The organism is Mammaliicoccus sp. C-M13, from assembly GCF_022386845.1.
Classification (GTDB): domain Bacteria; phylum Bacillota; class Bacilli; order Staphylococcales; family Staphylococcaceae; genus Mammaliicoccus; species Mammaliicoccus lentus.
In genome coordinates this window covers 288,356-328,751 of record NZ_JAJNHQ010000001.1, presented here as the reverse complement: position 1 = coordinate 328,751, position 40,396 = coordinate 288,356, and the positions used below count along the sequence as shown (strand labels likewise).

The 40,396-nt window shown below is 32.0% G+C and carries 44 protein-coding genes and 1 pseudogene (1 of these 45 only partly in view); 14 read left to right on the top strand and 31 right to left on the bottom strand.

Annotation, left to right across the window (positions count from 1 at the left end):
- The first annotated feature begins 5 nt into the window (after positions 1–5).
- Positions 6–146 (top strand): IS3 family transposase, encoded by a 141-nt coding sequence (locus tag LQ615_RS13560; protein ID WP_142382259.1) that lies wholly within the window; start codon positions 6–8, stop codon positions 144–146.
- 98 nt (positions 147–244) lie between these two features.
- On the opposite strand, the gene LQ615_RS01700 is transcribed toward LQ615_RS13560, so the two are convergent.
- Positions 245–1,582 carry a glucose-6-phosphate isomerase gene (locus tag LQ615_RS01700; RefSeq protein WP_017000061.1) on the bottom strand — a complete coding sequence of 446 codons (1,338 nt, stop codon included), beginning with the start codon at positions 1,580–1,582 and terminating at the stop codon, positions 245–247.
- A gap of 204 nt (positions 1,583–1,786) precedes the next feature.
- On the opposite strand from LQ615_RS01700, the gene LQ615_RS01695 reads away from it, so the two are divergent.
- Both LQ615_RS01695 and argH read left to right on the top strand, forming a co-directional pair.
- Positions 1,787–2,989 carry an argininosuccinate synthase gene (locus LQ615_RS01695; protein WP_017000060.1) on the top strand — a complete coding sequence of 401 codons (1,203 nt, stop codon included), beginning with the start codon at positions 1,787–1,789 and terminating at the stop codon, positions 2,987–2,989.
- Positions 2,986–4,359 carry an argininosuccinate lyase gene (gene argH, locus LQ615_RS01690; protein WP_064205100.1) on the top strand — a complete coding sequence of 458 codons (1,374 nt, stop codon included), beginning with the start codon at positions 2,986–2,988 and terminating at the stop codon, positions 4,357–4,359. The genes LQ615_RS01695 and argH overlap by 4 nt, the downstream gene beginning before the upstream one ends.
- A gap of 562 nt (positions 4,360–4,921) precedes the next feature.
- Here argH and LQ615_RS01685 read toward each other — a convergent pair.
- The 6 genes from LQ615_RS01685 to LQ615_RS01660 all read right to left on the bottom strand — a co-directional run bounded on the left by LQ615_RS01685 (position 4,922) and on the right by LQ615_RS01660 (position 10,987).
- Complete coding sequence (locus tag LQ615_RS01685; RefSeq protein WP_017000058.1) at positions 4,922–6,166, bottom strand: Glu/Leu/Phe/Val family dehydrogenase; 1,245 nt, start codon at positions 6,164–6,166, stop codon at positions 4,922–4,924.
- 108 nt (positions 6,167–6,274) lie between these two features.
- Entirely contained in the window at positions 6,275–7,465 is a 1,191-nt protein-coding gene (locus LQ615_RS01680; protein ID WP_017000057.1) for an ornithine--oxo-acid transaminase, read from the bottom strand.
- A 70-nt stretch (positions 7,466–7,535) separates the two neighbouring features.
- Positions 7,536–9,080, bottom strand: a complete 1,545-nt coding sequence (pruA, locus tag LQ615_RS01675; protein ID WP_017000056.1) for an L-glutamate gamma-semialdehyde dehydrogenase — start codon at positions 9,078–9,080, stop codon at positions 7,536–7,538.
- 160 nt (positions 9,081–9,240) lie between these two features.
- Positions 9,241–9,621 (bottom strand): S1 domain-containing post-transcriptional regulator Ygs, encoded by a 381-nt coding sequence (gene ygs, locus LQ615_RS01670; protein ID WP_017000055.1) that lies wholly within the window; start codon positions 9,619–9,621, stop codon positions 9,241–9,243.
- Positions 9,622–10,109: 488 nt separating this feature from the next.
- Positions 10,110–10,310, bottom strand: a complete 201-nt coding sequence (locus LQ615_RS01665) for a hypothetical protein (RefSeq protein WP_239703760.1) — start codon at positions 10,308–10,310, stop codon at positions 10,110–10,112.
- Between the two features lie 83 nt (positions 10,311–10,393).
- Positions 10,394–10,987: a peptidylprolyl isomerase gene (locus LQ615_RS01660; protein ID WP_017000053.1), complete on the bottom strand. Its 594-nt coding sequence runs from the start codon at positions 10,985–10,987 to the stop codon at positions 10,394–10,396.
- 76 nt (positions 10,988–11,063) lie between these two features.
- Here LQ615_RS01660 and kapB point away from each other — a divergent pair, with 76 nt between their 5' ends.
- From kapB to mnhG, 8 genes are all read left to right on the top strand, one after another.
- A complete protein-coding gene (gene kapB, locus LQ615_RS01655) occupies positions 11,064–11,441 on the top strand; it encodes a sporulation phosphorelay system protein KapB (protein ID WP_017000052.1) in 378 nt (125 codons plus the stop codon).
- Positions 11,442–11,594: 153 nt separating this feature from the next.
- A complete protein-coding gene (locus tag LQ615_RS01650; protein ID WP_064205104.1) occupies positions 11,595–14,006 on the top strand; it encodes a Na+/H+ antiporter subunit A in 2,412 nt (803 codons plus the stop codon).
- Positions 13,987–14,415, top strand: a complete 429-nt coding sequence (locus LQ615_RS01645; RefSeq protein ID WP_017000050.1) for a Na(+)/H(+) antiporter subunit B — start codon at positions 13,987–13,989, stop codon at positions 14,413–14,415. The genes LQ615_RS01650 and LQ615_RS01645 overlap by 20 nt, the downstream gene beginning before the upstream one ends.
- Complete coding sequence (locus tag LQ615_RS01640; protein ID WP_017000049.1) at positions 14,415–14,759, top strand: Na(+)/H(+) antiporter subunit C; 345 nt, start codon at positions 14,415–14,417, stop codon at positions 14,757–14,759. The genes LQ615_RS01645 and LQ615_RS01640 overlap by 1 nt, the downstream gene beginning before the upstream one ends.
- A complete protein-coding gene (locus LQ615_RS01635; RefSeq protein ID WP_064205105.1) occupies positions 14,749–16,242 on the top strand; it encodes a Na+/H+ antiporter subunit D in 1,494 nt (497 codons plus the stop codon). Before LQ615_RS01640 ends, LQ615_RS01635 begins: the two co-directional genes overlap by 11 nt.
- Positions 16,242–16,724, top strand: coding sequence for a Na+/H+ antiporter subunit E (locus tag LQ615_RS01630; protein ID WP_017000047.1), 483 nt, complete (start codon positions 16,242–16,244; stop codon positions 16,722–16,724). Before LQ615_RS01635 ends, LQ615_RS01630 begins: the two co-directional genes overlap by 1 nt.
- Positions 16,721–17,011 (top strand): Na(+)/H(+) antiporter subunit F1, encoded by a 291-nt coding sequence (locus LQ615_RS01625; RefSeq protein ID WP_017000046.1) that lies wholly within the window; start codon positions 16,721–16,723, stop codon positions 17,009–17,011. The genes LQ615_RS01630 and LQ615_RS01625 overlap by 4 nt, the downstream gene beginning before the upstream one ends.
- Complete coding sequence (mnhG, locus tag LQ615_RS01620; RefSeq protein ID WP_017000045.1) at positions 16,989–17,330, top strand: monovalent cation/H(+) antiporter subunit G; 342 nt, start codon at positions 16,989–16,991, stop codon at positions 17,328–17,330. The genes LQ615_RS01625 and mnhG overlap by 23 nt, the downstream gene beginning before the upstream one ends.
- Positions 17,331–17,805: 475 nt before the next feature.
- Here mnhG and LQ615_RS01615 read toward each other — a convergent pair whose 3' ends face one another.
- The 8 genes from LQ615_RS01615 to LQ615_RS01580 form a co-directional block, all read right to left on the bottom strand.
- Positions 17,806–18,624, bottom strand: a complete 819-nt coding sequence (locus LQ615_RS01615) for an SDR family oxidoreductase (RefSeq protein ID WP_064211446.1) — start codon at positions 18,622–18,624, stop codon at positions 17,806–17,808.
- 260 nt (positions 18,625–18,884) lie between these two features.
- The gene (locus LQ615_RS01610) at positions 18,885–19,256 is read right to left on the bottom strand and encodes a PaaI family thioesterase (RefSeq protein ID WP_239703761.1); all 372 of its coding nucleotides are present in this window, start codon (positions 19,254–19,256) and stop codon (positions 18,885–18,887) included.
- A 21-nt stretch (positions 19,257–19,277) separates the two neighbouring features.
- Entirely contained in the window at positions 19,278–20,597 is a 1,320-nt protein-coding gene (locus tag LQ615_RS01605; RefSeq protein WP_084819047.1) for a Na+/H+ antiporter family protein, read from the bottom strand.
- 175 nt (positions 20,598–20,772) lie between these two features.
- Positions 20,773–22,254 (bottom strand): leucyl aminopeptidase family protein, encoded by a 1,482-nt coding sequence (locus LQ615_RS01600; protein WP_239703762.1) that lies wholly within the window; start codon positions 22,252–22,254, stop codon positions 20,773–20,775.
- A gap of 16 nt (positions 22,255–22,270) precedes the next feature.
- Complete coding sequence (locus tag LQ615_RS01595) at positions 22,271–22,591, bottom strand: YuiB family protein (protein WP_017001037.1); 321 nt, start codon at positions 22,589–22,591, stop codon at positions 22,271–22,273.
- 63 nt (positions 22,592–22,654) lie between these two features.
- The gene (locus LQ615_RS01590) at positions 22,655–23,869 is read right to left on the bottom strand and encodes an NAD(P)/FAD-dependent oxidoreductase (RefSeq protein ID WP_017001038.1); all 1,215 of its coding nucleotides are present in this window, start codon (positions 23,867–23,869) and stop codon (positions 22,655–22,657) included.
- A 162-nt stretch (positions 23,870–24,031) separates the two neighbouring features.
- On the bottom strand, positions 24,032–24,391 hold the full coding sequence (locus LQ615_RS01585) for a HesB/IscA family protein (RefSeq protein WP_017001039.1): 360 nt from the start codon (positions 24,389–24,391) through the stop codon (positions 24,032–24,034).
- A 13-nt stretch (positions 24,392–24,404) separates the two neighbouring features.
- On the bottom strand, positions 24,405–24,641 hold the full coding sequence (locus tag LQ615_RS01580; RefSeq protein WP_017001040.1) for a YuzB family protein: 237 nt from the start codon (positions 24,639–24,641) through the stop codon (positions 24,405–24,407).
- 152 nt (positions 24,642–24,793) lie between these two features.
- On the opposite strand from LQ615_RS01580, the gene LQ615_RS01575 reads away from it, so the two are divergent.
- The gene (locus LQ615_RS01575) at positions 24,794–25,858 is read left to right on the top strand and encodes an NAD(P)/FAD-dependent oxidoreductase (RefSeq protein WP_070044945.1); all 1,065 of its coding nucleotides are present in this window, start codon (positions 24,794–24,796) and stop codon (positions 25,856–25,858) included.
- A 27-nt stretch (positions 25,859–25,885) separates the two neighbouring features.
- On the opposite strand, the gene LQ615_RS01570 is transcribed toward LQ615_RS01575, so the two are convergent.
- A complete protein-coding gene (locus LQ615_RS01570) occupies positions 25,886–26,209 on the bottom strand; it encodes a YuzD family protein (RefSeq protein WP_064205346.1) in 324 nt (107 codons plus the stop codon).
- A 108-nt stretch (positions 26,210–26,317) separates the two neighbouring features.
- Here LQ615_RS01570 and LQ615_RS01565 point away from each other — a divergent pair, with 108 nt between their 5' ends.
- Positions 26,318–26,560, top strand: a complete 243-nt coding sequence (locus tag LQ615_RS01565; protein WP_017001072.1) for a NifU family protein — start codon at positions 26,318–26,320, stop codon at positions 26,558–26,560.
- Between the two features lie 199 nt (positions 26,561–26,759).
- Here the strand turns inward: LQ615_RS01565 and dltD are convergent, their stop codons facing one another.
- The 8 genes from dltD to LQ615_RS01525 all read right to left on the bottom strand — a co-directional run bounded on the left by dltD (position 26,760) and on the right by LQ615_RS01525 (position 33,465).
- A complete protein-coding gene (gene dltD, locus LQ615_RS01560; RefSeq protein ID WP_064211449.1) occupies positions 26,760–27,941 on the bottom strand; it encodes a D-alanyl-lipoteichoic acid biosynthesis protein DltD in 1,182 nt (393 codons plus the stop codon).
- A complete protein-coding gene (gene dltC / locus LQ615_RS01555) occupies positions 27,938–28,174 on the bottom strand; it encodes a D-alanine--poly(phosphoribitol) ligase subunit 2 (protein ID WP_064205348.1) in 237 nt (78 codons plus the stop codon). The genes dltD and dltC overlap by 4 nt, the downstream gene beginning before the upstream one ends.
- An 18-nt stretch (positions 28,175–28,192) precedes the next feature.
- Positions 28,193–29,413 carry a D-alanyl-lipoteichoic acid biosynthesis protein DltB gene (gene dltB / locus LQ615_RS01550; protein ID WP_064211450.1) on the bottom strand — a complete coding sequence of 407 codons (1,221 nt, stop codon included), beginning with the start codon at positions 29,411–29,413 and terminating at the stop codon, positions 28,193–28,195.
- Entirely contained in the window at positions 29,410–30,870 is a 1,461-nt protein-coding gene (gene dltA, locus LQ615_RS01545) for a D-alanine--poly(phosphoribitol) ligase subunit DltA (protein ID WP_070044944.1), read from the bottom strand. Before dltA ends, dltB begins: the two co-directional genes overlap by 4 nt.
- Positions 30,871–30,885: 15 nt before the next feature.
- Entirely contained in the window at positions 30,886–31,029 is a 144-nt protein-coding gene (locus LQ615_RS01540; protein WP_084819046.1) for a teichoic acid D-Ala incorporation-associated protein DltX, read from the bottom strand.
- Positions 31,030–31,280: 251 nt separating this feature from the next.
- Positions 31,281–32,246 (bottom strand): 2-hydroxyacid dehydrogenase, encoded by a 966-nt coding sequence (locus LQ615_RS01535; RefSeq protein WP_016999770.1) that lies wholly within the window; start codon positions 32,244–32,246, stop codon positions 31,281–31,283.
- Between the two features lie 21 nt (positions 32,247–32,267).
- On the bottom strand, positions 32,268–33,035 hold the full coding sequence (locus LQ615_RS01530) for a TIGR01457 family HAD-type hydrolase (RefSeq protein WP_064211452.1): 768 nt from the start codon (positions 33,033–33,035) through the stop codon (positions 32,268–32,270).
- Positions 33,022–33,465, bottom strand: coding sequence for a DUF86 domain-containing protein (locus tag LQ615_RS01525; protein WP_070044943.1), 444 nt, complete (start codon positions 33,463–33,465; stop codon positions 33,022–33,024). Before LQ615_RS01525 ends, LQ615_RS01530 begins: the two co-directional genes overlap by 14 nt.
- Before the next feature lie 107 nt (positions 33,466–33,572).
- Between LQ615_RS01525 and LQ615_RS01520 the strand changes: the two genes are divergently transcribed.
- Positions 33,573–33,842 carry a DUF3055 domain-containing protein gene (locus LQ615_RS01520; RefSeq protein WP_016999766.1) on the top strand — a complete coding sequence of 90 codons (270 nt, stop codon included), beginning with the start codon at positions 33,573–33,575 and terminating at the stop codon, positions 33,840–33,842.
- 490 nt (positions 33,843–34,332) lie between these two features.
- Here the strand turns inward: LQ615_RS01520 and LQ615_RS01515 are convergent.
- The 7 genes and pseudogenes from LQ615_RS01515 to LQ615_RS01485 all read right to left on the bottom strand — a co-directional run.
- Positions 34,333–34,698: pseudogene (locus tag LQ615_RS01515) on the bottom strand (YutD family protein); the annotation flags it as partial.
- A 12-nt stretch (positions 34,699–34,710) separates the two neighbouring features.
- Positions 34,711–35,628 carry a lipoyl synthase gene (lipA, locus tag LQ615_RS01510; RefSeq protein ID WP_016999764.1) on the bottom strand — a complete coding sequence of 306 codons (918 nt, stop codon included), beginning with the start codon at positions 35,626–35,628 and terminating at the stop codon, positions 34,711–34,713.
- An 81-nt stretch (positions 35,629–35,709) separates the two neighbouring features.
- Positions 35,710–37,035 (bottom strand): bifunctional metallophosphatase/5'-nucleotidase, encoded by a 1,326-nt coding sequence (locus tag LQ615_RS01505; protein ID WP_064211453.1) that lies wholly within the window; start codon positions 37,033–37,035, stop codon positions 35,710–35,712.
- 12 nt (positions 37,036–37,047) lie between these two features.
- Positions 37,048–37,869 carry a sulfite exporter TauE/SafE family protein gene (locus tag LQ615_RS01500; protein ID WP_016999762.1) on the bottom strand — a complete coding sequence of 274 codons (822 nt, stop codon included), beginning with the start codon at positions 37,867–37,869 and terminating at the stop codon, positions 37,048–37,050.
- A gap of 10 nt (positions 37,870–37,879) precedes the next feature.
- Positions 37,880–38,728 carry a DUF72 domain-containing protein gene (locus tag LQ615_RS01495; protein ID WP_239703763.1) on the bottom strand — a complete coding sequence of 283 codons (849 nt, stop codon included), beginning with the start codon at positions 38,726–38,728 and terminating at the stop codon, positions 37,880–37,882.
- A 162-nt stretch (positions 38,729–38,890) separates the two neighbouring features.
- Entirely contained in the window at positions 38,891–39,259 is a 369-nt protein-coding gene (locus LQ615_RS01490) for a YxeA family protein (RefSeq protein WP_016999760.1), read from the bottom strand.
- Between the two features lie 275 nt (positions 39,260–39,534).
- Positions 39,535–40,396, bottom strand: partial view of an N-acetylmuramoyl-L-alanine amidase gene (locus LQ615_RS01485; RefSeq protein WP_016999759.1) — the 3' portion only. It continues 392 nt past the right edge of the window; the window shows 862 of its 1,254 coding nt (coding positions 393–1,254); its start codon lies beyond the right edge, outside the window — the gene reads right to left on this strand; it ends in the stop codon at positions 39,535–39,537.

Sequence of the window (40,396 nt, the reverse complement as noted above, 5' to 3'; positions counted from 1 at the left end):
GGGGAATGATGAAAAGTGAAATTTATAAAGGAAATAAGAACTTTTCTTTTATAAATTATGAACAGGCAGTAATAGAATTAGCTAAATATATTCATTTTTATAATACTAATCGAATTACATTAAAAATGGCCAAATCCATAGCTTAGCTATGAATTCGACCAAAAAGACATTTTTATTATTTAGTTGTCTACTTGACAGGGTTCACTTCAAAATTCGGGGGCTTTTTTCACGATTCTTCATCATATTATAATCTGTCTTCTAAATCTTTTTTAAGATCTTCATATCCAGGTTTTCCTAATAGAGCGAACATATTTTGTTTATATGCTTCAACACCTGGTTGGTTGAATGGATTAACACCTAATAAGTATCCGCTCATCGCACATGCTAATTCGAAGAAGTATACAACATAACCGAATGTATATGCATCTAATTGCGGAACATTTACGACTAAGTTAGGTACCCCACCGTCAGTATGTGCTAATAGTGTACCTTGGAAAGCTTTAGTATTAACATAATCGACTGTTTCACCAGCTAAGAAGTTAAGGCCATCTAAGTCGTCTTTATCTTCTTCAATTGTAATATCATGTTTAGGTTTATCTACTTTTACTACAGTTTCAAATAGGAAGCGACGCCCTTCTTGAACATATTGTCCTAAAGAGTGTAAATCAGAAGTGAAGTTTGCACTTGAAGGATAAATACCTTTGAAATCTTTACCTTCAGATTCGCCGAATAATTGTTTCCACCATTCGCTGAAGTATTGTAATGCAGGTTCATAGTTGATTAACATTTCTGTTGTATAACCTTTTGCATATAAAATATTTCGTATAGCAGCGTATTGATATGCAATGTTTTCATTTAAATCAGAAGATGATAAGTCTTCTCTAGCTGCACTCGCGCCATTCATCATTTCTTGAATGTCTATACCACTCGCAGCAATCGGTAATAAACCAACAGCTGTTAATACAGAATATCTACCGCCAACATCGTCAGGAACAACAAATGTTTCGTAACCTTCACCAGTAGCTAAATCTTTCAATGCACCTTTAGATTTATCAGTTGTTGCAAAGATGCGTTCTTTAGCTTCATCTTTACCGTATTTCTCTTCAAGAAGCTTCTTGAAAATTCTAAATGCTACAGCTGGTTCAGTCGTTGTACCTGATTTAGAAATAACATTTACTGAGAAATCTTTTCCATCTAAGTATTGAATTAAATCATGTACATAAGAAGATGATAAATGATGACCAACGAAAATTATTTGTGGGTTTTCACCTTTTTCATAATTAGCAAATGTAGAATTCAACATTTCTACAGCAGCTCTTGCACCTAAATACGAACCGCCAATACCAATGACTAACAATACATCTGATTGCTCTTTAATACGTTTAGAAGCTTTAAGAATTCTATCAAATTCTTCTTTGTCATAATCGACTGGTAAGTCAACCCAACCTAAAAAGTCACTACCTGCACCAGTTTTATCATGTATAACATGATGTATATTTTTTACTGCTTCGTGCGTTTGCTCAAGTTCATGTTCACCGAAAAATGCTAACGCTTTTTTATAATCAAATTGAATATGTGTCATAATATCCTCCTATTTGTCTTATGAATAACAACAATTCTATTTTACTCTAGTTTTCATACGCTTTCAATGGAAATGCAACACTACACTTATTTATGCATAATTATTTAATATTACTATTGAAAATACATTTTTTATGTGGTAGTGTATACACAACGATTAAATATACAAGATATTAAATATTAATACAAAGAGAGGTTTTCAATTATGTCGAAAAAAGTTGTTTTAGCTTATTCAGGTGGTTTAGATACAAGTGTTGCAGTTAAGTGGTTAATCGAGAAAGGTTATACAATCGTTGCATGTTGCTTAGATGTTGGTGAAGGTAAAGATCTAGCACTTGTTCAACAAAAAGCTTTAGATATGGGTGCTGAACAATCTTATGTGATTGATGCTACTAAAGAATTCAGTGAAGATTTCGTTGGTTATGCAATTAAAGGTAATACTATGTATGAAGGCAGTTATCCGCTCGTATCTGCTTTAAGTAGACCGTTAATCTCAAAAAAACTTGTTGAAATTGCGTTAAAAGAAGATGCAATGGCAATCGCACATGGTTGTACTGGTAAAGGTAACGACCAAGTACGTTTTGAAGTAGCTATTAAAGCTTTAGCGCCACACATTAAAGTTTTAGCGCCTGTTCGTGAATGGTCATGGAGTCGTGAAGAAGAAATTGATTATGCAAAAAAACATAACATACCTATTCCAATTAATTTAGATTCACCATACTCTATAGACCAAAACTTATGGGGACGTAGTAATGAATGTGGTATTTTAGAAGATCCTTTCGCTACACCACCAGAAGATGCATACGATTTAACGAACCCAATTGAAAATACGCCAGATACAGCTGAAGAAATGGAAATTGTATTTGAAAATGGTCTTCCAATTTCTATTAATAATCAAGTATATCCATTAGATGAATTAATATTAAAATTAAATCACATAGCTGGTTTACATGGTATTGGTCGTATAGATCATGTTGAAAATCGTCTTGTAGGTATTAAATCTCGTGAAGTATATGAAACACCTGGTGCAAAAGTAATCATGGAAGCTCATAAAGCTTTAGAAACAATTACTTTAACTAAAGATGTTGCACACTTTAAACCAGTTATTGAAAAGCAATTAGCTGAACAAATATATAACGGTTTATGGTTCTCACCTTTAACAGAAAGTTTGAAACAATTTATTGATTCAACTCAAACTCAAGTTACAGGTACTGTTCGTGTTAAATTATTTAAAGGAAATGTTATCGTCAATGGACGTAAATCACCTTATAGTTTATATAATGAAGAACTTGCTACTTATACTAAAGAAGATGCATTTAACCAAGAAGCTGCAGTTGGCTTCATAGAAATCTTTGGTTTACCAACTAAAGTAAATGCATTATTAGAAACAGAGGGTGTTTTAAAATGATAAAAAAAGCTTGGGGAGGAAGATTCGAATCTAATCCCGAATCATGGGTAGATGCATTCAATGCATCTATCCATTTTGATAAAAATTTAATTGATCAAGATATTCAAGGAAGCATTGCACATGCTACGATGCTTGCTGAACAAAATATTATTAACCAACACGAGGCTGAGCAAATTATTCAAGGATTAAAAGAAATTCAACAAGATTATTACAACGATAACCTTGAACTATCAGAATCTCTAGAAGATATTCACCTCAATATTGAACATGCGCTTATTCAGAAAATCGGTCAAGTTGGTGGTAAATTGCATACAGGCAGAAGCAGAAATGATCAAGTCGCTACAGATATGCACCTTTATGCAAAACAGCATGTTCATGAAATTATTGAATTAGTCGAATCTTTACAACAAGCTATTATAAAAATCGCTGACGAACATGTAGATACTATAATGCCTGGGTATACGCATTTACAAAGAGCGCAACCTATTTCATTTGCACATCATGTTATGACGTATTTTTGGATGTTAGAAAGAGATAAATCTCGTTTTAACGATAGTATCAAACGTATAGATATGAGTCCACTAGGTGCAGCAGCTTTAAGTGGCACCACACATCCTATTGATAGACATCGTACTCAAGAGTTATTAGGCTTCGATAATCTATACGAAAACAGCTTAGATGCTGTAAGCGATAGAGATTACATCGTAGAAACACTACATAATATTTCTTTAACGATGGTACATTTATCAAGATTCTCAGAAGAAATTATATTTTGGTCTAGCAGTGAAGCAAATTTCGTTACACTATCAGATAGTTTCTCTACAGGATCATCTATTATGCCACAGAAGAAAAATCCAGATATGGCAGAACTAATTAGAGGTAAAGTTGGGCGAACAACTGGTCATTTAATGAGTATGTTAATGACTTTAAAAGGTTTACCACTTGCTTATAATAAAGATATGCAAGAAGATAAAGAAGGCTTATTTGATGCCGTTCACACTATAAAAGGTTCTCTTAGAATTTTCGAAGGTATGATTTCAACAATGACTGTTAACGAAGAAAGATTACATGAAACAGTACATCAAGATTTTTCTAATGCAACTGAGTTAGCAGATTATCTAGTAGAACAAAACATACCATTTAGAGAAGCACATGAAATAGTAGGTAAAATTGTATTATGGTGTATCCAAAATAATAAATATTTATTAGATGTACCATTGGAACACTACAAATCTTACAATGACAAAATAGATAATAACGTCTACGATTACTTAAAACCTGAAAACTGTTTGAATCGTAGAAAAAGTTATGGTTCTACAGGCCAAGAAGCAGTCTATCACCAAATTAAAGTAGCTAAACAGCTTTTATAGATTTAAAGTAAGACTAAGACATAAGCTTAAATTAAATAAGCATATCACTCTACTGAATCTCTCAGTAATCACAGTGATATGCTTATTTTTTATAAAATCATTTATTATTAATACAGCATGGTAAAATAAATAAGCAATCCTTTAATATAGATTATATGAACTTTGCGCTAACTGGCTTGTTTTTATACTCTTGCACGTTAGAATTTGTAACGTGCTTGTCTATTTCGTCTTGCACGTTAGAACACTTTATCCACCACATTCAGTGCGAATTCATATTGAAATTGCTGAAATTAGTGCTCTAACGGGCTTGTTTCCATACTCTTGCACGTTAGAATTTGTAACGTGCTTCTCTATTTTGTCTTGCACGTTAGAGCAGTTGATCGTCTATATTCAGTCTTAATTCATATTAAAATTGCTGAAATTAGCGCTCTAACGGGCTTGTTTCTGGACTCTTGCACACTAGACTCTTTCAAGCCTCCCTAATCCACTACATATAAAAAAGGCTGAGACACCAATAAATGTCTCAGCCTTTTTATTTACTAATAAATTGTGGGATAAAATATTATGCCCAACCTCTATATCTAGCAGCTTCTGCCGTACGTTTAATTCCTACAATATATGCAGCTAAACGCATATCAATTTTTCTATTTTCAGAGAGATTATAAATTGTATCAAATGCTTTAATTAGTTTTTCACGTAATTTTTCGTTTACTTCTTCTTCTGTCCAATAATAACCTTGGTTATTTTGTACCCATTCGAAGTAAGAAACTGTTACGCCACCAGCACTTGCTAAAACATCAGGAACAAGTAAGATTCCACGTTCACTTAAAATTTTAGTAGCTCCCATTGTAGTTGGACCGTTAGCCGCTTCTACAATAATGTCAGCTTTGATATCATGTGCATTTTCTTCAGTGATTTGATTAGCAATCGCTGCTGGTACTAAAATATCACAATCTATTTCAAACAATTCTTTATTTGTAATTGTATCTTCAAATAAGTTTGTTACTGTACCGAAACTGTCACGACGGTCTAATAAGTAATCAATATCTAACCCTTCAGGATCATGTAATGCACCGTATGCGTCAGAAATACCGACAATTTTAGCACCTTTATCGTATAAGAATTTAGCTAAGAAACTTCCAGCATTACCGAAACCTTGGATAACAAATCTTGAGTCTTCAATAGTCTTACCACGTTTTTTAGCAGCTTGTTCAATTGCGATAACCACTCCAAGAGCAGTAGAGCGATCGCGACCTTGTGAGCCTCCTAATACGATTGGTTTACCTGTAATGAAACCTGGTGAGTTGAATTCGTCCATTTGACTATATTCATCCATCATCCAAGCCATAATTTGTGAGTTTGTAAATACGTCTGGTGCTGGGATATCTTTTGTTGGTCCAACTATTTGTGAGATGGCACGAACATATCCACGTGATAATCTTTCAACTTCGTGAATACTCATTTGTCTTGGGTCACAAACAATTCCACCTTTACCCCCGCCGTAAGGTAAATCTACAATTCCACATTTCAAAGTCATCCACATAGATAAGGCAGTCACTTCTTCAACATCAACATCTGGGTGGAAACGAACCCCACCTTTTGTTGGTCCAACTGCATCATTATGTTGTGCACGATAACCAGTAAATGTCTTAACAGACCCGTCATCCATTTTAACTGGTATACGAACTGTTAATAATCTTAGTGGTTCCTTAATTAAATCATACATGCCTTCGTCAAAACCTAATTTGTTAAGGGCATCACTAACAATTTCTTGTGTCGATGTAACTAAATTTAAATTTTCGCTCATGATCCTCTTCGCCTCTTTTTTAAATACTTTTAATCTCTAAATAATTGTAACATAATTGGTTATTTTTAAAAGGTCTTAAACCGTTTTTTGTAAACGTTATCAGTTTTTTTATTTAAAAACAGATTTCACTTGATCAATAGCCCAATCTAAATCTTCTTTATCAATGATTAAAGGTGGTGCAAAACGAATAACAGTGTCATGTGTTTCTTTACATAGTATACCTAAATCTTTTAATTTTTCACAATATGGTCTTGCATCTTCAGTTAATTCAATACCGATAAATAGACCTTTACCTCTCACTTCTTTAATGGCAGGATGATTTATACTTTCTAACTCTGACTTAAAGTAATTTCCTAATTCTAGTGAGCGTTCAGATAAATTTTCATCCACGATAACATCTAAGGCTGCATTTGAAACAGCACATGCTAATGGATTTCCTCCGAATGTAGAACCGTGAGAACCAGGGTTAAATACTTCTAATACTTCTTTATCACCAAGGATACATGAAATTGGGAATACACCGCCACCAAGGGCTTTTCCTAATATATATACATCAGGTTTAACGTTATCCCAATCTGTAGCGAATAATTTACCTGTTCTACCTAATCCTGCTTGGATTTCATCAGCTATGAATAATACATTATTTTCATCACAAACTTCTCTAATTTGTTTTAAGTATCCATCTTCTGGTACGTTAATACCCGCTTCGCCTTGTATAGGCTCAACTAAGATGGCAGCAGTATTAGGTGTAATTGCTGATTTGATTTGTTCGATATCACCAAAGTCAACAAGTTTAAATCCACCTAGTAATGGACCGTAACCTCTTTGATATTCTTTTTCTGAAGATAATGATACTGCAGCCATAGTACGACCATGGAAGTTTCCATTCATCGCAATTATTTCTGCTTTATTATCTTCTACCCCTTTCACATCATAAGCCCAACGTCTTGCTGCTTTTATGGCTGTTTCAACAGCCTCAGCACCTGTGTTCATTGGTAACACCATTTCTTTACCTGCTAGTTCACAAATCTTTTCATACCATGGACCTAATTGATCACTATGGAATGCGCGTGATGTAAGTGTTACTCTATCTGCTTGGTCTTTTAATGCTTGTATGATTTTAGGATGACGATGACCTTGGTTTACAGCAGAATATGCTGATAACATATCTAAATAACGATTTCCTTCTGGATCTTTCACCCATATACCTTCTGCTTCTGATATAACAATTGGTAACGGTAAATAGTTTGGAGCACCAAATGTATTCGTTTGTTCAATAATTTCTTGTGATTTTGTCATATTAAAACGCCTCCTATTAAAACAGTAGAGCAAAATCGCTCTACTGCCTTTATATTTTTTTCCATCATTATTATAACATTTCTGAAGTAGTACGTCCTTGTAAGTGAAGTACTAAGTAATCAGGACCACCTGCTTTAGAGTCTGTTCCAGACATTTTAAATCCTCCAAATGGCTGGTAGCCTACAATTGCGCCTGTACAACCTCTGTTAAAGTATAAGTTACCTACTAAAAATTGACGACGTGCTTGTTCTAATTTATCTCTGTTATTTGTAATAACGCCACCTGTTAATCCGTATTCAGTATCATTAGCAAACTCAATTGCTTCATCGTAATCTTTTGCTTTACTAAATCCGACAACCGGCCCAAAAATTTCTTCTTGCATCACTCTGTCATCATGTTTCAAGTCAGCTATTACGGTAGGATGTACAAAATGACCTTTTTCTTCATCAGTAGTTCCGCCAGCAACAATGCGACCTTCTTTTTTACCGATTTCTATGTACTTTTTAATTTTATTTAATGAATTCTCATCAATAACTGGTCCCATATAATTTTCATGATCTGTCGAATCTCCAACAGTTAATTTATTTGTACGTTCCACTACTTTATCTAATAACTCATCATAAATATCTTCTACTGCTATTACACGAGAACAAGCTGAACATTTTTGTCCTGAGAATCCAAATGCAGATTGAACGATAGAATCTGCTGCTAAATCTAAATCTCCTTCAGAATCAACGATAATAGTGTCTTTTCCACCCATTTCAGCTATAACACGTTTTAAGTGTGTTTGTCCTTTTTGAACTTTTGCAGCTCTTTCATATATAGAAACACCTACATCTCTTGAGCCTGTAAATGAAATTAAACTTGTATCTTTATGGTCGATCAAATAATCACCAATTTCACTTGATGAACCAGGGATGTAGTTCACTACACCTTTTGGTAAACCAGCTTCTTCAAGAACTTCCATAAATTTATATGCAATAACAGGTGTTTTTGAAGATGGCTTTAATAATACTGTGTTACCAGTAACTACTGGCGCTACTGTTGTACCAGCCATGATAGCAAATGCGAAGTTCCATGGTGAAATAACAACACTAACACCAATTGGTAAATAATTATATTTGTTATATTCGCCGGGACGGCTTTCGACTTTTTTACCATCTTTTAGTTCTAGCATTTGACGAGCATAGTATTCCATAAAATCGATTGCTTCAGCTGTATCAGCATCGGCTTCTTTCCAAGGTTTACCACCTTCTTTAGAAAGTAATGCAGAGAATTCATGTTTACGACGTCTTGTAATCGCAGCTGCTCTAAAAAGTACATCTGCACGAACGCTTGGATCAGTTTCTCTCCATGTTTTGAAAGCTTCTTTAGCAGCTTCCATTGCTTTTTCAGCGTGCTCTTTACTCGCTTTAGAAACTAAACCTACAGTTTCTTCAATATTTGAAGGATTATAAGAACGTGTTTTATCATCAGTAAAAATTCTTTCTCCTCCAACAATAATTGGATATTCTTTACCTAAGTAAGTTTCAACAGTTTTAAGACCTTCTAAATAAGCAGCCTTATTCTCCTCTTTCGTAAAATCAGTAAATGGTTCATGTTTGTACGGAATCATTAAAGTAAACCTCCCTATATTTATACGGGGCAGAAAAAGAAACCCCTTACATTCCTATAATGACACATTTTAATAGATTACTTCAAGTTATTTTTTTACAAATATTAGGACAGGTTTTTAGATTAAACATAAATATACAAAAAGACGATTAAAAGTTCATTTAATCGTCTTCTAAATGCTTATTTGATTGGTTGATCCACTTAGGTAACCTTTCTTTTAAAGGTAGAAACCCATATTTTTCTGTCTCTCGTATTTCATCTAATACTGAACGCTTTTCTTTCTTACGTTCTTGTCGCTTGAAATACTCATTTTCTTTAAGAGATAAACTTAATTTACCATCATTTTCAACCTTGATTACTTTAGCTTTTACAATCTGTCCGACCGATAAAAACTGGTTAAGGTTGTGAACATAATCATTCATCACTTCAGAAATATGAATGAGACCTTCCACATGATCAGGGGTTTCAACAAAGGCACCGTAAGGTTGAATGCCAGTCACTTTAACTTTCACAAATTGACCGACTTTATAATGTTTTCTCACTTTTAGAAAACCCCTTGTACTTATTATTATTAACTCTTATATCATAGCATAGTTAAATTTAATAAACCATTAATTTGATATATAATTCTGAAAATAATAGATAAGTAAATTGACGCTTGTAATCTAATCAAATTTTATTATTATACATAAAATATTCATTAATTTTTTCACACAAAAAGACCTATGAACTATTTCAATTAAAATAATTCACAGATCTTCTTATTAATACTTAATCATATTACATTTCACAGCTACTTTGTAATGCAGTTGTTTTGATGGCTATTTGTTTGCACGAATCTTTATCTAATGTTGTGTTGAAAGAAAATGCATATATGTCTTGGTTTTTGGAGCGAGTTCATTAACATTTTCTATTTCGTATATTGATTGCATGCATACAATCATAAACTTCACTATCTTCAAGTGATTGGTTTTCAAATTCCATTGGATTCCAATCTGAGAGAAGTTGATACAATGCAATATTCACTTTGTTATTTTTTACTTTTTTTCTCCTCTTGCTCTAAATGATTCATTACTTCTTTTTCAAATGCCTTCATTTTTTCTTCGTCTTTTTTTGATTTTTTGCGAAACATCATAAAAACGATGAAAGCTAAAATCATAAACAATAATAACGTAGCAACAGCAGGAATATATTCTAATTTGTTATCTGGAAAATAAAGAAATTCCATCATAATCCGACCACTCCCCTAGCAATTAGATTATAACAAAGTTTAAGTCGAATAAAACGTATGTTTTATGACAATTGAATGTCGATTTATTGAATAATATCTATTGATTCAATTACAACGTCTTCAACTGGCTTATCATTAGCGCCTACTTTAACATTTGCAATATCTTCTAATACATCTTCACCTTTAACAATTTGCCCAAATACAGTATGTTTTTGGTCTAACCATGGTGTGCCACCTTTTTCTGCATATCTATCAATGATTTCTTCTGGCCAACCACCATCTTTAAGTTGTGACAACATATTTGCTGGGACTTCATTCATTTGTACTATGAAGAATTGTGATCCATTAGTATTCGGTCCTGCATTTGCCATTGATAAAGCACCATATAGATTGAATGCTTGTAAAGAAAACTCATCTTCAAAAGCACTTCCAAAGATGCTTTCTCCGCCCATTCCTGTACCTGTTGGGTCTCCACCTTGTACCATGAAGTCATTAATTACTCTATGGAAAGTAATGCCATCATAATATTTTTTCTCAGCTAAACCAATAAAGTTCTCAACAGTTTTAGGTGCAAGTTCTGGGAATAATTTAAAAGTCATATTCCCTTTAGTTGTTTTCATTTCGACTACGCGTTCACCTTCAAGTATTTCATTTGTTAATTGAGGATAGTTTGTCATTTATAATTCTCCATTCATGTTAAAATAATTACAATAGTGATATCATAACATAATTTAATAGAAAGGGGACACATACATGTTATATCAATTCCCACACAAAACCGGAAAATATATTGTAGAAATTATTGAAGAAAAAGGAGATCAACTGCTCGTAAAAGTCGTTGCTGTTCTCAAACATCCTAGACAAGGAGATTTACACAATCCAAATGAAGTAGATAATGTATTTTTCCATGAAAGAAAAGCGCTTAGTCAATACGAAAAAAGATACACGACAGCTCAATTTTTAAAAGAATATCAAGCAGATGTTCCTTCTTACATTGAATCTCTTAAAAATTCTTTGTATGAATTAGAAGAAAAAATGAAAGAACGTAATAATGCTTATAGTGAACAAGCTTTAAAATGTATCGAACAATTAAAAAAAGATTATTCTCGACAATATAAAAGTGATTTTTAAACTTTTTATAAAAGAAATTTTTAAATATTTTTACGTGTTTCTTCATATTTAAAAATAACACAAAAATTCTGAAATATTGAAACGGTAGTGTTTTCAAGCTTTAAGATTATTGTGTATAATGATAACTAGGTATTTTCGAAGGGAGGTTATTTAATGAGTTTGATGCATATTATGATTTTATTACCTTTAATCTTTGCAATCGTTATACCCATAATATATCGATTTTACAAAGGCGTTCATCTAGGTTGGTTTGTTTTACCGATTCCCGTCATTATATTTATTTATTTCATGTCATACATAAATGTACCCGATTCGGACAAACCGTTTATTGTAATTTGGGATTTCATGCCCAGGATTGGAATGAACTTTGCCGTTCATCTAGATGGACTTAGTTTATTATTTGCATCACTTATTACTGGTATTGGAGCCCTTGTCGTACTCTACTCTATTACATATTTAAGTAAAAGTGAGTCTTTAGGGAATTTCTATTGTTACTTATTAATGTTTATGGGTGCAATGTTAGGCGTTGTTTTATCTGACAATTTACTCATGCTTTATTTATTCTGGGAACTTACTTCAATTTCAAGTTTCTTATTAATTGGTTATTGGAGAGATAAACAATCATCCATTTATGGCGCGCAAAAATCATTATTAATAACAGTATTTGGAGGATTAATGCTTTTAGGTGGGTTTATCTCACTTTATTTAGCAGGAAATTCGTGGAGTATTACTTCACTTATACAGAATGCTGACACGATACAATCGTCACCTTACTTCATTTTAGCTATGGTGCTTATTTTAATTGGAGCGATGACAAAATCAGCCCAATTTCCTTTCCACATCTGGTTACCAGATGCAATGGAAGCACCTACTCCTGTAAGTGCATACTTACACTCAGCTACAATGGTTAAGGCCGGCATTTATTTAGTTGCAAGAACAACACCAATATTTGCCATTAGTGGCGGATTTGTTTGGACTGTTACAGCAATAGGTTTAATCACACTATTTTGGGCATCATTTAATGCTGTAAAGCAGCAAGACTTAAAAGGCATACTTGCATTCTCCACTGTTTCACAGTTAGGTATGATTATGTCTATGCTAGGTATTGGTGCAGTTAGTTATCACTATTCTGGTGAATCAAGCCAATTATTTTTAGCGAGTATAATTGCTGCAGTCTTTCATCTTATTAATCATGCGACATTTAAAGGCGCATTATTTATGGTTACAGGTACGATTGATCATGAAGTTGGAACACGTGATATTAAAAAATTAGGTGGTTTAATGACCATTATGCCAATTTCATGCACATTTACGATTATTACAGCTTTAAGCATGGCTGGCGTGCCACCATTTAATGGCTTTTTATCTAAAGAACTATTTTTAACAGCAATGTTCGATGCACATAGCGCAGACGTATTTTCACTTTCAACTCTTGGTTATTTATTACCGATTGTTGCTATAGTAGGAAGTATTTTCACATTCGTTTACTCGTTCAAATATGTTCATGAAATTTTCTTTGGTGAATATAAACCCGAAGCTTTACCTAAAAAAGCTCATGAGGCACCAATTTTAATGCTTTTACCAACAGGTATATTGACATTACTAGTTGTTGTATTTGGTTTATTCCCAAACATTTTAAGCAATTCTATTATTGCACCAGCAGTAAGAGCAATTGCTCCATTTGCAAGTGAACCTGAAGTACATATTTCATATTGGCATGGTATTACACCAGCGCTAATCGGAACGATTATTGTGTTTGTTGTAGGATTTTTACTATTTAAAAATGTTCAAAAATGGGTTGGTGTTTATGATATACAACCTGAATACTTAACGTTTAATTATTATTACGACAGAGGTATTCAGCTTAGTTCGTATATCTCAAACAAAATCACACAAAGTTATATGACAGGTTTTGTTAGATCTTATCTTATGTACATTTTTGCATTCTTTATTATTATCACGGCTCTAACACTATTTACACATCCTGTTAGTTTTGTATTTGATAATATAAGCAGTATTAGACCTTATGAACTTATTTTAATTGCTTTAATACTTATTAGTACTTTTTGTATCGTACTAGCAAAATCAAGATTATTCAGCATTATTATGCTTGCATCAGTAGGTTATTCTGTTGCATTATTCTTTGTATTTTTCGGAGCGCCAGATTTAGCGTTAACTCAATTATCGATTGAGACGATATCAACTGCTTTATTCTTATTATGTTTCTACCACTTACCTAAGATGAGTAGGCATGATGAGGATCGTAAATTTAAATTAGGTAATTTCATTATTTCAATTTGTGTAGGTATTGGAGTAATTATTCTTGGCTTAATTGCTTACGGTAATAGACACTTTGATTCTATTTCACAATATTATAAAGATAATGTATACGACCTTGCTGCAGGTAAAAATATGGTAAACGTTATTCTAGTTGACTTCCGTGGCTTTGATACATTATTTGAATCTGCAGTATTAGGTATTGCCGGTTTAGGTATATACACATTAATTAAATTAAGAGATAAAGGTAAAGATGGAGGTGAAGAACATGAAGAAACAATCGAATGATGTATTCTTTCAGTTTAACGCCATTATCATCTTTCTAATTCTTATGATGTATGCTGTTTCTATCTTCTTTGGTGGTCATTACACACCAGGTGGTGGATTCGTTGGTGGTTTATTACTATCTTCAGCAGTCATCATCATTGGTATCGCATTTGATACTAAAACATTAAAAAAGATGTTTCCGTTTGATTTTAAAATTATAACAGCTACTGGATTGTTTTTATGTGTTCTAACACCTATCCTAAGTTGGACATATGGTAAGACATTCTTCACACATGCGTTCGGTGAATTACATTTACCAATCTTTGGTGAAGTACATTGGCATACTGCTATGATTTTTGATTTAGGTGTCTTATTAGCTGTTGTCGGTACGGCGATAACAATCATATTATCGATTGGAGAGAATGAATAATGGAAATATTAATGATTTTCGTTGCAGGTATTATCATTTCTGTATCAGTATACCTAGTTCTCTCTAAGAGTTTAATTAGGATTATTATTGGTACTACCCTACTTTCCCATGGTGTGCATTTAATGCTATTAACTATGGGTGGATTAAAAAAAGGCGCATTACCTATTGAAGAATCAGGTATAAAAAGCTATGTAGACCCGCTTCCTCAAGCGCTAATTTTAACAGCAATTGTTATTTCATTTGCTGTTACTGCATTCTTCTTAGTTCTTGCCTTCAGAAGTTATAAAGAACTAGGAACTGATAATCTTGAAGAAATGAAGGAGGTACCGAAAGATGATAAGTAACATGATTATTGTACCTCTTGTCATTACTTTTTTAACTGCTGTAACATTGATTTTTGCTGGTCACAGACCATATTTAAAACGAAAAATCGTTTTAGTTGGATTTGTATTAGCATTTCTAGTTAGTTTATATAATATCAACATGATTTATTTGTACGGGACACAAACATTAAACTTAGGTAGTTGGCCTGTCCCTTACAGCATTGTCATTTACGTTGATATGCTCAGCGCATTATTAGTAAGTGTCAGCTTATTAATAACACTAATTGTAATATTATATTCTCATCAGTCTATCGGATTGCATCGTGAAAAATATTTCTATTATTTCGGTATATCAATGATGGTAACAGGTGTTAATGGTGCCTTTATGACAGGCGACTTATTTAACCTGTTCGTATTCTTTGAAGTATTCTTAATGTCTTCCTACCTACTCTTAGTTATTGGAGGAACAAAGATTCAGTTACAAGAAAGTATTAAATACATACTTGTTAATGTGTTAACTTCTGCATTCTTTGTAACTGGAGTCGGTATGTTGTATTCCATAACTGGAACTTTAAATATGGGAGACTTGCATGTTAAATTAGCAGAACTATCGAACACAGATTTAAACATCGTTGTTATCACTTTTATAATGTTTTTATTTGTATTTGCTACAAAAGCAGGTATGTTCCCATTATACTTCTGGTTACCTGGAGCTTATTATGCTCCACCGATACCTATCATTGCTTTATTCGGAGCTTTATTAACAAAAGTAGGTGTATACGCAATTATGCGTACATTTAGCCTATTCTATTCAGCAAATAGTGAATTTATTACTAACACTTTAATTGTATTGTCCATACTTACAATTATTATGGGTTGTATTGGTGCGATTGCTTATTATGATGTTAAGAAAATTATTATTTATAATATTATGATTGCAATAGGTGTAATTTTAATTGGCGCAGCTATGATGGACAAAACAGGTATGATAGGAAGTATTTATTACTTACTTCACGATATGATCATTAAAGCTGCTTTATTCTTATTAATTGGTATTATTATAAAAATTACTGGAACACCTGATTTAAGAAAATTCGGCGGACTTATACAGAATTATCCGGTATTAGGTTGGTTCTATTTCGTTGCTGCACTTTCATTAGCAGGTATTCCACCATTAAGCGGATTTTATGGTAAATACATGATTGTCATGTCGACCTTTGATAATGGTTATTATATAAGTGGTATCGTCGTACTACTTTCTAGTTTATTTGTTTTATATTCAGTAGTTCGTATTTTCTTAATGGCATTTTGGGGAGAAGAAAAAGGTTATACGTATAATCCAAAATTACCAATGAAGAAATTAATGATATCAAGTATTGCTATCACAATAATCGCGATATTATTTGGTCTTGGTGCCGACATGTTATATCCTTTAATTGAAAAAGCTGCTTTACCATTCTACAATCCTGAAACATATGTAAATGCGTTAGGAGGCGATTATTAATGGCTATACAAGTACTCATTAATGTTCTATTAGCTGCACTTTGGATGATGCTTTCAGAAACATACACATTTGGCGCATTTATATTTGGATATTTGTTTGGTATTTTATTCGTTTTAGCTGCTTTACCATTACTACCGGGTAAACATTTATATTTAAGACCAGTTTGGAAAACGATAGTTTTAGCCGGTATATTCATGAAAGAATTAGTATTAGCAAATATAGATGTCATTAAAATTGTCATCCAAAAAGAAATAAAAAATGAACCCGCATTCTTTGCGTATCCGACAGAATTAAAAAAAGATTGGGAAATCACATTACTTTCTCAACTAATAACATTAACGCCGGGTACAATCGTAGTTGCAATTTCAGATGATCAAAAAACACTATATATTCATTCAATAGATTTTTCTGATATTGATTCAGAAATTAGTACTATTAAAGATTCATTTGAAAAAGCAATCAAGGAGGTGAGCGTACGATGATAAATATATTCGTAATTATTGCAATCATCATCGTCGCACTTTCTATGATAGGCATACTTACCAGAGTCATAATCGGTCCTACTTTAGCTGACAGAGTTATTGCTCTTGATGCATTAGGTATTACTTTAATGGCTATGATTGCTTTATTTTCCGTAGTGATGAATACAAGATATTTATTCGTTATTCTGTTATTAATAGGTATTTTAGCATTCTTAGGTACTGCAGCATTTGCGAAATTTATGGACAAAGGAGAGATCATTGAAAATGATAGAGACGATAATTATTAGTATTTCAATTATTATGATGGTCGTAGGCGCTTGTTTCAGTTTCTTTGCTGCGTTAGGTATTCTAAGATTGCCAGATGTATTCTCTCGAGCACATGCATCAGGAAAAGCTTCTACTTTAGGTGTCATGTTAATATTAACCGGTGTACTTATTTACTTTATCGGTAAAGAAGGCCACTTTAATGTTCAACTGTTGTTAGGAATTATATTCATCTTTATTACTGGACCATTAGCTGGTCACTTAGTAACAAGAAGCGCATATTATATGGGCGTCAAACCAACAGAACGAACAGTTAGAGACGATTTAAAAGACGCAAAATAAATACTTTTCTTAAAATAAAACCTCACAACCTTTGAGTTAAATCTCAGGTTGTGAGGTTATTTATTTCTGATTTTGTCAAAGTGTATGATAATTAAATAGATTTGAGTTTGGTAGGATCTTATTGGATTTTCGACTTAATTAATCCAACTAAATAGGCTCTTATTGGATTTTTGACTTAATTAATCCAACTAAACACGTTCTTATTGGATTTTTGACTTAATTAATCCAACTAAATGCGCTTTATTGGATTTTCGGCGTAATTAATCCAACTAAATAGGCTCTTATTGGATTTTTGACTTAATTAATCCAACTAAATGCGCTTTATTGGATTTTCAGCGTAATTAATCCAACAAAATAGCTTCTACTTGGATTTTCAGCTTAATTAATCCAACAACATTCAATAACGTTTTAATCCAATATAAGAAGAGAGTCCGATACAACTGTTAATGTGCCGGACTCTCTTTATTAATAATTTTTATTTCGTTGTTTCTTTCCAACTTTTATCGCTAAGCATATCGCCTGGCCAAGTATATGACATTACGCCACCATCAATTGTTATATTTTCACCTGTGATAAATGAACTGTCATCAGAGGCTAGGAATTGTACGAGTTTAGCTACTTCTTCTGGTTTACCTAATCTACCTAAAGGTGTAACCCATTTTTGATTTTCTCTAAATTCTTCGCCTGCTTGATCTTCTTTGCTACCTGCTAATTGGTCGATTAATGGTGTTTCTATCGTTCCAGGTGCTATAGAGTTTGCTCTAATATTTTCTCTACCATATTCAATCGCAATTGATTTTGTGAAGTTTACAATGCCACCTTTAGCAGCGTTGTAACCAGATCTATTTAAATCTGCAGCTAGTCCAGAGAACGAAGCTGTATTAATAATAGAACCGCCTTCTTCAAACATTAATGGCAACATGAACTTCGTAACAAGGAAAGTACCTCTTAAGTCCACATTCATTAAATCATCAAATACTTCAACAGGATATTCATGAATTCTTCCTGCTTTATGGTCAATCCCTGCATTATTAAATAAAATATGAACTTTACCATATTGTTCTTTGATTTCATCTATTGCTTTTCTTACTTCATCTTCTTTAGAAATATCAACTTTCATTGAAGTGGCTTTATATCCTTCATCATTAATTTGTTTCACTGATTTTTCTAATTCATCGGATATATCCATACAAATAACGTCAGCGCCTTCAGAAGCTAGTTGTTTAGCTGTAGCAAATCCTATACCAGTACTAGCTCCTGTAATAACTGCAATTTTATTTTCTAATCTTTTCATAATTTTAATAACACTCCTTTAAAAGATGAATGAAATACAATTACTTTGAATTCTACATATCATCCACAATATTCATATACCCGTTTTTTAAAATAATAAAAAGCCTGAGACATAATTAATGTCTCAGACTCGTTTTTGTTATATTGGCAGTAGTTAACTGAATTATAATTGAGCTTATACTAGACTTTTTCAATTATAGTCAACCTTGCCGAGGCAGAACTACGAAATCTTTTTTAAATAAGATTTCTGTCTTGCTCTCTTTATTTTCTAATTTTTTTAATAGCGATAGTCGCTCTAATGACTGAAATTAACTGATTATCTTCATCTGTAACTTTAACATCCCACACTTGTGTTGTCTTACCAATGTGTAATGCTGTTCCTATTGCAATTACAGTACCGCTTTGTACTGATTTAATATGATTTGCATTAATCTCTAAACCAAGTGGTATTTCATCTTCTTTAGAAGAAGCATTTGCTCCCATAGAGGCTGCAGTTTCTGCTAAAGCGATTGTAGCTCCTCCATGTAAATATCCAAATGGTTGTTTAACGTTATCGGTAACTGGCATTGAAATAGCAATATATCCATGTTTAACATCTAATGTCTTCATTTGAAGATGATCTAATAAATTCATATTTTTATCCCCCATTCACCACTATAATACCATAGCAGCAATGAAACCAAATATGATTAAAGGAATATTATAAATTAAGAAGTTAGGTATACACGTATCTCTAATGTGGTCATGTTCCCCGTCTACATTTAATCCTGCAGTTGGTCCTAATGTTGAGTCACTCGCTGGACTACCTGAGTCACCTAATGCCCCTGCTGTACCTATGACAGCTATAAGCGCCATTGCACTTAATCCTATTTCTTGTCCAAATGGTATAAATAAACTTGCAATGATAGGAATTGTCGCAAATGATGATCCTATTCCTAACGTTACAACTAAACCTATTAAGTACATCATAATGATACTAAACGCTTTGTTGTCTCCTGTAATAGTCGCTAAACTCTTAACAAGCGCACCAACTTCATGTGTCTCATTCATAACACCTGCAAATCCATTTGCTGATAAAATTACGACACCGATATAAGCCATAATTTGAATACCTTCTACTAATTTAGCATCTAAGTCTCTCCATTTATATAATCCAGAGAAGAAGAAGATTAAAATACCTGCTAACGCACCGAATATCATAGATTCTGTAAAAGTCTGCACTATAAAAGTAGCTAAAATGGCAATAACCGTAACCACTAGAGGGTATGTTTCTAATTTTCCAATTTCTTCGTCTTCTTCGACTTTAATTTTTTTATATTTTCTAGGTTTCCAATATATGATGATGGCTAAAATTAAACCAAATACATATCCCATACTTGGAATGAGCATTGCTTTCCAAATATCATTAAAAGCAATATCAATATTTGTTTTTTCAAATGAATCAAAAATGATGGACTGGAATATGTGACCATATCCGTATGGTAATAATATATACGGGAAACATAGTCCAAAGCCAATTACTGTAGCAATAAGTCTTCTGTCCATTTCTAATTCATTAAATAAACTGATTAATGGAGGTATAAGAATTGGAATAAATGCAATATGAACAGGAATAATATTCTGACTCAATATTGAGATAACAAGTAAACTCGCAACTAAAATGATTTTTATTTTTACTCTGCTATCTTTAGAATTTTCCTTTTTCACTGATTGTATGATTTTTCCGACGATATAATCTGTTATACCGCTATATGATATTAAAGCTGCAAATCCACCTAATAGCGCGTATGATAAAGCAACTTCAGCCCCATCAACAATAGACGTTCCAAAAGTAGCAATCACTTTGTCTAGAGACATACCACTTAATAATCCGCCTACTAAAGCGCCAATAAATATACTTAATACTACATTTAATCTTAATAAACAAAGTATAATCATAATTATAACTGCTACTAACACTGCATTTATTTCCAAAAAACCCTCTCCTGTTCTTTAACTCTCTACCACGATAAAGTAAAATGATGAACTTATCATATCAGTTGATTGAAAACATGTCAATAACAGCTGCTTAATTCTAAATTTTCAGATAAATACTATAAAAAAATAATCCTGCTCGACAAATTAATAGAACAGGATTACTTTTTATAATTTATTTTATTTTATTTTTCAAAAAGTGAAGTACAGTAGGAATCATAGCACCAGTTGCACCTTTTGGTCCACGATAAGTATCTTTTTCTGTATCAGCAGAACCAGCAATATCAAAATGTAAATGAGGTACGTCTTCACTGAAATGCGTCACAAAAGCTGCTGCAAATAACGCTTTACCATGTTTATTTAAAACACAGTTTGTTAAATCAGCTACATCCGAAGATTGAATATCTTGCTTTTCTTCATCAGTAATTGGTAACTCAAAGCTCACTTCATTTGAATATTTAGAAGCTTCTTTAACTGCTTCTAAATATTGGTCGGCATCACTAGAGAATATACCTGTTTTACCAAGTCCTAACGCAGCTACAACAGCACCCGTTAGCGTCGCAAAGTTCATAATTAATTCTGGTTTGAATTGTTTAGCATAAGTGACACCGTCAGCTAGTACAAGTCTTCCTTCAGCATCGGTATTCGTAATTTCAACCGTTTCACCACTTAAGGATGTAAATACATCGTCTGGTTTCATAGCTTTATTAGATATCATATTTTCTGCTAATGGCAACACTGCTACAATATGAATTGGCAATTCTAAACGAGCTACAGCATTCATCATTGCAACTACATTACTAGCACCACTCATATCATATTTCATTGAAGGCATACCTGTTTTTGATTTAATTTGGTAACCGCCAGAATCATACGTTACCCCTTTACCAACTAATGCTATTGGAGCATCAGCTGAACCTTTATATTCTAACGTTACTAACCTCGGAGGATTAATAGATCCTTTACCAACTGCGTCTATTAGACCGAAACCTTCTTCATTAATAGCTTGTTCATCTTTAATAGAAACTTCTACGTTCGTATCTTCAAAGTTTACTTTAATTTGATTAGCAAAATATTCAGGCGTCAATATATTTGGAGGTGTTTGAGAGAAAGTACGTGCTAAATTAATGCTATCTCCTAGCACTTCTCCTTGTTTGAAACTCGTTAAAATATCATCATTCGTTTCTGTTATAAACGTGACTTTAGTTTCAATTGGAGCAGATTTATTAGATTTATAATTATCAAAATTAAATACTGATTGTTGAGACATCCACCCAAGATGATATAAGCGTGATTCATTCGTGACATTTTGAGAAACGAATGTGTTATCTAATAAATTAACTTGTTCAATTTTATTCAAGCTTAAATAACGACTTAATTGACCATAAATTTTTTGATAATCTTTCTCTTTGATTTCTTTTAAATTTCCTAAACCAACAGATATTAATTTAACAATTTGATTATCGATGATGACAGCAGAAGACGTAATTTCTCCTAATTCACTGCTTATAACTTGTTGTTTTTTCATATCATCTAATTGGTTATTTAATATGTTATTTACTTCATCAAAATTTTGCATTTGATTTAAATGACTCGGACAACCTATAACAATCGGATGATTATTTGTAGAATACTGTTTTTCAATTTGTAATTTCATATATATTTCCCCTTTTTTAAAACATTGAATAACCGCTTCTTCTTAAATTACGAATAACAAAACCAGCTACTATTGCGCCAACCCATCCAGAACCTAGCATTAAAATATCTGCAGTATGTATATGTGTTATTCCAGTTAATAACTTTGAAAATGCTGTAGAAGGATTAGTGAAATACATTGTTGTTGATATTTTATCAACGATAGCAAATATAACCAATGGATATAATATAACCATCAACCATGTTGTTTTTAGTAGCATGTTCAATATAAAAGCAATACCAAAGAATAATACGAAAAACAATGCCATTGATATAATGACTTGTGGTAAAGATATCATGGCTAACCTCCTTTAAAAAAAGAGACCCGCCTAATGCAGGTCTCTTACTTAATTATCTTGCAATTAAAATTTACCTTTTTTATAGGCTAAACCAAGTCCACCGATTTTGAAGATGGCACGAGTATCAATAACTTTTTTCATGAATGCTGCTTTTTTACCAGTGATTTCACGGCCCATAACAACACCAACACCATCACGGCTACCTAGAGAACAAACAGTACCTTTGTCATCGTAACTAAATGGTTCAGTTTTTTCACCATTGAAGATGTTTTTGATGTTTTCTGCTAAGTGTTCACCTTGTTGCATAGCAATTTGTGCTGTAGTTGGTAATGGACGTTTGTTGTCGCCTTCACCAACCATAACTGCTGAACAGTCACCAATAACGAAGATATCGTCATAGTTATCGATTGATAAGTCGTCTTTAACAACGATACGACCGCGTTTAACGCCATCAAATGATTCTTCCATTAGTTTGCTACCTCTAACACCTGCAGCCCATATAGCAGTGTTAGCTTCTAATGTTTCTTCTTTATCATTTACTTTTACTACGAAGCCTTTTTCGTTACAAGCAACGATTGGAGTTGAGATTTTGAATTCTACACCACGAGCTTCTAAGTATTGAACAACGTAATCAACTAATTCTTCTGAGAACATTGGTAACATTTTTGGTGCTGCTTCAACACAAGTGATTTTCACTTTAGATTGATCTACACCGTATTTTTTACACAACTCAGGAACACGCTCAGTTAATTCACCTAATAATTCAACACCAGTAAATCCTGCGCCACCTACAAGAATAGCTAAATCATTTTCATCTTTTTCTTTAGATGAAGCATAATTTGCAAATCTATCTTCTAAATGTTTCGCGATACGACGAGAAGTATTAATGTTTTCGATTTGAAGAGCATGTTCTTTCATACCTTCAATTCCAAATGTTTCACTTTCAAATCCTAACGCAACAACTAAAATGTCGTAATCAAATACACCATTTGATGTTTCAACATTTTTAGAATCTTTGTTAATTTTAGTTACTTCTGCTTTTACGAAGTTTACTTTGTTTCTATCAACTACTGAAGTTATTGGGTATAAAGCATCTTCATAATTTAACGTACCTGCTGAAGTTTCATGTAACCATGTAGCTTCATAGTGGTAGTCATTTTTGTTAATAAGTGTAAGCTCAACATCTTGGTTAGAAACTAATTTTTGTAATTTAGTTATAGTTTGTAAGCCTGCATATCCTGCCCCTAATACAAGAACTTTTTTGCGTTCAAATCCCATTATTTTCACCTATACTTTCTAAATATTGTTTGACACCTGAAGGGATGTCGTGTCACTTTGTGTTTTTTGTCACAAGCAATTCTAATACTCTTTACATACAAAGTATATTGTATATTTTTATCAATATAATTTCAAGTGTCACACACTATTAATATTAAGGGATTAACAATTCTCTGGTGTACCTGTTACAGTTTTAGTTTTGAATGAGCTTCCGCAACCGCATGAAGCAATTGCATTCGGGTTTTCAATAGAGAATCCGCCACCCATTAATGATGTTTTGAAATCAATTGTAGTGCCATTTAAAATTGGTGCATCTTCTTTGTCTACTAAGACTTTCACACCATAAAATTCTAATTCCATGTCATTTTCAGATGGTTCTTCTTCTGCTGACATTCCGTATGATAAACCTGTGCAACCTCCACCTTTAACAGAAACTTTTAAGTAACCGTCTGGCATACCATTACTTTCCATCATATCCTTAACTTCATATGCTGCTGCTTCAGTTAAAATTACTGTTGACATAATTTATTCCTCCTTAAAAAATCCAATTTTCTTCTATATGACTATATATATTTTCTAGTAATTCTTCCGGTGTCTCGCCCTTGACCATATCGCCATTTACTAATGCATATAACCCTCTTGCACATGGTCCACAATTTTGTAGACAACCATATTCTAGTACGTCTACATCTGGATCATTGTCGAGCTTGTTAAACACTACATCAGCGCCTTTAGCCAAGTTTGATATACAAAATTCGACAATCGGGTTCAATGTATTCACCTACTCACTTTCGTTTCATTATCTATTTTAACATTCATTGTAGTTTATGCCAAAAACGATTATACTAAATGTATACTTATATATTATAAAATATATACATACAAATTTATAGAAATTTGATTTATGGACAAAGGAGAATAACGATGAAAAGCTTAGTATTATTAGGGGGCGGATACGGTAATATGCGTTTGATGAAGGATATTATCCCTAACGCTTTACCTTCCGATTATTCAATTACGCTGATTGATCGTATGCCATTTCACGGTTTAAAAACTGAATTTTATACTTTAGCAGCAGGTACAAAACCAGACAAAGAAATTCGAGTAAATTTTCCAAATGACAAGAAAATCAATACCGTATATGGGGAAATTACAGATATTGATTTAGACAATCAAATTATTTCTGTAGGAGACACAAGAGTCGACTATGATGAACTTGTAATTGGTCTGGGTTGTGAAGATAAATATCACAATGTTCCTGGCGCAAAAGAATACACACACAGTATTCAAAATATCCAAAATGCACGAAAAACGTACCAAGCAATATTTGACTTACCAAGTGGTTCTACTGTTGGGGTTGTGGGAGCCGGTTTAAGCGGCATTGAATTAGCAAGTGAACTACGTGAGAGCAGAGAAGATATCAAAATTAAATTATTTGATAGAGGTGCAAGAATTCTCCCAGCATTTCCAGAAAAATTAAGTAAATTCGTAGAAAAATGGTTTGCTAAACATAATGTTGAAGTCATTCCTGAATCAAATATAACGAAAGTTGAACCGGGTAAATTATACAATAACGATGATGCTCAAGACATAGATTTAGTAGTTTGGACTGCTGGTATTCAACCAGTAGAAATCGTTCGAAATTTACCGGTCGATACTAATGACGGCCGTAGAGTTATCGTCAATCAATATCATCAAATTCCGACATATCCAAATGTATATATTGTTGGTGATTGTGCAGCTTTACCACATGCACCGAGTGCATATTTAGCAGAAATACAAGCTGATCAAATTGCTGAAGTAATGAAACTAAAATGGGCAAATAAACCATTACCAGAAAAAATGCCAGAACTTAAACCACAAGGATTCGTGGGCTCATTAGGAGAAAAACAAGGCTTTGCCTACTTAATGGAACAGACTGTTACCGGTCGATTAGCAAGAGTTATTAAGTCTGGTGTTCTATGGTTATATAAATATCATAACGGATAAGAAAAGTAGCAGAATTCTGCTACTTTTTTATTTCTCATCCACGTGTTCATCTATGAATTTTGTAATCGGTTTGAGTTGAATATAACCATCTGCAACTAATTCATCATTGATTGTAACAAGCGGATAAAATAATTCATCTTCTTTTATTCTTTCAATGAATTGTTGATCATGATCGGTTAAATTTTCAGTTTGTTTCATAAAATCAATATACGTAAATTCGAAGTCTATATGATTATATTTTCTCCCTAGTATAGCTTGCAACCATTCATAAGTGTCTTTTGATGAGGGTGCGTTCACACAACTGGCACAAATAACATCTGCACCATATACGACAATACTTGCTTTGGACATTTATAAAATCCTCCTAGTTCCATAAATAGATTTTTTACGTTATTTCTATTATAATAGATTAATAAGATTAATGTATCTAATAACACTTGATGAGAGGAGTATTAATATATGACTACCGAACAACAAACAATGTTTGATCAAGTTAGTGATGTACTTGAGAAATTAAGACCATTCTTATTACGAGATGGTGGCGACTGTGAATTAGTAGACGTGGATGATGGGATTGTTAAATTACGCCTATTAGGAGCTTGTGGTACTTGCCCAAGTTCTACTATTACATTAAAGGCTGGCATAGAGCGTGCTTTATTAGAAGAAGTACCTGGTGTCGTTGAAGTCGAACAAGTATTCTAACTTAATCATAAAATAATAAACCTAAATATATAAGACATCTATAGAGAGTCAAGGATTTATCCATTAGAATATCTAATGGATAAATCCTTTTTTAATTTCAAGCTTTCAAAATATTTTTTAAATAAAAAAACAGTAGAAATTCAATATTTATAATGAATTTCTACTGTTTTTGTAGTGATAATTATTTCTGCCTGAATTATTAATTGTATTTTCTACTCACATTTTCGTTGTATTCTCCGTTTATATGATTCAACATTTGCTCATTAATATAAACCCAACCTTTCCATCCAATATGGACTGCATCAGTGATTACATAAGGTTCATATTCTTTGTCAGTTAAATCATAAACTTTCATATTATTCGAAGTGATTGTATGATTTATTTTTTGATATACCGCTTCTCTCTTCATTTTATCAACGTGTATATGATCATACCATTTACCGTTAGCAGGTATAACAATAAATAACGGGTCTGCTTTTGCTTCTTTCAATGTATCTATTAACAACTGCAAATCATCAAATTCTACTGAGTTTTTATTAAATTCATAACTTCGATTAAAACGTTTCCTTTGTTGTTTTAATAAACTCCAATATTGATCGTTCATACCAAATTTATTAGAGGTTGAATTTTGCTCACCATATTGAGAGGCATATAATTTCATTGTTTCCCAATCCATTTTTTGAAAATGTTTATTGTGCGAGTGCTGTAAAGGTGATTTTTCTTTACCAAAAAGAGATTTCAATGCATCATGCTTTTCATGAATACTGTATTCAAAATTATTCATGAAAGTGCCTTCTTTATATTGATGATTTTTCGATTTAATAATAGATTTTAAATAAGGATCAGATTTTAATTGTTTAAATTCTATCAATCGTTTAGCAAATCTATTCTTTATTTCAGGACTTAATGTTTCACTAACAAATAAATGATCTGCTTGTAATGGAGAGAATCTCGCACTAAAATTATCGTTAGTTAAACCATAATTCGTAAACCATTGAGGTGAAATAATAATCGCTAATTTTTTCCCTTTTAGGTTATGAGATTGGCTCCCAATATTTACAGCATGAATCAAGTCAGTAGACCCGCCTGTACCAATTAAATAAGGTTTGAGTTTAGCATTTTTATCATTCAGTATGTACGCAGGATGAAATATATCTTGTTTCTCTAATTCACTAGAACCAAAAATGGGATAGTATTTTCTACTTTGTAACATTTCAGTTTGCGAGTGTACACCTTTTAATATTGAATCATTTAATGAGGTAGCTTCTTTATTGATATTTTCACTTTTTGAAAACGCAGAAAACCATTCTACTGGCATTAATAGAAATAGACCAAACAGTATACCACTAAAAATTAATGGTAATATTAGCTTTATTTTCATTGTAATTCCTTAAGCACTTCTATGATTTTATTTGGTGTTGCCCACTCATCTCTATCAAAATCAGTAATTGTAACGTCAATCCCTAAATTATTTTGAATTTCTATTAATAATCCAACTGTAGCGAATGAATCTATTATACCTTCGTCGAATATTGCAATATCTGGATTTTCTTTAACAATATCATTTTCTGCAACTTCTGCTAATATATCTAAAACTTTTTCTTCAAAACTCATAATTTAACTCCCTTTTTTTTAATGTATTAACTTTCCTGAGAATAATAAAAATCCAAATGCAACACTATGGAATGTAATTAGTATCGCTATAAAATTGGTTACTTTATTATTAAATTTAGGTGGATGTTTTTTTCGCCATTGTTCGTAATAGCCATAACCTATGAACAGCATTGCGTGATATAAACCATATAGTATGTAATTTATTTCAATTCCATGCCACACACCCATAATTGCAAAGTTTAATAAAAATCCTAAATTAGAAATAAGCAATTTATCTTTAATTAGTTTCTTTTTTGAAACAAAGAATACAAATCTCATATAAACGCAATCTCTAAACCAGAATGACAAACTCATGTGCCATCTATTCCAAAAATCTTTAATATTCTTAGATTGAAAAGGTTTATTAAAGTTGACAGGTGTTTGAATACCGAACATATAGCTAAATGCGATAGCGAATAAGCTATAACCAGCAAAATCAAAGAATAAATAAAAACTATAACCATACATATAAAATAAGTAATTTAAAAACGTATGATCTGTCTCAATTGGTATCGTTTTTAAGACTAATTCATTTATATAAAATGCGATAATATATTTATATAAAAATCCCATAAATACCAAATGGATAGCTTTGATTAACTGATTATAATATTCCTCACCTGATGGAATTTTATTTTCATCTTTAATAAATCTTTTGTATCTATCAATTGGTCCTGATGAAATAGTTGGAAAGAAAGTGATAAAATCTATTAATTTTAATACTTCTATTGATTTAATTCTTTTATCGCGTATTTCCATTATTAATTGGACTGTCTTAAATGTGATATAAGAAATCCCTAAGAAACCTATAAATTCTATCACTTTATTTCCATGTATCGTTATTTGATATTCACCTAGCCAACTACTTTGAAGTACTTTAACGAGTATTAAAGGTAATATTGATAGAAATACCATAAAAGCAAACACCTTAAATTCGTTTACTTTTTTAGTGATATTAATGTAACTTTTTATTAACAGCACTTGATAAATAACATATAAAGTAAAGAAAATAAGTTGATAGCTCAAATACTTATTATCAAATATATTCTTATTATCGTCTGAGAAAATAAGAACGAGCATAACAATTGTGATGAACCTATTATATATAAGACTTCTTTTACCAATTAACCCTAGTATTATGACTGGTAACATCAACAATAAAGTAATAAAGAAATAAGTAAAATCGCCATATGGAATCATGATTCTAACTCCTCTAATACTTTATTTCGATTTAATTTACCATTTGGTGTTAACGGTAAATGATCGGTAAATTTAAACTTTCTAGGAATCATATACTCTGGTAAATGTTGTTTAAGTTCTTGTTTCATCTTGTGTATTAATTCCATATCACTTTCAAGACTTTTTTCTAATAAAACAACCGTCGCATATAAATACTGAACTTTCTCACCTTTTTTAATTGGTGATACAACAGCTTGCTTAACTTGTGGCAAACGTTCTAAAATTAATTCTATTTCTTCTAATTCCATGCGATATCCATTAATCTTTATTTGAAAATCTATTCTACCTTGTATGAACCAATAACCTTCTTTATACTCTGCTTTATCTCCTGTGTAATAATGTCTTGTATCGCTTTCAATTCTAAAAGCTTTTTCATTTTTTTCCTTATCTTTTAAATAACCTTTACTAACACTTCTACCACTAATAATGAGCTCTCCATTATCAGCTAATTTAAGCTCTGATTGTTCCCTTACTTTCCCAACTGGTAAAGGGTTAAATGAATCAAGTATATCTTGAGTTATTTGTATACTCGTCACTGCGACTGTAGCTTCTGTTGGACCATATGTATTGTAAACAGTTGCTTCTTTATATTTCTCTATAAGTTTTTGAGCAGTTTTGTGACTGAATATCTCACCACAGAAGAAAAATTGTTTTAAGTTAGGATACGTATTATCGTCAAACCCTGGTAACAATAAGCACATTTCAACAAAAGATGGCGTAGAGACCCAACTCTCAATATGTCTATCATTTAACATTTCATAAAGATCTCTTGGTTTCTCAATCATTTGTTTATCAACAAGCTCTAGAGTACCACCTGACATTAAGCATGGATAAATTGCCATTACAGATAAATCGAATGAAAATGGTGCTTGGTTCAGCCATTTCTTACCTTCGCCTAATTGATTGAGTTTTAGCATCCATTCAGTAAAATCTAATAAACTATCATATGTAATCTGAACGCCTTTAGGTAGCCCCGTGGACCCCGAAGTAAAAATCGTATAAACAATATCTGTCATCTTCAATTGTTTAGTACCTTCGAGGTTAATAGATGCCTCTTTACATTCATTTACAGTTATTTGTTTAATATTCTTTTTATCTAATAAAATTTCAGTAGTATTGAATACATACTTTGGTTCAACTTTATCTATAATGTGTTCTATTCGTTCTTTAGGTATGGAAGTATCAATTGGAACGTAACCTATACCCGCTTTAATACTTGCTATCATACCTACAATCATAAATGGTGACATATGACCATAAATTACAAGAGGCTGAGATGTATCTTTTAACAAAGTTGCTAATTTACTTGAATAAATATCTAAATCTTTATATGTCATCATATTATTTCTATAGCAAATCGCTTCATTATCACCATGATTATCGCTCATGTATGATAACTGTTCTATGACGTCTCTCATAAACATACTCCTTTACTAAAACTCATTGTAAATGAAATTATTGCTCGCACTTCCACCAGCATAAATCCAAAATAAAATAAGCATGATTAGGAAATAGAAAATGGATAAACTAAATAGTTTAAAATTCTCAGAGTTAATAAATTCTCTAATTTTTTCCATTGATAATCTCCTTTTGTTTTTATTCTATTTTTATATTATATGTATAATTAAGATTTTTATCAATCAAAATATGTAAAAAACTTGAATTAAAAGGAAGTTTATTGAATATGATTACATTGTTTTTAAAGGTTTAAATAGCTTTAAAGCGCTAAATATAAAGGAACTTATATTATTAAAATTTTCCAATTGTTATAACATAAAAGCAGAGGATATTCTTATTGATTTAAGAATATCCTCTGCTTTTATTTAAACTATTTATTAACCGGTGTAATTGGTGAATCTCCATTTATAATTTTTTCTGCGTTATCAACGCAAAGTTGAACCATATTATTTCTCGTTTCAATTGAACTACTACCTATGTGTGGGACAACAATAATTTCATCCATATTTAAAAATGGGTGGTCATTTGCTATTGGCTCGTTTTCAACGACGTCTAATGCTGCTCCACGAATTTCATTTTGTTTAATAGCTTCAATTAAATCCGATTCGATGACATGTCCACCTCTACCAATATTTACAAAGATAGCTGATGATTTCATCTTACTGAAAGTTTCTTTATTGAATTTACCTTTTGTTTCCTCTGTTAAAGGTGCTGTACATACAACGAAGTCGCTTTCTGTCAATAAATCATCCATTGATTTATATGTTACACCTAATTCTTGTTCGGCTTTTTCTTTTCTGGAACGATTATGATAAAGAACATTACAGTTAAAACCTTTTAACCTTCTAGCAAATGCTTCACCTATTGATCCCATTCCATATACCCCAACTGTAGAACCATGAATATCCTGACCAGCTAACAAGTAAGGTCCCCAACTTTGCCATTTTCCATCTTTTACGTATTCTACCGCTTCAACAATTCTTCTGGCAGCTGTTAACATTAGTGTGAATCCTAATTCAGCCGTTGTTTCAGTTAACACATCAGGTGTGTTCGTAACAATTACACCTTTACTTTTAGCTAGTTCAAGGTCGATGTTATCATAGCCAACTGCTAAATTTACAACACCTTTAACATTCGTAGCAGAATCGAAAAATGATTGATCGATTTTTTCACTAAGAGTGGTAATGACAACTGTAGCCTCTTTAGAACGTTTTAAAAATTCTTCTCGGGGCATTGGTTCTAACTCGCTATCCCAAACATCTACTTCAGCAAATTGCTTCATTTGATCTATGAACTCTTGAGGTAATAATCTTGCAACTAATATTTTATCTCTCATTCTTCTCATCTCCTAAACAATTTATTCAATAATTTCTAGTAAGTTTTTAATACTATAAGTAGGCAACACTTCTTTTCTCTGAATTTCTTCAAATGTTGTAACACCCGTATGAACATGTAATGTATCTATACCACTATTAATACCAGCTAAAATATCAGTATCATAAAGATCACCTATCATGATACATTCTTCTTTAGCATGACCAATTTTTTCTAATGCTTGTTCCATAATAATAGTTTCTGGTTTTCCTATAAATATAGGTGTTTGGCCAGTTGATACACTCACTACGCTCGTTAAAGAACCGTTACCTGGAAGAAAACCTCTTTCTTTCGGAATAGAAACATCTTTATTTGTTGAAATAAATTTAGCACCATTACGAACTGCAAGACAAGCTACAGTTAACTTCTCGTATGTAATTTCTTCATCTAATCCCATTACAACATAATCAACATGCTCATCATCTTTAACAATTAATCCGGCATCATTTAGTGACTTTCTAAGTCCAGTGCCACCTACCATGTATACAGTTGCACCAGGAGATTCTTCACTAATATATCCAGCTGTCGCCATAGCTGTAGTAATCACATGCTCACTAGAAGTATGAAAACCTATTTCATTTAATTTTTCCGCTACTTCTTCTGGTGTCTTTGAAGAATTATTCGTAACAAATAAGTAGTCTTTATCTTCTTTATTCAAATAATCTATAAATTCAATGGCACCTTCAATAACTTGTGAACCTTTATACATCGTGCCATCTAAATCTATTAAATAACCTTTATAATCTTTCATTCTTATCTCCTTCTCCAAATGCAGTTACGGCTACATTTTCATTCTCTAAAAAGTGTTTCGTATCAACAATAGACTGCTTATAAAAAGGCACTGCTTTTTCAAAACCTTTTCTTAATTCAGCGTGGTTAATTGATTCATAATTACGTGTTAATTCTTTTCTAAAATCAATTGAGTTTCTGATTTCTTCTGCAGTTGTAGGTTGGAATACTTTTTCTAATTCCATAATATCAATGACATCTTTGTAATTACCCGGATCTCTTAAAATAAATGCATCGATAATTAAATTACCTATATCTACCACAGATTCAATCATCATGTGAGCGATTCTTTCTAAAGCATATTTTGAATTTTTTTCTGTTTCAAAATCTTGTGTAAGTTGTTCTAAATATTCTAATTTAAGATTAAGTGTTTTAATATCTACAAAATACATGTAGATCCCTCCTATTCATCTATTATGATATCATAATTTTGAATTGTAAGGCATTGCTCTGTATACTAATAAGATAAACGAAGCTTTAAAATAAAGGAGCCATAACAATGATAGAAATGTTTTTATATGACGACCAAAGCGAAGCAAAAATTCAGTTCGTAGGTTTTGTAGGCGAACATAGCCGATATGATTTAACTTTAATTTATACAGATCGTCATTTCGGTAAGACAATCGTATTAAACACACAAAATAATACTTTTGGCATAATTGGTAAAGACGATTTAGAAGAAGAAGGTTATATCAGTCATGTTCTAGGTTTATCAGAAGAAGAAGGCGAAGAAGTAACAGAATATTTACATGAAGTAATTGATATATAATTAAAAAGTTTTTGATAAAGATTAAAATAATAAACAAAATTAGCTTTATCTATTAAAAAACCATAAAAATAAGAGGGTGGGACATAAAGATGTCTCACCCTTTCAACTCTTATTGGATTTTCTATCACATTAATCCAATTACACGCCCTCTTATTGGATTTTCTATCACATTAATCCAACTAAACATACTTTTATTGGATTTTCCATCACGTTAATCCAACTACACGCCTCTTATTAGATTTTCTATCACATTAATCCAACTACAATAAAAAAAATATTACTGTCCTTATATATAACGAAACAAGCTGGGACATAAATAAATGTCTCAGCTTGTTATTTTTTATAAATAATCTTTCAAAGTATTTTTGCTAATAATTGTTTCTTCAACAATTTCTATTTGCTCTTCGTTCTCTACTTCTACTTTGATTTCTTCTATTTCAGTTTCTTCTGTTTCTATTTGGTGTGCTTTGTTTTCGGATTTACTATTTTGTTGTATTGTTGGTTCAATTTTCACATTATCCAATTTACTTTCTTCATCAACAAATTCAGCATCTTCTGCTGTTAACTTTGTAATTTCTCCTTTAGACAATCGTCTTAAGACAAAATATTTACAGCCAAAGTTACAGTATTCAAGTAAATAATCTTGTATAGATGAAAATCGTTTATTGGCATCACTTTTCTTATTAGAATCATAATAAAAGCCTTTTAAGCGTAATTGCTCGTATCCATAATCACCGACTATAAAATCATATTTATCTAAGATTTCAGAATAACGCGCTGCAAATCTTTCTTCATCGAATGATTTTTGGTCATCTTTTATTACTTCAAAATAGTCTTGTCCTATTTTAGTTAACATTAAATCACCTTATTAGTTATTAAGTGCTTGTTCACCTAGTATATGCTTTCTTTTAGCTGCTTCATTAACTTGCTCATCAGCATGATAAGAACTACGCACCATTGGGCCTGCTTGACAATGTTTAAATCCTTTTTCCATTGCTACTTTTCTAAGTTTACCAAATTCTAAAGGTGTATAATATTTTTGAACTTTTAAATGTTTACGAGATGGTTGTAAATATTGTCCAATCGTCATAATATCTACATCATTTGCACGTAAATCATCCATAGTTTCATATATTTCTTCGACAGTTTCACCTAAACCAACCATTAAGCTTGATTTAGTAGGAATATCTGGATACATTTCTTTAGAACGTCTTAAAAATTCTAACGTACGATCATATTTAGCACGCGCTCTAACTCTTGGAGTTAAACGTCTTACTGTTTCAATATTATGGTTTAAAATATCTGGTTGAGCAGCCATTAGCGTTTCAAGTGCTTCATAGCTACCTCCCATATCTGATGGTAAAATTTCAATAGTAGTATAAGGATTTAATTCTCTTACTTTACGAACTGTTTCTGCATAAACATTTGAACCTGCATCTTTTAAGTCATCTCTAGCAACTGCTGTAATAACAACATGCTTTAAATTCATCAATTGAACAGATTCTGCTACACGTTGTGGTTCTTCTAAATCAAGTTCATTCGGTAGACCAGTTTTAACAGCACAAAAACGACAAGCTCTTGTACACACTGCTCCTAAAATCATAAATGTAGCGGTACGTCTTTCACCCCAACATTCATGAATGTTTGGACATTTTGCTTCTTCACAAACAGTATGAAGATTCTTTTCTCGCATCATTTTTTTCAAGCCAGTGTAGTTTTTGTTAGTGTTTAACTTAATCTTTAGCCAATCCGGTTTACGTAATATTTCTTCATTTTTAGTAGCCATATACGTGAACACCCTTCTATTAGTATTTTCATCTTCGTACATTATACCGAAAATAGTTACAAATGAAAATCCCATTTACATTTACTTTTCAATTTGTAATAATTTTTGTTCAAAAATATTTCTTAAGAACTCTGGCATAATATAATTTATTTCCATATCTTTCAGTATAGGGAAATATCTTCCGAATGTATACATATCGATTGTGCCCAATTTATAATATTGATTATCTTGAACTTCTTCGCCTTTTACAAAACATTGTCCTGTCGACTCAATGTAGCCGATATTTTTAAATACATATCCTCCAAATATATCTCCTCTAAATCCAAACCCAATTGCCACTTCATCAATATAAGATTGTTCCATCGCTTTATATATGATTTGTTTGAGTTCAGTCCCTTTGAGATCAATCGTAGCTGTATTAATAGGATGAGGTAACATTTGATGAATATCAAATTCTGTTAATTCATTACCAGACTTCTCTTTCACTATAAGGCCTGCATTTATAATCGCACAGTCTGCTTCAGTAAATTCTAACACACTTTCACAAAGCAAATCTGTTGTATAACTTGCACTATTTAACCTTCTTGGCAAAGAAAAACTTCTATTTAAAACTGGTCTGTTGAGCAAGGTTCTGCCCTTTTCTTCATAATCATTATTAACGTGTTCTAATTCATCACTATTTAATATATGCGCTTCTTTTTTTATAATTTTTTTATTTTTTATTTCTAAATCTACTTGACCTACATAATGTCCGTACTTTCCAGCGGCAGCCATCAACACGCCATTCTTCATTTCACCATTTTCAAAATAGTGATGTGTATGCGCTCCAAAAATAATATCAATTTCAGGACATTCTTCACATAATTGCTCATCAAAGAATATGCCAACATGACTAAGAACCAATAATACATCATAATCCCCTTCAACTTGAGCTATTTCATTTTTTAAAGCAAGTAATGGCGTCGTGACTTTCCAGCCTAGAGTTTCATAAAAATGATTAAAAGGAGCAGTCAAACCTATCATGCAGATTTTTAATCCGTTCACTTCTTTAATAATATGTGAAGTGATGTTACGTGGTAATTCACCTTCAAAATCAAATAAATTACAGCATGTTATATCAAATTTTGCATCATCGTATAATCGATTTAATGCATCATGAGAAATAGTCATACCCTCATTATTACCGATAGTCGCAACATCAACCCCGCTATCGTTTAATATTTTTACGTTTTCTGTACCTTGTGAAGCTTCAGTTAATGGATGAAATAAATCTATATGATCACCAATATCAATGTATATCGTGTCATGATTAATGTTTTTTCTTTGTGTTTTAATGTACTTAGATATTTTAGCGTATGTATCTAAATGGCTATGAATATCGTTCGTATGGAATATCGTGAGTTTCACAAGTTCAACTCCTTAAAGAATACTTTTTACAATCAAATATATACCTAAAATTAACATCGTAAATCTCAAAATTAAAACAACTGTATCTGATTTAATTTTACTATTAATTCTCACGCCTATTTTGGCCCCAAAATAACTAGAAATAATCAATACAATCGCGTGGACCCATAATACGTTTCCTTGAACAACGTGACTGACTGAACTAGAAAAACTTGAGAAGAATATCATCATCATACTTGTTCCTACAGCTACATGTGGTGGGAACTTAAAAATAATAATCATAAGTGGCGTCATTAAAGCACCACCACCTATTCCAAATAAACCCGTTGTTATACCTACAATAAATGAAGAAATAATTGCTACAACTGGTGGAATACCATATCGATGTTCTTCTCCATAGCGATCTGTAAATGATTTCATATATTTCTCTTGTTGAAAATATTTAATAGGTTTAACGCTATTTCTAATCATTAAAATGATAGAAATAATAATAAGAAATATACCGAAATATAAATTAAATGAATCTAACGTTAAATATCTACTTATATATGCACCAATTAGCGCACCAGGAATAATACCTATTAAAAATATCAAACCATTTTTAACATCTACTTGCTTTGTTTTTAAATAACCTAATGTAGCTGTTAATCCTGTAGTAATCAGAATTACTGAAGAAGTACCAATTGCTCTTTGAGGTGTCATTCCAGATAAAAGTTGATGGTCTATACCAAAATAAACAAGTGAAGGTACTATAATAATACCCCCACCGATGCCTACTAGCGCACCGATAATTGCTGATAAAGCACCGATTAATATTAATACAATATATGCCACATCGTCACCTCTAAAATAGTTTTAGTTGTTTAGGAGCTAAACCTTCATATTTAATATCTAATAAATCTTGGTAAGTTTTAGCATTTTGTGCAGCATGACCACCTGAATTATTATTAAATACTACGTATACGTCTTTCGCTTTATGATTCAAAATTTTGACTTTATCACTTAATTCTTTCAATTCCGCTTCATTATAATTATATAAATAACGAACATCTCGCCATTCTTGATCAGTCATATCTTTTTTAGTCCAACCGTTAACATTACGCCCATGATAACGCACAAAAGCAATATCATGAGTAACTCGGTTCACCATAGGTATTGAACCATCTCCACTTTGAGGCTCATCACATACACTATGGATAAAATTCATATCTGTTAAAAATTCCAAAGTGTATTCTTTTACATCATTTTGAAACCAAGTTCTGTTTCTAAATTCTATACATACATCAAATTCTTTTAATTGTTCACGAACATACCTTAAATAATTAATATTTTGTGTTTGTAAATCAAACCAAGGCGGAAACTGAACAAGAATCATCGCTAATTTACCCGAAGCTTTCAAAGGCCTCATAGAATCTTTAAATAAATTAAATAATTCTTTCTTGTCTTCAGCAAATTCTTTCGCATCAGCATGACCTGTCAAAGCTTGGTGAATTTTAACAACAAATCTAAAATTCTTTGGCGTTTCACGAATCCACTTCTCAATATTTCTTTGCGGTTGAATTGCATAATAAGTCGCATCCAACTCCACAATAGGAAAATGAGAAGCATAAGCTTTTAATTTATCTTTTTTATTAGAAAGATCTGTGTATAAACTATCATGATCTCCCCAACCCGTTAGCCCAATTTTTATCATATTTTATCACCATATTCATCATACCATATAGCGTATTTATAGTTCAGTCTGTATGATTAAAACGATATAAAAAAAGACTAAGACATTTTTCTTATGTCTTAGTCTTATAAAATATTAGTTTCAATTACAAATTATAATTTTTTTATGTAATCATCAATATTATTAATATTGATTTATCTTCTTATCATATTCATTTTCAGAAATGTATTCTATATGATAAACCCATTTCCCTTTATGTCTAATTTTTACATATTTTTGAGAAGGATCATATCCGGTAAAAGTTAATAAATAACTATTTCCACGTCCCTTTTCATCATAAGACTGAATATCTTCATATCTTTGCGCGTCTACTAAAGCCTGACCTCTTAATTCCTCAATATTTTCATGATTAGGTACTTTTGCATAGCTCAACTGTTCTTTGACGAATGGGTTTAATCTATCCAATTTATCATTCGTATACATAGCGAAATACACAGCAATACATGAAAATAATAAAACTAGAAGAACAACAACAAATTTTCTTTTTACCACTGACTTCACCTCGTCTCAAATTCTTTAAGCATTATCTCATATTCTTTTTAATTTATATTAAAAAGAATATAATAAATTCATAATATTCTGTCAATAAGGTTTTATACATTTATTTCCATAGAAAACCCCCGCCATCTTCTTGTTGATGGTGGGGGTTTGTGTTATATTTTACTTAGTCAAGATACCTTGCATAAACTTATTAAATGATGGCCGTCATTGGGTAATGTTTATGTTTAAGGTATTTTTTTCTTTTTTATTCTCCATATTTATACCTCCTATTTCAATTTTAATACTTGTCCGATTTGTATCACATCTGATGTTAATCCGTTTAATTTCTTTAATGTTGCTACTGTAACACCTGTTTTTTGACTAATTCCCCACAGTGTATCTCCGGCAACAACTGTATACGTTGATGGTTTACTTCCAATCGCTGCTCCATGAATGGCTTCTGCTAATGATTTTGTATATGCGTTTAGGTTGTTCTTAATAGCATTCATATCTTTAGTCGAAGTAATGAACCCTAATTCTACAAGTCTATAGTTGATATATTCTGCTTTTGCAACGTTACAATTTAATAGGTCACTTCTCTCTGTAATACCTCGAATTGTACCAACATGCTTTTTAACGGCTGCTTGTAATGCTTTGTCGATATTATCTGGCGCTAATCCACTCGGTATAATAACATGCCCTCCTGTTGCGGATGCCGACGCTGAATCTAAATGAAACTCTACTACGATTTCATATCCTTGCGATTTAACCCAATACAGCCCATAATCTGTCTTGTTACCTACTTGTTGTCCGTATGCTGTATCTTGATACATATCTTGGTCTTTACCATACACTGCAACATTATTACCTGCTTGTTTTAAGTAGTTTGCTACTCTATCTACAATATTAGCTCTAATAAAATCTCTTTCATTTGTTCCATTTCCTACTGCTCCTGGATCGTTATAACCGTGACCTGCAACTATCATAATTTTTTTACTCATTTTAACTTCTCCTTTATTTTTAGATTGATCTAATTTTTGATTTAATTTTGTAATGTCATAATTTTCTATCGGTATACCACTACACACTCTTGATACTTCACTTGTAATGTCTGTTCCTTTTTCTCTTAATTGAATATGCAAATGTGCA

Bases quoted from the DNA above. Each gene is read 5' to 3' on its own strand.
- LQ615_RS01635 (WP_064205105.1), top strand. From the start codon at position 14,749: ATGATAAGTAACATGATTATTGTACCTCTTGTCATTACTTTTTTAACT.
- LQ615_RS01590 (WP_017001038.1), bottom strand. From the start codon at position 23,869: ATGGGATTTGAACGCAAAAAAGTTCTTGTATTAGGGGCAGGATATGCA.
- LQ615_RS01630 (WP_017000047.1), top strand. From the start codon at position 16,242: ATGGCTATACAAGTACTCATTAATGTTCTATTAGCTGCACTTTGGATG.
- LQ615_RS01585 (WP_017001039.1), bottom strand. From the start codon at position 24,391: ATGTCAACAGTAATTTTAACTGAAGCAGCAGCATATGAAGTTAAGGAT.
- pruA (WP_017000056.1), bottom strand. From the start codon at position 9,080: ATGATTCCGTACAAACATGAACCATTTACTGATTTTACGAAAGAGGAG.
- LQ615_RS01645 (WP_017000050.1), top strand. From the start codon at position 13,987: ATGAAGAAACAATCGAATGATGTATTCTTTCAGTTTAACGCCATTATC.
- LQ615_RS01650 (WP_064205104.1), top strand. From the start codon at position 11,595: ATGAGTTTGATGCATATTATGATTTTATTACCTTTAATCTTTGCAATC.
- LQ615_RS13560 (WP_142382259.1), top strand. From the start codon at position 6: ATGATGAAAAGTGAAATTTATAAAGGAAATAAGAACTTTTCTTTTATA.
- LQ615_RS01685 (WP_017000058.1), bottom strand. From the start codon at position 6,166: ATGAGCGAAAATTTAAATTTAGTTACATCGACACAAGAAATTGTTAGT.
- LQ615_RS01610 (WP_239703761.1), bottom strand. From the start codon at position 19,256: ATGAATTTATTAGATCATCTTCAAATGAAGACATTAGATGTTAAACAT.
- LQ615_RS01570 (WP_064205346.1), bottom strand. From the start codon at position 26,209: ATGTCCAAAGCAAGTATTGTCGTATATGGTGCAGATGTTATTTGTGCC.
- lipA (WP_016999764.1), bottom strand. From the start codon at position 35,628: ATGGCTACTAAAAATGAAGAAATATTACGTAAACCGGATTGGCTAAAG.
- LQ615_RS01680 (WP_017000057.1), bottom strand. From the start codon at position 7,465: ATGACAAAATCACAAGAAATTATTGAACAAACGAATACATTTGGTGCT.
- dltD (WP_064211449.1), bottom strand. From the start codon at position 27,941: ATGAAAATAAAGCTAATATTACCATTAATTTTTAGTGGTATACTGTTT.
- LQ615_RS01540 (WP_084819046.1), bottom strand. From the start codon at position 31,029: ATGGAAAAAATTAGAGAATTTATTAACTCTGAGAATTTTAAACTATTT.
- mnhG (WP_017000045.1), top strand. From the start codon at position 16,989: ATGATAGAGACGATAATTATTAGTATTTCAATTATTATGATGGTCGTA.
- LQ615_RS01695 (WP_017000060.1), top strand. From the start codon at position 1,787: ATGTCGAAAAAAGTTGTTTTAGCTTATTCAGGTGGTTTAGATACAAGT.
- dltA (WP_070044944.1), bottom strand. From the start codon at position 30,870: ATGAGAGACGTCATAGAACAGTTATCATACATGAGCGATAATCATGGT.
- LQ615_RS01575 (WP_070044945.1), top strand. From the start codon at position 24,794: ATGAAAAGCTTAGTATTATTAGGGGGCGGATACGGTAATATGCGTTTG.
- kapB (WP_017000052.1), top strand. From the start codon at position 11,064: ATGTTATATCAATTCCCACACAAAACCGGAAAATATATTGTAGAAATT.
- LQ615_RS01565 (WP_017001072.1), top strand. From the start codon at position 26,318: ATGACTACCGAACAACAAACAATGTTTGATCAAGTTAGTGATGTACTT.
- LQ615_RS01625 (WP_017000046.1), top strand. From the start codon at position 16,721: ATGATAAATATATTCGTAATTATTGCAATCATCATCGTCGCACTTTCT.
- LQ615_RS01665 (WP_239703760.1), bottom strand. From the start codon at position 10,310: ATGATGGAATTTCTTTATTTTCCAGATAACAAATTAGAATATATTCCT.
- dltB (WP_064211450.1), bottom strand. From the start codon at position 29,413: ATGATTCCATATGGCGATTTTACTTATTTCTTTATTACTTTATTGTTG.
- argH (WP_064205100.1), top strand. From the start codon at position 2,986: ATGATAAAAAAAGCTTGGGGAGGAAGATTCGAATCTAATCCCGAATCA.
- LQ615_RS01700 (WP_017000061.1), bottom strand. From the start codon at position 1,582: ATGACACATATTCAATTTGATTATAAAAAAGCGTTAGCATTTTTCGGT.
- LQ615_RS01615 (WP_064211446.1), bottom strand. From the start codon at position 18,624: ATGAAAAGATTAGAAAATAAAATTGCAGTTATTACAGGAGCTAGTACT.
- LQ615_RS01520 (WP_016999766.1), top strand. From the start codon at position 33,573: ATGATAGAAATGTTTTTATATGACGACCAAAGCGAAGCAAAAATTCAG.
- LQ615_RS01525 (WP_070044943.1), bottom strand. From the start codon at position 33,465: ATGTATTTTGTAGATATTAAAACACTTAATCTTAAATTAGAATATTTA.
- LQ615_RS01530 (WP_064211452.1), bottom strand. From the start codon at position 33,035: ATGAAAGATTATAAAGGTTATTTAATAGATTTAGATGGCACGATGTAT.
- LQ615_RS01495 (WP_239703763.1), bottom strand. From the start codon at position 38,728: ATGATAAAAATTGGGCTAACGGGTTGGGGAGATCATGATAGTTTATAC.
- LQ615_RS01600 (WP_239703762.1), bottom strand. From the start codon at position 22,254: ATGAAATTACAAATTGAAAAACAGTATTCTACAAATAATCATCCGATT.
- LQ615_RS01660 (WP_017000053.1), bottom strand. From the start codon at position 10,987: ATGACAAACTATCCTCAATTAACAAATGAAATACTTGAAGGTGAACGC.
- LQ615_RS01640 (WP_017000049.1), top strand. From the start codon at position 14,415: ATGGAAATATTAATGATTTTCGTTGCAGGTATTATCATTTCTGTATCA.
- LQ615_RS01535 (WP_016999770.1), bottom strand. From the start codon at position 32,246: ATGAGAGATAAAATATTAGTTGCAAGATTATTACCTCAAGAGTTCATA.
- dltC (WP_064205348.1), bottom strand. From the start codon at position 28,174: ATGAGTTTTGAAGAAAAAGTTTTAGATATATTAGCAGAAGTTGCAGAA.
- LQ615_RS01595 (WP_017001037.1), bottom strand. From the start codon at position 22,591: ATGATATCTTTACCACAAGTCATTATATCAATGGCATTGTTTTTCGTA.